This is a genomic window from Kitasatospora sp. NBC_00070 (assembly GCF_045041205.1).
GTDB lineage: Bacteria > Actinomycetota > Actinomycetes > Streptomycetales > Streptomycetaceae > Kitasatospora.
On the sequence record NZ_CP108247.1, the window covers coordinates 5,300,013 to 5,356,095 of the forward strand.

The following is a 56,083-nucleotide window of genomic DNA, read 5'->3' on the forward strand; positions in this document are numbered from 1 at the left end:
ACAACCTCCCCAGCTACCACCACGAGATCGCCACCATGTTCGGCCGCGAGGGCGCCTGGGGCACCTGGGTGCACCGCTGGACGGCGGAGGAGGGCCGGCACGGCATAGCCATTCGCGACTACCTGCTGGCCACCCGGGCCGTCGACCCGGTGGAGCTGGAGCGGGCCCGGATGACGCACATGGCCGAGGGCTTCGAGTCGGACAACGCGCACAGCATGCTGCACTCGGTCGCGTACGTGGCCTTCCAGGAGCTGGCCACCCGGATCTCGCACCGCAACACCGGCCACTTCTCGGGCGACCCGGTCTGCGACCAGCTGCTCGCGAAGATCGCCAACGACGAGAACCTGCACATGGTCTTCTACCGGAACCTGCTCAAGGCGGCCATGGAGATCGCGCCGGACCAGGCCATGCGGGCCATCGCCGACGTGGTGATCGACTTCCGGATGCCGGGCCACGGCATGCCCGGCTTCGAGCGCTCGGCGGCCCAGCTCGCCATCGGCGGGGTCTACAACCTCCGGATCCACCACGACGACGTGCTGCAGCCGGTGCTGCGCCACCTCAAGGTGATGGAGGTCGGCGGGCTCGGCGCGGCCGGTCAGCAGGCTCAGCAGGAGCTCGGCGTCTTCCTCGGCGCACTCGACGCGCAGGCCACCAAGTTCGACGAGCGGCAGGCCGCGCTGCTCGCGCGACGGGCCGCGAACGCCGCCAAGAAGTAGCCGTCGGGTGGGTGGATTTCCAGGATTTGCCCGAAAAGTTCAGACTGTGAGGAAGCTCACACAAAGTGGCCCGACACGTTCGGATGATCTCTCAGGGTGATCACCGGTTCGGGCCACCGGGTCGCCGACGGTGACCGTCGTCCGTCCGGCGGGATTTGTCGACACATCATCAAGTCGTCGCGGGTGCAGGTGAGTTGACGGATGGCCGATCGAGCACCGGCTACCGAACGTCATGGTCCGAACGGTCGGTCGGCCCCCCGGAGGGAGCTCTCCGTGAGGCCGTTCGGACCGCTGGGCAGGGCCCTGAAGAGGCCGTTCGCGGATGTCGATTGAGTAACAGGGCTTGAAGTAAGGCAAAATCTCCGCCTCGGGTCGGGCACAAGACCGGCCCCCCATGCGTTACGTGCGCTGGAGATACCGCACACACCCAGAGGGGGAGAGCGAACAATGGCAACGGACTACGACACCCCGCGCAAGACCGACGACGATGTCAACGAGGACAGCATCGAGGAGCTCAAGGCTCGTCGGAACGAGAAGAGCACCAGCTCGGTCGACGTCGACGAGTTCGACGCGGCGGAGGGCCTCGAGCTCCCCGGCGCTGACCTTTCCAACGAGGAACTCTCCGTCCGGGTGCTTCCGCGCCAGGCCGACGAGTTCACCTGCATGAGCTGCTTCCTGGTGCACCACCGGAGCCAGCTCTTCGGTGAGAAGAACGGGCAGCCCATCTGCCAGGACTGCGGCGCCTGAGCACCGGGCGGGAAGGCCCGGCCCGGCGGATCCCCGTCGGTTCGGCACACCGCCCCGCCCGGCCTTGGGCAGCAAGGCCGGAGGCAGCAACTGCGGTCACCCCGGCGGCCGCTCCAGCACCACCGCGCGACCGGACCCACCGGTCGGGTCGCAGTACGGAACACAGGGACGGTCCCGCGTGCACATGCGCGGAGCCGTCCCTCCGCCGTTTCCGGGGCCGGGCGAGGTACGGGGCGGGGTCAGCCGTGCCGGCCCCGGCGGGCCTCGGCCAGCGCGTCGGCCAGCCGCTGCGGCGACCGGGTCGACAGGTAGACGTACGGGGTCGGGTCGGCCGGGTCGGTGATCTCGACCCGCAGCGCGGTCGGCACGTAGCTGCGCAGCAGCATGAAGGCGCGCGGGTCCGCCTTCACGGACCGCCAGGCCACCGTCTCGGCCGGGTTCAGCACGTGGGCGGTGCCGAGCACGTCGGCCGGGATCCGGGCCTGGCCGGCCACCAGGGAGCCCTGCACCACCCGGATCCGGGCGGAGCCGTAGCTGCTCAGCGCGGCGGCTCCGGCGACGATGCCGACCACCAGACCGACCAGGGCGCCGATCGCACTGAACCGCAGCATGATCAACGCCAGCGAGAGGCCGAGCGCAACGGGAAGCAGCCACCAGCTGCGGGGGACGGTGAGGCGTTCGTCGTACATGCCCCCATTGTGTGCGCCGCCGCCGGGCCCTCCGCCGCCGCCTCCCCCCGGAGTTCCCGCCGTTCCTCCGCCGGCCTCCCCCGTGGACGGCCGGTGCGGTCGGTGCTACCCACCGGTAAGGTCGCCGCTGTGAACGGACCAGCCGCCTTCCCGCCTGCGCAGCAGGGCTCCGAGCAGCCCGTCGCCCGCGCCACCGCCCTGCCGCCGACCACGCCCCCGGCCGACGCCGTGCTGCCGCCCCGGGCGCCCGAGGCACCCGTGCCCGGCACCCTGCTCGGCTCGCACTACGACCACTGCTTCGGCTGCGGTCCGCAGCACCCGCAGGGCCTCCAGCTGACCGCCGTGGCGGGCGAGGGCCTGAACGTCACGGCCGAGTTCACCGTCCGCCCCGGCCACCAGGGCGGCCCGGGGCTGGCCCACGGCGGCGTGCTGATGACGGCGATGGACGAGACACTCGGCACGCTCAACTGGCTGCTGCACATGGCTGCCGTGACCGGTCGGCTGGAGAGCGACTTCGTCCGTCCGGTCCCGGTCGACTCCACGCTGCACATCCACGCCTGGGTGACCGGCGTGAAGGGCCGCAAGATCTACAGCGCGGCCGAGGGCCGGATCGGCGGCCCGGAGGGGCCGGTCGCCATCCGGGCGCAGGCGCTCTTCATCCAGGTGAAACTGGAACACTTCACCACGCACGGGCGTCCCGAGGACATCAAGAAAGCCCTGGACGACCCGGATCTGTTCAAGCGTGCCCGAGCCTTCGAGGTGAACCCGTGAGTACCACCGCCCGCCCGCCGGTCGACGTCCTGATCACCCGTTTCGATCCGGAGCTGCCGCTGCCGGCGTACGAGCACCCCGGCGACGCCGGAGCCGACCTGCGCACCACCGTGGACGCCGAGCTCGCCCCTGGTGAGCGCGCCGTGCTGCCGACCGGGATCGGCATCGCCCTGCCGGACGGTTACGCCGCCTTCGTGCACCCGCGCTCGGGGCTCGCGGCCCGGTGCGGAGTTGCACTGGTGAACGCCCCGGGGACGGTCGATGCCGGGTACCGTGGTGAGATCAAGGTGATTCTGGTAAACCTCGACCCGCGCGAGGGAGTCAGCTTCCGCCGTGGGGACCGAATCGCCCAGCTGGTGATCCAGCAGGTCGAGAAGGCGAGTTTCCACGAGGTGGCCGAACTTCCCGGTTCGGCCCGTGCCGAAGGTGGGTTCGGGTCGACCGGAGGTCACGAGAGGGTTACCATGCCCGCGCCAGCGCAGTAGCCGAGCAGTAGTCGAGCAGGTATTCGCATCGGTCTTGGACCGGGAAGGACAGTGACCGTGTTCCGTCGCCGCCAGAAGAGCGAGGACGCTGTCGAGCAGCTCGCCGACGACGCCATCAGCGCCGACGAGACGGCCGATGACGTCGAAGGCTCCGCCGACTCCGAGAACGAGAACGCCGCCGACGCAGACCCCACCGACCGGGTCGGCCTGCCGCCGGCCCCGCGCCCGGACGGGCCGTGGGACATCTCCGAGCTGGAGAACCCCGAGGAGGGCCGGGTGGACCTCGGTGGCCTCCTGATCCCCGGTGTCGAGGGCATGGAGCTGCGGGTCGAGGTGGCCGGCGACGCGATCGTGGCCGCCACCCTGGTCCTCGGTAACAGTGCCATCCAGCTCCAGGCCTTCGCGGCCCCCAAGTCCGAGGGCATCTGGGGCGAGGTCCGCGAGGAGATCGCCTCGGGCATCACCCAGCAGGGTGGCCTGGTCGAGGAGGAGGAAGGCCCGCTGGGCTGGCACCTCCGGGCCCAGGTCCCCGTGCAGCTGCCGGACGGCACCCAGGGTGTCCAGCTGGTGCGCTTCGTCGGTTGCGACGGACCGCGCTGGTTCCTCCGCGGCGTGATCTCCGGCCAGGCCGCGGTCCAGCCCGAGATGGCCGGGATCCTCGAGCAGGTCTTCCTGCAGACCGTCGTGGTCCGCGGCGAGACCCCGATGGCCCCGCGCGACCCGATCGTGCTCAAGCTCCCCGAGGACGCCCAGATGGTCGCCGACGGCGGCGCGAGCGTGGTCGACGCCGGCGGCTCCCGCTTCGCGGAGGCCTCGCTGGACCCGTTCGCCCGTGGTCCGGAGATCACCGAAGTCCGCTGATCGTCCGCCGATCGCCTCCGTCCGGTACGCCGGACGGAGGCGATTTGCTTGTGGGGCGGCGATGCCCGTACAGTTCCGGAGTCGCACCGAGAGGGGCGAAGAAAAGCGAGTCGGGTGAATGAAACTCCGGAAAACGGAGCGGAAAACGTCTGATAAGCTCGGAACACGAAAGAACGAAGCGCCCGGAGGGTCCGCCTGATAAGCGGCTCGAAGGAAGTGTCCGTTCCTTGAGAACTCAACAGCGTGCCAAAAGTCAACGCCAGATATGTTGACATCCCCGGCCTCACCTTTGGTGGGGTTGGAGATTCCTTTATGAAGTAAAACACTAGCGAGGACGCAGTGCGCGGGATCACCTATTCCGATGGTTGCCGTGCCGCTCAACGCGAGTGGTTGCAGGATTACCTGCAGACATTCACGGAGAGTTTGATCCTGGCTCAGGACGAACGCTGGCGGCGTGCTTAACACATGCAAGTCGAACGATGAAGCTCTTCGGAGTGGATTAGTGGCGAACGGGTGAGTAACACGTGGGAAATCTGCCCTGCACTCTGGGACAAGCCTTGGAAACGAGGTCTAATACCGGATATGACCTTCCTCTGCATGGGGGTTGGTGGAAAGCTCCGGCGGTGCAGGATGATCCCGCGGCCTATCAGCTTGTTGGTGGGGTAATGGCCTACCAAGGCGACGACGGGTAGCCGGCCTGAGAGGGCGACCGGCCACACTGGGACTGAGACACGGCCCAGACTCCTACGGGAGGCAGCAGTGGGGAATATTGCACAATGGGCGAAAGCCTGATGCAGCGACGCCGCGTGAGGGATGACGGCCTTCGGGTTGTAAACCTCTTTCAGCAGGGAAGAAGCGCAAGTGACGGTACCTGCAGAAGAAGCACCGGCTAACTACGTGCCAGCAGCCGCGGTAATACGTAGGGTGCGAGCGTTGTCCGGAATTATTGGGCGTAAAGAGCTCGTAGGCGGCTTGTCGCGTCGGTTGTGAAAGCCCGGGGCTTAACCCCGGGTCTGCATTCGATACGGGCAGGCTTGAGTGTGGTAGGGGAGATCGGAATTCCTGGTGTAGCGGTGAAATGCGCAGATATCAGGAGGAACACCGGTGGCGAAGGCGGATCTCTGGGCCATTACTGACGCTGAGGAGCGAAAGCGTGGGGAGCGAACAGGATTAGATACCCTGGTAGTCCACGCCGTAAACGTTGGGAACTAGGTGTTGGCGACATTCCACGTCGTCGGTGCCGCAGCTAACGCATTAAGTTCCCCGCCTGGGGAGTACGGCCGCAAGGCTAAAACTCAAAGGAATTGACGGGGGCCCGCACAAGCAGCGGAGCATGTGGCTTAATTCGACGCAACGCGAAGAACCTTACCAAGGCTTGACATATACCGGAAACGGCTAGAGATAGTCGCCCCCTTGTGGTCGGTATACAGGTGGTGCATGGTTGTCGTCAGCTCGTGTCGTGAGATGTTGGGTTAAGTCCCGCAACGAGCGCAACCCTTGTTCTGTGTTGCCAGCATGCCTTTCGGGGTGATGGGGACTCACAGGAGACTGCCGGGGTCAACTCGGAGGAAGGTGGGGACGACGTCAAATCATCATGCCCCTTATGTCTTGGGCTGCACACGTGCTACAATGGTCGGTACAAAGGGCTGCGATGCCGCGAGGCGGAGCGAATCCCAAAAAGCCGGCCTCAGTTCGGATTGGGGTCTGCAACTCGACCCCATGAAGTTGGAGTTGCTAGTAATCGCAGATCAGCATGCTGCGGTGAATACGTTCCCGGGCCTTGTACACACCGCCCGTCACGTCACGAAAGTCGGTAACACCCGAAGCCGGTGGCCTAACCCGTAAGGGGAGGAGCCGTCGAAGGTGGGACCAGCGATTGGGACGAAGTCGTAACAAGGTAGCCGTACCGGAAGGTGCGGCTGGATCACCTCCTTTCTAAGGAGCACATGGCCGGATGTGAGCGAATGTCTCACACGGTTGCTCATGGGTGGAACGTTGACTATTCGGCACACGCGGTCTGTTGGCCTTGCGAGTACTGCACTTCGGTGCGTGGAAAGCGGGGTCGGTGAGGTCGGGTGTGTCGGGCACGTTGTTGGGTCCTGAGGGAACGGCCGTCATGGTCGTTGCTTCAGTGCCGGTCCTACTTGAGTGGTGCGTGAGCGCTGTGAGGGTGGGTGTCTGGTCGTTGTTTGAGAACTGCACAGTGGACGCGAGCATCTGTGGCCAAGTTTTTAAGGGCGCACGGTGGATGCCTTGGCACTAGGAACCGATGAAGGACGTGGGAGGCCACGATAGTCCCCGGGGAGCCGTCAACCAGGCTTTGATCCGGGGGTTTCCGAATGGGGAAACCCGGCAGTCGTCATGGGCTGTCACCCGCACCTGAACACATAGGGTGTGTGGAGGGAACGAGGGGAAGTGAAACATCTCAGTACCCTCAGGAAGAGAAAACAACCGTGATTCCGGGAGTAGTGGCGAGCGAAACCGGATGAGGCTAAACCGTTTTGGTGTGAGACCCGGCAGGGGTTGCCAGAGCGGGGTCGTGGGAAAGTTCTTGATCGGTCTGCCGGCCGGTCGGTGAGTCAGAAACCGTATGGATAGTCGAAGGACATGCGAAAGGTCCGGCGTAGAGGGTAAGACCCCCGTAGACGAAATCTGTGCGGCTCACTTGAGCTTCTCCCAAGTAGCACGGAGCCCGAGAAATTCCGTGTGAATCTGGCGGGACCACCCGCTAAGCCTAAATATTCCCTAGTGACCGATAGCGGATAGTACCGTGAGGGAATGGTGAAAAGTACCGCGGGAGCGGAGTGAAATAGTACCTGAAACCGTGTGCCTACAAGCCGTGGGAGCGTCGGACATACAGCTTGCTGTGTGTCTCGTGACTGCGTGCCTTTTGAAGAATGAGCCTGCGAGTTTGCGGTGTGTAGCGAGGTTAACCCGTGTGGGGTAGCCGTAGCGAAAGCGAGTCCGAATAGGGCGATACAGTTGCATGCCCAAGACCCGAAGCGGAGTGATCTAGCCATGGGCAGGTTGAAGCGGAGGTAAGACTTCGTGGAGGACCGAACCCACCAGGGTTGAAAACCTGGGGGATGACCTGTGGTTAGGGGTGAAAGGCCAATCAAACTCCGTGATAGCTGGTTCTCCCCGAAATGCATTTAGGTGCAGCGTCACGTGTTTCTTGCCGGAGGTAGAGCACTGGATAGGCGATGGGCCTCACCGGGTTACTGACCTTAGCCAAACTCCGAATGCCGGTAAGTGAGAGCGTGGCAGTGAGACTGTGGGGGATAAGCTCCATGGTCGAGAGGGAAACAGCCCAGAACACCGACTAAGGTCCCTAAGCGTGTGCTAAGTGGGAAAGGATGTGGAGTCGCAGAGACAACCAGGAGGTTGGCTTAGAAGCAGCCACCCTTGAAAGAGTGCGTAATAGCTCACTGGTCAAGTGATTCCGCGCCGACAATGTAGCGGGGCTCAAGTACACCACCGAAGTCGTGTCATTGCAGCTATAGGGCCAACGCCCGCTGTGATGGGTAGGGGAGCGTCGTGTGCCGGGTGAAGCAGCGGAGGAATCCAGTTGTGGACGGTTCACGAGTGAGAATGCAGGCATGAGTAGCGATACAAGAGTGGGAAACTCTTGCGCCGATTGACCAAGGGTTCCTGGGTCAAGCTGATCTGCCCAGGGTAAGTCGGGACCTAAGGCGAGGCCGACAGGCGTAGTCGATGGACAACGGGTTGATATTCCCGTACCCGCTTTGAAGCGCCAACGTCGAACCTCTGAATGCTAAAGCCGCGAAGCCGGCCTGGAGTCTTCGGACAAAGGGACGTGGTGGAGCCGCTGACCCAACAGGGTAGTAGGTGAGCGATGGGGTGACGCAGGAAGGTAGTCCAGCCCGGGCGGTGGTTGTCCCGGGGTAAGGGTGTAGGCCGAGTGATAGGCAAATCCGTCACTCATTGAGGCTGAGACCTGATGCCGAGCCGATTGTGGTGAAGTGGATGATCCTATGCTGTCGAGAAAAGCCTCTAGCGAGTTTCATGGCGGCCCGTACCCCAAACCGACTCAGGTGGTCAGGTAGAGAATACCGAGGCGTTCGGGTGAACTATGGTTAAGGAACTCGGCAAAATGCCCCCGTAACTTCGGGAGAAGGGGGGCCGGAACTGGTGATGGAATTTACTTCCTGAGCTGGGGCCGGCCGCAGAGACCAGCGAGAAGCGACTGTTTACTAAAAACACAGGTCCGTGCGAAGCCGTAAGGCGATGTATACGGACTGACGCCTGCCCGGTGCTGGAACGTTAAGGGGACCGGTTAGTCATGATTCGTCATGGCGAAGCTGAGAACTTAAGCGCCAGTAAACGGCGGTGGTAACTATAACCATCCTAAGGTAGCGAAATTCCTTGTCGGGTAAGTTCCGACCTGCACGAATGGCGTAACGACTTCTCGACTGTCTCAACCATAGGCCCGGTGAAATTGCATTACGAGTAAAGATGCTCGTTTCGCGCAGCAGGACGGAAAGACCCCGGGACCTTTACTATAGCTTGATATTGGTGTTCGGTTCGGCTTGTGTAGGATAGGTGGGAGACTTTGAAGCGGCAACGCCAGTTGTTGTGGAGTCGTCGTTGAAATACCACTCTGGTCGTGCTGGATGTCTAACCTGGGTCCGTGATCCGGATCAGGGACAGTGTCTGGTGGGTAGTTTAACTGGGGCGGTTGCCTCCTAAAGAGTAACGGAGGCGCCCAAAGGTTCCCTCAGCCTGGTTGGCAATCAGGTGTTGAGTGTAAGTGCACAAGGGAGCTTGACTGTGAGACCGACGGGTCGAGCAGGGACGAAAGTCGGGACTAGTGATCCGGCGGTGGCTTGTGGAAGCGCCGTCGCTCAACGGATAAAAGGTACCCCGGGGATAACAGGCTGATCTTCCCCAAGAGTCCATATCGACGGGATGGTTTGGCACCTCGATGTCGGCTCGTCGCATCCTGGGGCTGGAGTAGGTCCCAAGGGTTGGGCTGTTCGCCCATTAAAGCGGTACGCGAGCTGGGTTTAGAACGTCGTGAGACAGTTCGGTCCCTATCCGCTGTGCGCGTAGGAATATTGAGAAGGGCTGTCCCTAGTACGAGAGGACCGGGACGGACGAACCTCTGGTGTGCCAGTTGTTCTGCCAAGGGCATGGCTGGTTGGCTACGTTCGGGAGGGATAACCGCTGAAAGCATCTAAGCGGGAAGCCTGCTTCGAGATGAATATTCCCACCTCCTTGAGAGGGTAAGGCTCCCAGTAGACGACTGGGTTGATAGGCCGGATGTGGAAGCCCTGTAAGGGGTGGAGCTGACCGGTACTAATAGGCCGAGGGCTTGTCCTCAGTTGCTCGCGTCCACTGTGTTGTTCTGAAACAACGACCCCACACCGTTTGGTCACGGGTGTGGTGCGGTCATACAGTTTCATAGTGTTTCGGTGGTCATAGCGTGAGGGAAACGCCCGGTTACATTCCGAACCCGGAAGCTAAGCCTCATAGCGCCGATGGTACTGCAGGGGGGACCCTGTGGGAGAGTAGGACGCCGCCGAACAATCTTTAGTCAGAAAGCCCCGCCGGGTAACCGGCGGGGCTTTCTGCATTTCAGATACCGGTTTCCCCGTCCAGCGTCTCGCGGATGATGTCCGCATGACCGGCATGCCGGGCGGTCTCCTCGATCATGTGGAGCATGACCCAGCGGAGGTTGCGACCTGCCATCTTCGGCCAGGCGCACGGGGTCTCCAGGGACATCCCGGCGACGATGTCCTGGTTGAGCGCGACCTGGGTCTCGTAGAAGGAACGCCATGCCGCGACGGTGTCATCGTCACCGAGGGCGAAGTCCGCACCTTCCTCCTCGTCAACGGCCGGCCATTCGTCGGGGTGTTCGTGGCCGGCCAGGATGATCTGGAACCAGCGGCGCTCCCAGATACCGGAGTGCTTCAGCAGACCGAGCAGGGAGAGCGCGCTCGCGGTGGGTACCCGCCGGGCGTCCTCGTCGCTGAGGCCGTCGAGTTTGCGGAGCAGGGAGGCGCGTTGCTTGTCGAGGAAGCCGACCAGGGCCTCCCGCTCGGTGTCGGTGCCGACGGCTGCGGGGCGGGGGCTCACCGCAGGTCCAGCTTGAAGCCGACGTGGGAGCCGGTGAAGCCGAGGCGTTCGTAGAAGCGGTGCGCGTCCGTGCGGGTGGCGTCCGAGGTGAGTTGGACGAGTTCGGCGCCGAGGCTCCTGGACTGCTCGACGGCCCATTCGATGAGCACGGTGCCCAGGCCGGTGCCCCGGGCGGAGGCGTCGATCCGGACTGCCTCGATCAGGGTGCGGGTGGCGCCGCGGCGGGAGAGGCCGGGGATCACGGTCAGTTGGAGGGTGCCGACGGTGCGGCCGGCCGACTCGGCGACCACCAGGTGCTGGTGCGGATCGGCGGCGATCCGGGCGTAGGCCGCCTGGTAGGGGGTCAGGTCGTCGGGGGACTCGCGGGTGGCACCGAGCGGGTCGTCGGCGAGCATGGCCACGATGGCGGGGAGGTCGGTTGCCTCGGCCGGTCGGATCGTCAGATCGTTCATGATCAGGACGATAAGGCACGACCGTACCCGCACTGTCGGTGCGGGAGGGTACGGTGCGTAGCGCACCGTCACCGACCCGAGGGGGCGCCCTGTGAGTACGCAGAGTGCGCAGAGCACACAGTCGCCGCAGCGTCAGCTTGCCCAGGTGGAGGGCGTGTTGGAGCGGGTCACCTACGCCAACGAGGAGACCGGCTACACGGTGGCCCGGGTCGACACCGGGCGTGGGGCGAACGACCTGCTGACGGTCGTCGGGGCGCTGCTGGGCGCGCAGCCGGGGGAGTCGCTGCGGCTGTTCGGGCGGTGGGGCTCGCACCCGCAGTACGGGCGGCAGTTCATGGTGGAGAACTACACGACGGTGCTGCCGGCCACCGTGCAGGGCATCCAGCGCTACCTGGGCTCGGGGCTGATCAAGGGCATCGGCCCGCGCTTCGCGGAGCGGATCGTCGAGGCGTTCGGGGTGGAGACCCTGGAGGTGATCGAGAACGAGCCGAAGCGCCTGATCGAGGTCCCCGGTCTCGGGCCGAAGCGGACCAAGATGATCGCGGCGGCCTGGGAGGAACAGAAGTCCATCAAGGAAGTGATGGTCTTCCTGCAGACGGTCGGCGTCTCCACCTCGCTGGCGGTGCGGATCTTCAAGAAGTACGGCGACGCCTCGATCGGCGTGGTGAAGAACGAGCCGTACCGGCTGGCCTCAGACGTGTGGGGCATCGGCTTCCTGACGGCGGACCGGATCGCCCAGGCCGTCGGCATCCCGCACGACAGCCCGGAGCGGGTCAAGGCGGGCCTGCAGTACGCGCTTTCGCAGAGCAGCGACCAGGGGCACTGCTTCCTGCCCGAGGAGCGGCTGATCGCCGACGGGGTGAAGCTGCTCCAGGTCGACGTCGGTCTGGTGATCGACTGCCTGGCCGAGCTGGTGGCGGCCGAGGGAGTGGTGCGCGAGCAGGTGCCGGGTGAGGGCGGGCTGCCGATCACGGCGGTGTACCTGGTGCCGTTCCACCGGGCCGAGGTCTCGCTGTCGAATCAGCTGCTGCGGCTGCTGACCACCGACGTCGACCGGATGCCCGGCTTCGCGGGGGTGGACTGGGAGGCCGCGCTCGGCTGGCTGGCGACCCGGACGGGGGCCGAACTCGCCCCGGAGCAGCGGGAGTCGGTGAAGCTGGCGCTGACCGAGAAGGTCGCGGTGCTGACCGGCGGCCCGGGCTGCGGCAAGTCGTTCACGGTGAAGTCGATCGTCACGCTGGCGCTGGCGAAGCGGGCCAAGGTGGTGCTGGCGGCGCCGACGGGCCGGGCGGCCAAGCGGCTGGCGGAGCTGACGGGGGCTGAGGCGTCCACCGTGCACCGGCTGTTGGAGCTGCGGCCGGGCGGCGAGGCGGCCTACGACCGGGACCGGCCGCTGGACGCCGACCTGGTGGTGGTGGACGAAGCCTCGATGCTCGACCTGATCCTGGCGAACAAGCTGGTGAAGGCGGTCGCGCCGGGTGCCCACCTGCTCTTCGTGGGGGACGTCGACCAGTTGCCCTCGGTCGGCGCGGGCGAGGTGCTGAGGGACATGCTGTCGGCCGGCAGCCCGGTCCCCTCGGTGCGGCTGACCAGGATCTTCCGGCAGGCCCAGCAGTCCGGGGTGGTGACCAACGCGCACCGGATCAACGAGGGCCTGCCGCCGATCACCGACGGCCTGCCGGACTTCTTCCTGTTCGCCGAGGAGGACGCGGAGGCGGCCGCCGGTCTGACGGTGGACGTGGTGGCCCGGCGGATCCCGCAGCGGTTCGGCCTGGACGCCCGTCGCGACGTCCAGGTGCTGGCCCCGATGCACCGCGGCCCGGCCGGTGCGGGCGCACTGAACACGTTGCTCCAGGCGGCGGTGACGCCGGCCAGGGACGGCCTGCCGGAGCGCCGCTTCGGCGGCCGGACGTTCCGGGTGGGCGACAAGGTCACCCAGATCCGCAACAACTACGAGAAGGGGCAGAACGGGGTCTTCAACGGCACGGTCGGCGTGGTGACCGATCTCAACGTCGACGAGCAGCGGCTCACCGTCCGGACGGACGAGGACGAGGAGGTCCCGTACGACTTCGACGAGCTGGACGAGCTGGCCCACGCCTACGCCGTGACGATCCACCGTTCGCAGGGCAGCGAGTATCCGGCGGTAGTGATTCCGGTCACCACTTCGGCCTGGACGATGCTGCAGCGGAACCTCCTCTACACCGCCGTGACCAGAGCGAAGAAACTGGTGGTGCTGGTCGGCTCACGGAGAGCGATCGCCCAGGCGGTTCGAGCCGTCAGTGCTGGTCGCAGGCACTCCGCACTCGACCACCGACTCGCAATTGGATGATCGTCCAAGGGGTCGCCCTGCTCAGGGGTTGTCTTGACGTGAAGAGATTTACGGCGGAACCTGGTCTGTGCCGATCTTGTCCGGTTCATACGGGCTGCGGCGAGAGCTTTTGTAGGGCACGGGCCTTCTCGGCCCACCCCGGGTGCACGGCAGTCCTGCGGATGGGGGATCGTAGAGACAGTCAGGGCACCTTGGAAGAGGATTCATTTCGTCGGTGAGGAAGACGTGAGCGACAACTCGGTAGTACTGCGGTACCAGGACGGCGAGTACGAGTACCCCGTCGTCGAGAGCACTGCGGGCAACGCCGGCTTCGACATCTCGAAGCTGCTCCCGCAGACCGGCCTGGTCACCCTGGACAACGGCTTCGGCAACACCGCCGCCTACAAGTCCGCGATCACTTTCGTGGACGGTGACAACGGCATCCTGCGCTACCGCGGCTACCCGATCGAGCAGCTGGCCGAGAAGGCCAGCTTCATCGAGACCGCGTACCTGCTGATCAACGGCGAGCTTCCGAACGCCGATCAGCTGGCGGTGTTCAGCAACGAGATCACTCAGCACACCCTGCTGCACGAGGACGTCAAGCGCTTCTACCAGGGCTTCCCCCGGGACGCCCACCCGATGGCGATGCTCTCCTCGGTGGTCGGCGCACTCTCGACGTTCTACCAGGACAGCCACAACCCGTTCGACGCCGGCCAGCGCCACCTGTCGACCGTCCGGCTGCTCGCCAAGCTCCCGACCATCGCCGCGTACGCGTACAAGAAGTCGGTCGGCCAGCCGTTCGTCTACCCGCGCAACGACCTGAGCTACGTCGAGAACTTCCTCCGGATGACCTTCGCCGTCCCCGCCGAGGACTACGAGATCAACCCGGTCATCGTGAACGCGCTGGACAAGCTGTTGATCCTGCACGCGGACCACGAGCAGAACTGCTCGACCTCCACGGTCCGCCTGGTGGGCTCCAGCCACGCCAACCAGTTCGCCTCGATCTCGGCCGGTATCTCGGCGCTCTGGGGCCCGCTGCACGGCGGCGCCAACCAGGCCGTGCTGGAGATGCTGGAGGAGATCCAGAAGTCCGGCGGTGACGTCGACACCTTCATCCGCAAGGTGAAGAACCGCGAGGACGGCGTGAAGCTCATGGGCTTCGGTCACCGCGTCTACAAGGCCTTCGACCCGCGCGCCGCGCAGGTCAAGATCCTCGCGCACGAGGTGCTCGGTCAGCTCGGCAAGTCCGACGAGCTGCTGGAGATCGCGCTCAAGCTGGAGGAGCACGCGCTCAAGGACGACTTCTTCGTCTCGCGCAAGCTCTACCCGAACGTGGACTTCTACACCGGCCTGATCTACCGCGCGATGGGCTTCCCGACCAGCATGTTCACCGTGCTGTTCGCGCTCGGCCGGCTGCCGGGCTGGATCGCCCACTGGCACGAGATGATCAACGACCCGGGCAGCCGTATCGGCCGTCCGCGCCAGATCTACACCGGCGTGGAGATCCGCGACTACGTCGAGCTCGACGCGCGCTGACCCACCCCGTACGCAGCAGGGCCCGACCACCACTGGTGGTCGGGCCCTGCTGCGTCCTGCGCAAGGGTGCGGCGCACGACGCCCGGGGGCGGCCCTGGTTGCCGGGAGCGGCCGCTCAAAGCGCTCCCGGCGGTGTCGCTCCCCGGCGTCGTGCGCGAGACGGCCGAGCGGACTCGGCAGTCGTACCGGGGCCCGCCGGAGCCCCGTCCACGGCGGTCATCGACCGTCGTACTACAAAGGTAAGACGTATTCGGGGGCGCAAAGTTACGTTCGGGGGGTGTGAGTTGGCTCTCTCCACGCTCCGTGCACGAGTGGTGTCAGCGTCATACCACACGATCCCGGCCGGGCGACGTCACCCTCCCCGCAGCCGCCGCAACCCAGCGTGATAGGAATCATCCCATTCCGGTACGGACCGCCCGCGCACCCTCAGTCGCGGCGGCAAGCCAGGGAGGGAGTGCGCAGATGGCCAGGAACGTCGTAGTCACCGGTGGCGGCACCGGCATCGGGTACGAGGTGGCACGCCGCTTCGCCGAGGCGGGGGAGCGGGTGGTGATCGTCGGCCGTCGGCGGGCGGTCCTGGAGAGAGCCGCCGCCGACCTCGGGCCGAACGTCACCCCGCTGGTCTGCGACCTCGCCGACCCCGACGCGGTCGAGGATGCCCTGAGCTCGCTGCCCGCCGAGATCGACGTGCTGGTCAACAACGCCGGCAGCCGGGAGACCGTGATCGGGGCCGGACCGCACGCCGTGCTGGCCCGCTGGCGCGGGGACTTCGAGCGAAACGTGCTGACCGTGGTGCTGCTCACCGAGTCGATCCGGGACCGGCTCGCCCAGGGCACCGGACGGGTGGTGACGGTCAGCTCGATCGCCGCCCTGCGCGGAGCGGGCTCGTACGGGGCCGCCAAGGCCTCGCTGCACGCCTGGAACCACTTCCTGGCCGCCCAGCTCGGCGCCTCCGGCATCACCGCCAACATCGTGGCCCCGGGCACCGTCTCGGGCACCGAGTTCTTCGGCCCCCGGCTGGACGAGGCCGAGGTCTCCCGGCGGGCGGCCCGCACCCTGCTCGGCCGGATCGGCGAGTCGGGTGAGGTGGCGGCGGCGGTCTACTTCCTGGCCTCCGCCGAGGCCGGCTTCATCACCGGCGAGATCCTGCACTGCAACGGTGGCGAACTGCTCGGCCGGTAGCTGTGGGCAGGTGCTCCGGGTCTACGGTCCAGGGGCTCGGGGCTCTGCTGATGTGCGGCTCCGCCGCGTGGGCGAGGAGGTCTGGCGTGCGGGTCACTGCGAAAGTGCCTGACCAGCTACGCGACGATCACCTTGCCAGGGCCGGCGTCGCCCGCGGCGGAGCCGCAGATCAGCAAACAGTTCAGGTCGCGGCAGCGAACCTGCGCAGGCGGAGGCTGTTGGTGACCACGAAGACCGAGGAGAAGGCCATCGTGGCCCCCGCGACCACCGGATTGAGCAGGCCGGCTGCGGCGAGCGGGATCGCGGCGACGTTGTAGGCGAAGGCCCAGAACAGGTTGCCCTTGATGGTGGCGAGGGTGCGGCGGGAGAGCCGGATCGCGTCGGCTGCGGACCGCAGGTCGCCGCGGACCAGGGTCAGGTCGCTCGCCTCGATCGCGGCGTCGGTGCCGGTCCCCATGGCGAGGCCGAGGTCGGCCTGGGCCAGGGCGGCGGCGTCGTTGACCCCGTCGCCGACCATGGCGACCGAGCGGCCCTCGGCCTGCAGCCGCCGGACGGTGGCCACCTTGTCCTCGGGGAGCACCTCGGCGATCACGTCCGCGGCGTCGATGCCGACCTCGGCGGCGACCGCCTCGGCGGCGCTGCGGTTGTCACCGGTGAGCAGCATCGGCCGCAGACCGAGCGCCCGGAGTTCGGCGACGGCCAGGGCCGAGCTGGGCTTGACGGTGTCGGCGACCACCAGGACGGCCCGGGCGGCACCGTCCCAGCCGACCGAGACGGCGGTGCCGCCGGCGGCCTCGGCCGCGGCCTTCGCCCGGGCCAGGGCGGGCGGCAGGTGCTGGGCCCAGTCGGCGAGCAGCAGCTCGCGTCCGGCGATCACCGCGTGGCCGTCGACCACGCCCTGGACGCCCCGGCCGGGGACGTTCTCGAAGTTCTCGACCGGCGGGAGCTCGCCGAGCCGTTCGGTGGCGGCTGCGGCGACGGCGGCCGCGATCGGGTGCTCGGAGGCGTGCTCCAGGGCGCCGGCCAGCCGGAGCACCTCGTTCTCGGTGACCCCGTCGGCGGTGTGCACAGCGGTCAGGGACATCCGTCCGGTGGTGACGGTGCCGGTCTTGTCGAGCACGATGGTGTCCACCCGGCGGGTGGTCTCCAGCACCTCAGGGCCCTTGATCAGGATGCCGAGCTGGGCGCCGCGTCCGGTGCCGACCATCAGGGCGGTCGGGGTGGCCAGGCCGAGGGCGCAGGGGCAGGCGATGATCAGCACCGCGACGGCGGCGGTGAACGCCTCGGTCGGGCTGTTGCTGACCAGCAGCCAGCCGACCAGGGTGCCGAGTGCGATCAGGATGACCACGGGGACGAAGACGGCGGAGATCCGGTCGGCCAGCCGCTGGGCGGCGGCCTTGCCGTTCTGCGCCTCCTCGACCAGCTTGGCCATCCGGGCCAGCCGCGTGTCGGCGCCGACCCGGATGGCCTCGACCACCAGGCGGCCGCCGGCGTTGACGGTGGCCCCGGTGACGGCGTCGCCGACGGTCACCTCGACCGGGACGGCCTCACCGGTGAGCATCGAGGCGTCCACGGCGGAGCTGCCCTCGACCACGGTGCCGTCGGTGGCGATCTTCTCCCCGGGCCGGACCACGAACCGCATGCCGACCGTGAGCGCGCCGACCGGCAGCCGTACCTCGCGGCCGCCCTGGAGGACGGCGACGTCCTTGGCCCCGAGGTCGAGCAGGGCGTGCAGGGCGGCGCCCGCGCGGCGCTTGGAGCGCGCTTCCAGCCAGCGGCCGAGCAGGATCAGGGTGGTGACGACGGCGGCGGTCTCCAGGTAGAGGGTTGACGAGGCGTCACCCCCACCGCTGCCGAGGGTGAAGGCGTGCCGCATGCCGGTCATCCCGGCGTGCCCGAGGAACAGGGCCCAGACGGACCAGCCGAAGGCGGCCAGGGTGCCGAGCGAGACCAGGGTGTCCATGGTGGCCGCGCCGTGCCTGAGGTTGGTCCAGGCGGCGCGGTGGAAGGGCAGGCCGCCGTAGACCACGACCGGGCCGGTGAGCGCGAAGGCGAGCCACTGCCAGTTGTCGAACTGCAGCGCCGGGATCATCGAGAGCAGCACCACGGGCACCGAGAGCGCGGCGCTGATCAGCAGTCGCTCGCGCAGCGGATCGGGCTGGGCCGGCGGCTCGGCCGGGGCATCGGCGGTCGCGGGCGGGGCGGGCAGCTCGGCGGTGTAGCCGGTGCGCTCCACGGTGGCGATCAGGTCGGCCACGCTGACCTCGGGCGCGAAGTCGACCTGCGCCTTCTCGGTGGCGTAGTTGACGGTGGCCTCGACGCCGTCCATCCGGTTGAGCTTCTTCTCGATCCGCGCCGCGCAGGAGGCGCAGGTCATGCCGCCGATGGCGAGTTCCACCCGGTCGCGGAGGGCGCCGGGCTCTATGCCTGGGGTGGTGGTGCTCATGGCTCTTCTCTGCTCCTCGGTACGAGCGCGGGCGGTGCGGGCGAGCGGGCGGTGCGGTACGAGGGCGTACGGGGCCGCGCACGCCTGGGCGGCCCCGTACGGAGTGCTCAGGCCGAGCGGCCGACCAGCTCGTAGCCGGCCTCGTCGACGGCGGCGCGGAGCTGCTCGTCGTCCAGCGGCGTCTGCGAGGAGACGGTCACGGTGCCGGCCTTGGCGTCCGCGGCCACCTCGGTCACGCCGGGCAGGCCGGCCACCTCGGCACTGACCGACTTCTCGCAGTGGCCGCAGCTCATACCGCTGACGGAGTAGGTGACGGTGCTCGACATCGGGGCCTCCGGAGGCTTCGTTGCCCCTGGGCAGGGGCTGACTCTGACAACACCATACCCCCCTGGGGTATTCCGTGCGCCAGTGGGTGATGGTGGCGATCGTCACGATCGCCAGCAGAGAGTAACGGTCCGACGACGCAGAGTCCGCCCCGGCGGGCCGGGGCGTGTCACGTCGGGGTGGCCGGAAACGCGAGAGCGGGTGGTTCCCGGGAACCACCCGCTCTCGTCGGACCGCCCGGTCAGCCGTTCGGAGCGGCCGCCCGGCTCCGGCCGATCAGCGTCCGGAGCCAGACCAGGCCGCCGAGCGAGACCACGATCAGCCCGAGGGTGTCGTACAGCGTGTAGAGGTGGACCTGCTGGCTGGTCGGGTTCGGCATGTAGCCGAGCTCGAAGACGGCCCGCTGGAAGTCGCTCGCGGTGGTCCGGGCCACCAGCCAGACGGCGATGCCGCCGGTGCTGTCCCAGAGCGCGTGCAGCAGCGAGACGCCGAGGTAGGTGAGGATCACCGGCGCGTTGAACCGGAAGTGCGTGCCGCGCCGCTCGCGGAACAGCACCCCGCCCATGATCGCGGTCCACAGGATGTGGCCGACCGGGGCCAGGACGCCGCGCAGGATCTCGGTCTCCACCAGGTCCTTGAGCGAGAGGCCGTGGATGCTCAGCACCGCGTTGAAGGCGTAGCCGGCGCTCTCGAACGCGGCGAAGCCCGCGCCGACGGTGGCGCCGAGCACCAGGCCGTGCCGGAGGCCGGCCACCGGGATGCGGCGGGCCACCATGATCAGGGCGGCCAGCTTGACCGCCTCCTCGATCAGGCCGACGCCGACGTACATCCAGACCGAGGGGGAGATCAGGTAGGTCTCCAGCACCGAGGCGCCGAGCACCCCGATGATGCCGCCGATGCCGAAGCAGGCGGCGATCCGCTCGGTGCCCACGTCGACGGCGTAGCGCTCGTACGCCCAGACCACGAAGGTGCCGGGGACCAGGAAGCTGCCGAGCAGCACGATGGTCGGCACCAGGTTGCTGTTGTCGGTGAAGAAGGTGACGACCACGGTCGCCACCCAGAGGGCCAGGCCGATCAGGAACAGCCGGAGCCAGTGGCGGGACTGCTGGGCCGGTGGTGCGGCGGCGGGTGCGGACCACTGGGGACCGGGCGGAGGGGGAGATGGCGGGGTGTGGCTGCCGTATCCGGACATCGGTGGGGGCCTTCCCTCGATGAGTGGGCGTCACGTTCCCCGTACGGTATGACAAAAGGGGCAATTCGGGTGGTATTCGCCTGGCGGACGCGCGGATGCGAAGACCGATTACTCCGCTATGTTCGGTATGTGTCCCGGTTCACCCGAGCCCAGTCGCCCACGGCCCCCAAGGCCGCGGGGCTCTCGCCCGCGCGGCGGGAGCGCGCGCTGCTCGCCGCCGACCTGCAGGACCTGTCCTGGCGTCGACGGGCCACCCCGGCCCTGCTGGCCCTGCTGGTGGTGGTGTTCGCGGACCTGGTGACCGGGCGGGAGAGCTACCTGGCCCCGCTGATGGTGGTGGTCCCGTCGATGGCGGCGCTCACCCTGCGGCCGGTGGAACTGCTGGTGGTCTGCACGGTCGGCTTCGGCGCCCTGATCGGGCTGGGGCACTACGACCAGGTGGCCGATCTGAACAACGGTCAGTTCCTGTTCGGCGCGGTGGTCAGCTACCTGATCCTGTCGGTGTTCAGCGCCTGGGTGGCCCGGATCAGGATGCGCAGAGCCGCGGCCTTCGCCGCCGTCTCCTCGGTGGCGGAGGCCGCCCAGCGCGCCCTGCTCCGACCACCCGGCCCGGCGGTCGGGCCGCTCCGGCTGGCCGTCCGGTACGCCTCGGCGGCCGATGCCGCCCGGATCGGCGGCGACCTGTACTCGGTGCTGGAGACCCCGCACGGCACCCGGGTCCTGGTCGGCGACGTCCGGGGCAAGGGGCTCGGCGCGGTGCAGACCGCCGCCGTGGTGCTCGGGGCCTTCCGGGAGGCGGCGTACGACGAGAGCGGGCTGCTCACGGTGGCGGCCCGGGTCGAGGCCAGCGTGGAGCGGCACGTGCCCGACGGTGAGTTCACCACCGCGCTGTTCGCCGAGGTGACCCGCCCCGGCACGGTGGAGCTGCTGCACTTCGGGCACGTCCCGCCGATCATGGTGGCCCGGGACGGGACGGTGCAGGTGCTGGAGGCCAGCGACCCCTGGGTGCCGCTCGGCCTCGGCCGGCTGGCGGCCGGTGAGCCGCAGAGCATGGAGACCGCCTTCGGTCCGGAGGACGTGCTGGTGCTCTGCACCGACGGCGTGATCGAGGCCAGGCACCACCGCAGCGGCGAGTTCTACCCGCTGGCCGAACGGGTCGGCCCGCTGGTCCGGGAGGCCGCCCGGTCGGCGGCCGAGCTGGAGGTGGCGGTCGGGCGGCTGTACGCCGACCTGCTGGAGCACACCGGCGGCGAGCTGGGCGACGACGCCCTGCTGCTCCTGATCAGCCGTACCGACCTCGAACGGCCCCCGAGCTAGGCCACGTCGGCCAGCGCGCGCAGGATCAGCGCGGCCGAGGTGGCCCCGGGGTCCTGGTGGCCGACGCTGCGCGGGCCCAGGTACGACGCCCGGCCCTTGCGGGCCCGGAGCGGGACGGTGTCCAGCGCGCCCTGTTCGGCGGCGGCCGCCGCGTCGGCGTACGAGCCGGTCCGCCCGAAGGCGGCCAGCGCCGGGGTCCAGGCGTCCACGATGGTCTTGTCGCCCGGGGCGGCGCCGCCCAGCCGCTCGACCGCGGCCAGCCCGGCGGCCAGTGCCGAGCCGAAGTCACCGCCCTCGGTCAGTGCCGCGCCCATCGCCCGGAACGCCTTCCCGTACAGCGGCCCGGAGGCGCCGCCGACCTTGGAGATCAGCGTGCTGCCCGCCTTGGTGAGCACCGCGCCGGCCGAGTCCAGGCCCTCGATCGCGGGCAGTACGGCGCTGAAGCCCCGGTGCAGGTTCGCGCCGTGGTCGCCGTCGCCGATCGCCGCGTCCAGGTCGGTCAGTTCCTGCTGCCGCCGCTCGACGGCGGCCGCGACGGCCCGCAGCCAGTCCAGGGCGAGGGTGGTGTTCATTCCGGCGTTCCTCTCAGGACCAGCGCAGGGCGGGGGTGGTCACCGGGGCGTCCCAGAGTTCGAGCAGTTCCGGGTCGGCCTTGGTGAGGGTCAGTGCGAAGCCGGCCATGTCGAGGCTGGTGACGTAGTTGCCGACCAGGTTGCGGGCGATCCGGATCCCGCGCCCGGCCAGCCGTTCGGCGACCGCGCCGTAGACCACGTACAGCTCGATCAGCGGGGTGCCGCCGAGCCCGGTCAGCAGGGCGATCACCTCGTCCCCGGCGGTGAGGTGGTGGTCGGCCAGGATGGTGTCGACCACCTCGGCGGCCAGTTCGGCGGCCGGGCGCAGCGGCTCGCGGCGGCGGCCCGGTTCGCCGTGGATGCCGACGCCGACCTCGATCTCGTCCGCCGGGAGGTCGAAGCCCGGCTTCCCGGCGGCCGGGACGGTGGCGGCGGTGAGCGCGATGGCGAAGGAGCGGGAGGCGGCGTTGACCCGGTCGCCGAGGGCGGCCACCTCGTCGAGGCCGGCGCCGCGCTCGGCCAGCGCACCGGCGGTCTTCTCGACCAGCACGGTGGCGCCGGTGCCCCGGCGGCCGGCCGTCCAGGTGGAGTCCTCCACCGCGACGTCGTCGTTCACCAGCACGGTGCGGACCTCGATGCCCTCGTCGGCGGCCAGTTCGGCGGCGAGTTCGAAGTTCAGCACGTCACCGGTGTAGTTCTTCACCACGAAGACCACGCCCGCGCCGCTGTGCACCGACTGCGCGGCGGCCAGCAGCTGGTCGGGCACGGGGGAGGTGAACACCTCGCCCGGGCAGGCCGCGTCGAGCATGCCGGGGCCGACGAAGCCGCCGTGCAGCGGTTCGTGCCCGGAGCCGCCGCCGGAGACCAGCGCGACCTTCGGGACGGTCGGCCGGCCGGACCGGGTGATCACCCGGTTCTCCCGATCCACGGTCAACTCGGGGTGGGCCGCCGCGAATCCGGCCAGCGCGTCGGCCACCACCGTCTCCGGGGCGTTGATCAGTTTCTTCACGACCGGCTCTCCTCGCGGTGGCGACGGGTGCTGCGGCCGACGTTACGTCAACCGGGGCGGCCCGGCCTCCGGTACGACACGCCAGGACCGAACTGGTCGGGGGTGGACGGCGGATGGCCCTGGGTATGGTCGGGGCATGGGCGCGTACGTGGGCATCGTTCTGGTCTCGCACAGTCCCGGCCTGGCGGCCGGGCTCCGGCACCTGCTGGCCGAACTCGACTCCGGGAACGTCCGGGTGCTGCTCGCGGCGGGGACCGAGGACGGCGCGCTCGGCACCAGCTACGACCTGATCGTGGCGGCCGTCGCGGCGGCGGACTCCGGGGCCGGGGTGGTGGTGCTGGCGGATCTGGGCAGCTCGGTGCTGACCACGCTGGCCGCCCTGGAGGACCACCCGGCGGAGCGGGCCAGGCTGGTGGACGCGCCGTTCGTGGAGGGCGCGGTGGCCGCCCTGGTCACCGCCTCGACCGGGGCCGCGCTGGCCGAGGTGGTGGCGGCGGCCGGGGACGCCCGGGGCTACCGGAAGTTCTGAGCCGGGGTCAGCTCACTTGGCGTCCGCGTAGGAGTCCACCACGGCGGTGCTGAGCGGGAAGCGCACCGGGGTGTCGCCGAACACCAGCCGCCGGGCCTCCTCGCCGGCCTCGGTGACCGCCTCGACCACCTGGTCGGCCAGGTTGACCGGGGTGTGCACCATCACCTCGTCGTGCTGGAAGAAGACCAGGTGCGGCCGGTCCGCCCCGGTGCCCAGCGGCGTCAGCCGGCGGCGCAGCGAGGCCAGCAGGGCGAGCGCCCAGTCCGCTCCGCTGGCCTGGATCACGAAGTTGCGGGTGAACCGGCCGCGCGCCCGGGCCGAACGCCCGCCCGCCTCCCCGGCGGTCTCCGGAGCCTCCGTCAGATCCAGCCAGTCGGCGGACGGCGGTGGGCAGGTGCGGCCCAGCCGGGACCGGACGATGCCGCCCTCCTCCCCGGTGCGGGCCGCCGCCTCGACGTAGCCCATCGCCGTCGGGTACCTGCGGCGCAGGGTGGCCAGCAGCGGGCCGATGTCCCCGCTGGTCTGGCCGTACATCGCGCCGAGCAGGCCGAGCTTGGCCTTCTCCCGGTCGCCCTGGAACGCCTGGGCGGCCAGCGCCGCGTACAGGTCGCCCTCGGCCGCCGACCGGGCCAGACCGCTGTCACCGGAGAGCGCGGCCAGCACCCGGGGCTCCAGCTGGGCCGCGTCCGCCACCACCAGGGCCCAGCCCGGGTCGGCCACCACCGCGCCGCGCAGGATCCGCGGGATCTGCAGCGCCCCGCCGCCCCGGCTGGCCCACCGGCCGGACACCACCCCACCGACCACGTACTCCGGCCGGAACCGGCCGCCGCGGGCCCAGGCGTCCTGCCACGCCCAGCCGTGCGCGGCGTGGATCCGGGACAGCTCCTTGTAACGGATCATCAGCCGGGCCGCCGGGTGGTCGATCTCGCGCAGCTCCCACACCCGGGTCGAGCTCAGCCGGATGCCCTGGTCGGCGAACGCCTTCAGCACCTGGGCGTGCGAGTCGGGGTTGAACGGGCGGGCACCGAGCGCCTGCTGCAACTCGACCGACAGCTCGGCGAGCAGCTTGGGCTGGGTGCCGGGCACCTGCGGGCGGGGGCCGAGCAGGTCGGTCAGCAGCCGGTCGTGCCGGTCGGACCGCCACGGCAGGCCGTCGTACGTGATCTCGGTGGCCAGCAGCGCCCCGGCCGACTCGGCGGCCACCAGCAGCCGGAACAGGCCGGGCTGCTCGACCAGCGCGATCCGGCGCAGCTGCTCGGCGTGCACCGCCACCACCGCCGTCAGCTGGTCGGTGCTGGGCGGCAGTTGCAGTCGGTCCGGCGCGAACAGGCTGTCCTGGTCCTCGCCGCCGGCGGTCTCCGGCAGGTCGGCCGGGACCGGCAGCCCACGCAGCCGCGCCCACGCGGCGCCGAGCGACCGGGGCTCGCCCCAGGCCCCCTCGTACCCGAGCAGCAACGCCTCCACCAGCCGCAGGTCGTGACACCGGCTCACCCGGAGCGGGAGCAGCGGCGCGTACGCGCTGTCGGCCGCCGCCCAGACCCAGCGGGGCTGCCCGGCCGCCTCCCGCTGCGCCACCGCAGCGGCCAGGTCGGCCACCTGCTCCGGCGGCCCGAGCGGCACCCCGTCCTCGCCGAGCGGCTGCAAGCGCCCACCCGCCCCGTGCGGAGCGGGCACAACGGCAATCCGTGGCGCCACGGGGCCTCCTCACACATCGGACACAGGTTCGCCCCGACCGTACCGGCCCCTACCGACACTTCCCGTCAGGCACACGCTCTGGGCAAGTGCTCAAGCATCTACGGTCCAGAGCCCCGAGCCCCTGATGGTTGAGCCCGGAGTGCAGGTGACCGGGGCCCCTGTCTTCCGGTAGGTGTGCCCGAGTGCCTAGGGTCGGGGTCATGAGCGACAACCCTTTCTTCGAGCCCAGCACCCTGGTGTTCGAGCTCCCGCCCTTCGCCGCCATCCGGGAAGAGCACCACCTGCCCGCCTTCGACCGCGGCATGGCCGACCAGCTCGCCGAGATCGCGGCCATCACGTCCGACCCGGAGCCGCCGAGCTTCGACAACACGGTTGTGGCGCTGGAGCGTTCCGGTGCGCTGCTGCGCCGGGTGCGCCTGGTCTTCGACAACCGGAACAGCTCCGACACCACCCCGGGACTGCAGGCGCTGGACGCCGAGCTGAGCCCCCGGCTGGCCGCGCACCAGGACACCATCCTGCTCGACCCGGCGCTGTTCGCCCGGTTCGAGGCGCTGCACCGGGTGCGGGCCGAACTCGGCCTGGACGCCGAGAGCCTGCGGCTGCTGGAGCGGCACCACACCCGTTTCGTCCGGGCCGGGGTCCGGCTGCCGGCCGAGGGGCAGCTGCGGTTGCGGGAGATCAACGGCCGGCTGGCCTCGGCCCAGGCGGCGTTCCGGCAGAACGTGTTCACCGACACCCGGGCCCGGGCCGTGGTGGTGGAGCGCGCCGAGGAGCTGGCCGGCCTGTCGGCCGATGCGGTGGCCGCGGCCGCGGTGAACGGCCGGGCGCTCGGCCGGGACGGCTCGTACGTGCTGAGCCTGAAGAACTTCACCAACCAGTCCGAACTGGCCGAGCTCACCGACCGGGAGCTGCGGGCCCGGCTGCTGGCCGCCTCGGTGGACCGGGCGGTGGAGAGCAACGGGCCGCTGGCGATCGAGCTGGCCGGGCTGCGGGCCGAGCGGGCCGAGCTGCTCGGGTACCCGAGCCACGCCGCGTACGTGGTGGCCGACGAGACGGCCGGGACGGTCGGGGCGGTCGAGGAGCTGTTCGCCCGGCTGATCCCGCCGGCGGTCGCGAACGCGCAGGAGGAGGGCCGGAAGCTGGCGGAGTTCGCCGAACGGGCCGACGGGGTCACCGACTTCGCGGCGCACGACTGGCTGTACTACTCCGAGCGGGTCCGGCAGGCCGAGTACAGCCTGGACGCGGCCGAGCTGCGCCCGTACTTCGAGCTGGAGCGGGTGCTGCACGACGGGGTGTTCTTCGCCGCCGGGCTGGCCTACGGGCTGACCTTCACCGAGCGGGCCGACCTGACGGGGTACCACCCCGACGCGCGGGTCTTCGAGGTGTTCGAGGCGGACGGTTCCTCGCTGGGCCTGTTCCTCGGCGACTTCCACGCCCGGGAGTCGAAGGGCGGCGGGGCCTGGATGAACGAACTCGTCCAGCAGTCCGAGCTGTTGGGGCAGCGGCCGGTGGTGGTGAACAACCTCAACATCGCCCACCCGGCGGCCGGTGAGCCCGCGCTGCTGACCTGGGACGAGGTGCGGACGCTGTTCCACGAGTTCGGCCACGCCCTGCACGGGCTGTTCTCGGCGGTGCGCTACCCGCTGTTCTCGGGCACCGAGGTGCCGCGTGACTTCGTCGAGTTCCCGTCCCAGGTGAACGAGATGTGGATGACCAGGCCCGAGGTGCTGGCCAACTACGCCAAGCACCACCTGACCGGCGAGCCGCTGCCCGCCGAGCTGGTCGAGCGGATGGCCGCGGCCGAGCGGTTCGGGCAGGGCTTCCGCACCGTGGAGTACCTGGCCGCCGCGCTGCTGGACTGGGCCTGGCACACCGTGCCCGCCGGTGAACAGATCGAGGACGCCCGGGAGTTCGAGGCAGCCGTGCTGGCCAAGGCCGGGCTGGGCGACCCGCTGGTGCCGCCGCGCTACCGGAGCACCTACTTCAGCCACGTGTTCTCCAACGACTACAGCGCCGGGTACTACGCGTACATCTGGTCCGAGGTGCTGGACGCCGACACGGTGCGCTGGTTCGGGACGAACGGCCGCAGCGTCCGGGAGAGCGGGGAGGTCTTCCGGGCCGAACTGCTCTCCCGGGGCGGCAGCGTGGACGCGCTGGACTGCTTCCGCGCCGTGGTCGGCCGGGACCCGGAGATCGCCCCGCTGCTGAGCCGGCGCGGCCTGGACGGCTGACCGGGCCGGCCCGGGTTCAGCGGGCGCTGATCCGAACCGTCACGGTGGTGCCGGGGCGGGCCGGCGGCAGCAGGATCCGGGCCACCCCGGCCCGGTCGCCCCGGGGTTGGTCGACGTCCAGCACCGAAGCCCGGGCGCCGGTCACGGTGACCCGGGCGCCGTGCGGGTAGGCGGTGCCGGGCAGGCTGATCTCGGTCCAGCCGCCGCTGCCCCCGGCGGTGCGGCCGCCGGTGACGAAGGTCAGGGTGTACGTGCCGTCCCGGTGGCTCTCGGCGCCGGGGGTGCCCGCCAGGGCCCGGGCGTACGGGCCGAAGACCGGCTCGTTGCCGGGGGCCGGGCGGCCGTCCGGGCCGAGCGCGCAGTAGCCGCCGGCGCCCTTGCACCAGTACCACATGGCCCAGCCCGAGGCGAAGCCGTTCATCGCCGCGACCTGACGCTTCACCAGCTCGGCGTTGCCCGGCCGCCGGGAGTCGGGCGGCCCCCACTCGCCGACCAGCACCGGCAGGTGGTGGGCCGTCGGGTAGGCGGTGATCGCGGCGAGGTAGTTCTCCACGAAGCCGCCGGACGGGTCCCAGTCCCGGCCCGCCTCGACCGCGGTGTCGTAGAAGTGCGGGGCGTAGCCCAGCCGGTCGGCGCCCGAGCGCGGGTCGCCGAAGGACGGCAGCTGCGTCGGCACGCCCTGGCCGACCAGCACGGTCGGTTCGACGAACAGCCAGGACCGGCTGTCGACCTGCCGGACGGCCGTGATCAGCCGGCGGTACATCCCGGCCAGCCGGCCCAGCTCCAGCTCGGCCGAGGCGGCCACCAGCACGGCCGGGTCGGTCGGGTCGCCGGGGATCGGGCCGGACGGCTCGTTGAACAGGTCATAGCCCAACAGTGAGCGGTGGTCGCGGAGTTCGCGGGCCAGTCGGGTGTAGAAGTCGGCCTGCCAGCGGCGCAGGTCGGCGTCGTCGTAGAGATGGGTGAAGGCGGCCTGCACGGCCGGCTGGAAGTAGCCGGCGAACCAGTCGTCCGGGTCCTCCTCGAACGGCAGGCCGTCGTCCCGGGTGGCCCAGAGCGGGATGCCCCGGTCGCCGCCGCCGAACTTCGGTCCGTAGACGTCCTGGTGGAAGTCGACCAGGGCCAGCAGGCCGTACTTCTCGGCCCAGTTGAGCACCCGGTGCAGCCGGGCCAGCTCGGTCCGGTCCAGCTGCCCCCGGGTCGGCTCCAGCCGGTTCCAGGAGATCGCCACCCGGACCAGGGTGAAGCCGTGTTCGGCGGCGGAGCGCAGGTCGCCCTCGGTCGCCTCGGCGTACTTGTCGACATTGAAGCCGCGCAGCTGGAGCACCCGTCCGGACTGGTCGGTCAGGTGGGTCCGGCCGTCGGCGGTGGTCACCGTCCCGGTCGGGAAGTCGGCCCGCGGGTGGCGGTCGCCCTGGCGGTCGGCGTCCTGGTGGGCGGCGGCCTCGACCGGCAGCGCGGCGCCGGCCAGGACGGCGACGGTGGCCAGGGACAGGGCGGCGGCGGTACGGCGGACACGCACGGGGCACCTCGCGGCGGGGCATGGGGGTGGGGTGCGCCGATCCTGCCGCACGCCGGGGATGGGCACAAGAGGTGAGTACGACTCATGTTCTGCGCCCGCTCGGGCGCTACCCGAGCGCCCCGGGCAGCGGGGCGGCCGCCGCCAGCCGGCCCCAGAGCAGATCGGCCAGCGCCTGCACCATCCGGGCCCGGGGGCAGGGCCGCTGGTCCAACCACCAGTCCCCGGCCGCCAGCACCATGCCGGTGATCGAACGGCCCCAGGTCTCGGCCAGCAGCGGCGCGTCCGGGCCGAGGTCGACCTGCTCCCGGACCGCCCGGGTGATCTCCTCGGCGATCTGCCGCAGGGCCGGCGCCAGCGCCTGGCCCGCCCCGGCCGGATCGCCGGACTCCGGGTGGGTCAGCAGCCGGTACACCTGCGGGCGGGACTCGATGCCCGCGAGGTAGACGTCCAGCACGTGTTCGACCCGGTCGCGGCGCTCCAGCGGCTCGTTCAGCGCGGCCCGGACGGCGGCCAGCAGGCCGCTGGTGTGACGCTCGGTCAGGGCCCGGATCAGGCCGGTCCGGTCGCCGAAGTGCCGGTACAGGATCGGCTTGGTGATGCCCGCCTCGGCGGCGATCGCGTTCATGCTCGCGCCGGGGCCGTCGCGCTGGACGACCCGGTCGGCCGCGTTCAGCAGTTGCTCGCGGCGGGGCTCGGCGGCGGTCGGCGGCTGCTCGCGGCGGGGCTCTGTGGACACGGTGACGCTCCTCGCTCGGCCGTTGACACGGATTACCAATCAGTAGCAGACTCGCGGCATGTTACCCGGGGTAACACCCCGATGGCGTGGGCCTTTCCGGTCCGCACTCCCGTCCCGGAGGCAACCCGTATGAGCACCTTCTCCCTCGACCCAGGCCCGGACCAGCTCGCCGTCCGGGACTGGCTGCACGGTTTCGCCGCCGATGTGATGCGCCCGGCCGCCGCCGAGTGGGACGAGCGCGAGGAGACCCCCTGGCCGGTCATCCAGGAGGCCGCCAAGATCGGCATCTACTCGCTGGACTTCTACGCCCAGCAGTACTTCGACCCCTCCGGCGTCGGCATCCCGATCGCGATGGAGGAGCTGTTCTGGGGCGACGCGGGCCTCGGCCTGGCCATCGTCGGCACCACGCTGGCCGCCGTCGCGGTGCTGGCCAACGGCACCGACGAGCAGATCGGCACCTGGGCGCCGCAGATGTTCGGCACGCCGGACGACGTCAAGGTGGCCGCCTTCTGCTCCTCCGAGCCGGACGCAGGCTCGGACGTCTCGGCGCTGCGCACCCGCGCGGTGTACGACGAGGCGAAGGACGAGTGGGTGCTGAACGGCACCAAGACCTGGGCGACCAACGGCGGGATCGCCGCCGTGCACGTGGTGGTCGCCACCGTCGACCCGGCGCTCGGCGCCCGGGGGCAGGCCTCCTTCGTGGTGCCGCCCGGTACGCCCGGCCTGAGCCAGGGTCAGAAGTTCAAGAAGCACGGCATCCGCGCCTCGCACACCGCCGAGGTAGTGCTGGACGGGGTCCGGATACCCGGCAGCTGCCTGCTCGGCGGCAAGGAGAAGCTGGACGAGCGGCTGGCCAGGGCCCGCGAGGGCACCAAGCGCTCCGGCGGCAAGAACGCCGCGATGGCCACCTTCGAGGCGTCCCGCCCCGCCGTCGGCGCCCAGGCGATCGGCATCGCCCGGGCCGCGTACGAGGTGGCCCTGGACTACGCGAAGACCCGGGTGCAGTTCGGCCGCCCGATCATCGACAACCAGGGCGTGGCCTTCCAGCTGGCCGACATGAAGACCCGGATCGACGCGGCCCGACTGCTGGTCTGGCGGGCCTCCTGGATGGCGGCCAACAACCAGCCGTTCACCTCGGCCGAGGGCTCGATGTCCAAGCTGTACGCGGGTGAGACGGCCAAGTTCGTGACGGCGCAGGCGATGCAGATCCTCGGTGGCAACGGCTTCACCCGGGAGTACCCGGTGGAGCGGATGCACCGGGACAGCGCGATCTACACCATCTTCGAGGGCACCAGCGAGATCCAGCGGCTGGTGATCGCCCGGGCCGTCTCGGGGATGCCGATCCGCTAGAAGTTCGGTCGGCGGCGTTCCAGGAACGCCGCCAACCCCTCGCGGACGTCCGGTGCGTGGCGGGACTTGCGCTCCCACGGAGCCAGCGCCGCCGCCGGGTCGTCCGCGGCCAGCGCGGCCTTGGCGGCGCCGATGGTCTGCGGCGAGCGGGTCGCCAGCAGCTCGGCGAACTCCCGGGCCCGGGCGTCCAGTCGGTCGGCCGGCAGCACCTCGTCGGCCAGACCGAACAGCTCGGCCCGCCGGGCGTCCACCAACTCGCCGGAGAACAGCAGGTACTTGGCCCGGGCCGGGCCGACCAGCCGGGCCAGCCGGACGGTCGGCACGGCCGGGTAGACCACCCCGAGCTTGGCCGGGGTGATGCCCAGCAGGGCGTCCTCGGCGACGAACCGCAGGTCGCAGGCGGCCGCCAACTGGCAGCCACCGCCCACGCAGTGGCCGTGCACCACGGCGATGGTCGGGTGCGGGAAGGCGGCCAGCGCCTCCTCGGCCGCGACGTTCTCGGCGTGGTAGGCGTCGGCCAGGTCGGGGTCGGCGTAGATCCGGGTCAGCTCGCCGATGTCCGCCCCGGCGCTGAAGGTGCCCCCGGCGCCGGTCAGCAGCAGCACCCGGACCCCGGGCGCGGCCGCCAGCCGGTCCAGCAGGCCGGGCAGGGCCCGCCACATCGCCCCGGTGACGGCGTTCCGGCGCTCCGGCCGGTCCAGCAGCAGGGTGGCGACGGGGCCGTCGACCGAGGCCCGCAGGCCGGTCACGCCGGTTTCGAACTGCTGGGGCACGGTCGCCTCCTCGAAGGGTGTCCCGTCACCCTTCCACAGCGGGCCGGTCCGGGACCACGGCGGTGACTGTGATCTCCACCAACTGGCCGGTGTAGCCGAGCGTGGTGACGCCGAGCAGGGTCGAGCTGTGCGGACCGGCGCTCAGTGCCGAGGCGTTGACCAGGTCCCAGACCTCGGAGAGCGGCTCGGGCCGGTCGGCCACCACGTAGACGGTGCTGGCCACCACCCGGTCCAGCCCGCTGCCGACCGAGGCCAGCGCGGTCTCCAGGTTGCCGAGCACCTGCCGGGTCTGGGCCGGGAGGTCACCCGGGCCGACCAGGTCGCCGTCGGCGTCCAGCGGCACCCCGCCGGCCAGGAAGACCAGCCGCTCACCGGCCTCGACCAGGACGGTGTGCGCGTACCCCGGGGGCGGGAACAGGGCGGGGACGGTGCGGTGCTCGGCCATCGGGCGCTCCAAGGGGGCTGGCGGATCGTCAGCCGCTCATCCTCAACGGGCAAGGCCCGGCTGTCACTTGGTTTTCTGCCACTCGTGGGCGAGCATCGACCAGATCTCGTAGTCCAGCCGGACGCCCCGGAACTCGACGTGCTCGCGCAGCGTCCCGTCCAGGTGCATGCCGAGCTTCTGGGCCACCGCCCGGCTCCGGGTGTTGACCGTGCTGTTCCACCACTCGGCCCGGTGCAGGCCGCGCACCGTGAAGGCGTGGTCCAGCAACCGCCGGACGGCGGCCGTGATCAGCCCCCGGCCCTGGCCGGCCGGCTCGGACCAGGCGCCGATCTCGCAGGTGCCGGCCTTGGTGTCGAAGGCCACGAACATCACGCCGCCCACCAGCGTCCCGTCCAGCTGCCCGGTGTCGGTGGCCTGCCGGTCGGCGTAGCGCTGCAGGGTGGCCCGGGCGGAGTCCAGGTCGGTGCTGAAGGTGGCCCACGGGATCCACGGGTCGACGTTGGCCCGGGCCCGGTCGATGTGGGTCAGGAACTCGGCGGCCTGCCACGGCTGGAGGGGGCGCAGCTCGGCGTCCTCGGTGAGCGGTACGGCGTACATGGGGCCCTCCCCGGGCGGATGGTCGGACGTACATAACAAACGTTTGGTAGGTACCCTAGCGCCATGACGCCAGCCCGTGGAGACCATGACGCCCGCCGGTCCGAGGTCTCCGCGGCGGTCTGGCGGGTGCTGGCCGAGCGGGGCTTCGGCGGCCTGACGCTGCGCGCGGTGGCGGCCGAACTGAACGCCAGCACCGGGATGCTCACCCACTACTTCCCGAACAAGCGGGCCCTGCTGACGTACGCGCTGGACCTGCTCGACCGGCACACGGTGGAGCGGCCGCGCCCGGCGGCCGAGCGCACCTCGCCGGCCGACGGCGGGCGGGCGCTGCTGCGCGCGGTCCTGCTGGACATCCTGCCGCTCACCCCGGAAGGGGTGGCCGGCAACCGGATCTGGGTCGGCTCCTGGGACGCGGCGCTGTCCGACCCGGAGCTGGCGGCCGACCACGCGGCCCGCTACCGCCGGGCCCGGGAGCGGATCACCGAGCTGGTCGGGCAGGCCAGGGAACAGGGCGAGCTGCTGGGGGAGGCGGGCGTCGAGGAGGTGGCGGCGGGGGCCCAGAGCTTCGTGCTGGGGCTGGTGGTGCAGGCACTGTTCGCCCCGGCCGACTTCCCGCCGGAGCGGCAGGTCGAGTTGCTGGACCGGTACCTGGACGGGCTCTGAGGCCGAGATGGGGCGGGGCCGGTGCACTGCGAGGCCGGGGCGCTGGGCCGGGGGAGCGGGGCCGGTGCACTGCGGGGCCGAGGCCGGGATCCGGCGGCCGGTGGGGTGGTGCTGGTGCCCCCAGCAGGATTCGAACCTGCGACCTACCGCTTAGAAGGCGGGTGCTCTATCCGCTGAGCTATGGGGGCGTGACGACATCGGCCCGGGTGGGCTTCGGTCGGCCTGCGGGGTCCGGGACAGGATAAGGGTGCCCAGATACTCAGCCGGGTCTTCAAGCACCGTGCGTGGTGTGTCGGCACCGGTTGAGCGGTCCGATAATCGCAGGTGGCGGCCGGGCATGCAGCGCCCTGACCGCTTCTGGCGCCGGACGTTGTGCAGTCGTTACGGGGCTGTCTCCCCACCTGTTATGGATTCGGTGCGGAGAATGGACCGGCCGGAGGGGCGGGTGGGGGGAGGTTTTGGCTTCCTTCGGTCGGATGACGTGCGCGGATGCGCCGACCGGCCACCCCTTCGGGGAGCGTCGCCCAGCGGCAGGCCCGGCCAGTACTTGTCATGGCCCCGAAAAACTGACGTCAAGTCAGCTGGAAATCGGAGCCGATTCACTCCGGAGAGTGATCCCGGTTATCCACAAGTACGAGTTTTCCCCAGGATTTCGAAACGCTCGGGATCGTTTTCCCCGGCCCGGCATCCTCTTCCCCGTCGGCGTGATTTCACCCGGTGATTCCCGATGGACGGAGAGTGTTCCGATGAACGAGACGATGGTGACCATGATCGGAAATGTCGCCACGGTGGTGAGCTACTCGCAAACCGCCGCCGGCGTCCCGGTGGCGAACTTCCGGATGGCCGCCACCGAGCGCCGCTACGACCGGGAGAAGGGCGACTGGGTGGACGGTGAGACGAGCTGGGTCACCGTCACCGCCTGGCGCTGGCTGGCGGCCAACGTGGTGAGTTCGCTCAGCAAGGGCGACCCGGTGGTGGTCAGCGGGCGGCTGCGGGTCCGGGAGTGGGGCGAGGAGGACAAGCGGCGCTGCGTGGTGGAGATCGACGCCCGGGTGGTCGGCCACGACCTCGGCCGGGGGACGACCGCGTTCCGCTGGGCGGTCCAGGCCAAACCCGATCTGGTGCTGGGTCGTTCGGGTCGGGAGGAGTCCGCCGCCGGGCCCGCGGCCGCCCGCTCCGGTCCCCGGTCGGCCGCGCTCGCCGGGGCGCTGCCCGGCCAGGCGTCGGCCGGGCAGGCGGTGCCGGAGTGGATCGTCGCCGCGGTCGGGTCCAGGCAGGCGGCGATGGCCGGAGCCACCGCCGGAGCCACCGCCGGGGCCACCGCCGGGGATGAGTCGGCCACGGCCGGTGCGGAGGGGGCGACCGGGGCCGAAGTGAGCGGTGGTGTGCGGGAGGTGGAACCGGGAGGTGTCGAAATTGCAAGCAGTGATCGAGTAGCCGTCGGCTGAGACCGATGCTGATCACTGTTCGGCACTTCGAGCCCGACGGAGTGCCCGGTTGGAAAGGCCCCTGATTGGGAGTGAGAATCTGGCGGGTCGTCAGTACACCGCTACGATGAGCTGCTTGATAACAATATAGATACGGAACCGTCCGCGTTTGGCACGGAGGTTTGCCAGCGGCCTCCGGTCAATAAGATGCCTCTGGTTCACACAAGTGCGGCGGTGTCACAGGGTGCGTCGCTTTGCAAGGCGGGCTGCCATCGGCAAGGCCCAGCCCGGAGGGGTCAACTAGATGTTCCACAAGCAGGGGCGGGCTCTCTCCCGCATAGCCGGTGTCATGCTCGCGTCGAGCATGCTGCTGGGCAGCGGGATGATGCTGGCGGGCGCGGCCAGCGCCGCCGGTTCGGAGACGACCGGGGCGAAGGCGAAGCTGAAGCCGGGCGTCCGGTTCAGCGAGACCATCAGCTACGAGCGTGACGGTCACAAGTACGAGGTGCAGGGCGGCATCCTCCAGTTGGAGACCGAGGACGAGAAGATCCTCGACACCTACTGCATCGACCTGCTCAACCCCACCCAGCCCAGCGCGGACTACACCGAGACCGGGTGGGCCTCCAGCTCGCTGGCCGGGAAGCCCGAGGAGGCCGGGAAGATCCTCTGGATCCTCCGCAACTCCTTCCCGCAGCAGAGCATCGAGAAGCTGCGTGAGGCCACCAAGATCGCGGACCTCAGTCAGGACGACGCGGCGGCCGGTACCCAGGCCGCGATCTGGCACTTCTCCGACGGTGTCGACGCGGTCCCGGACGACCCGCAGGCCAAGCAGCTGACCGAGTACCTGCGCCAGAAGGCGGTCAAGCTCGAGGAGCCGAAGCCGACCCTCAGCCTCAGCCCCGCCGCGGTCTCCGGCAAGAGCGGCGACCTGCTCGGCCCGATCACCGTCACCACGAACGGCGCGTCGGTGTCGCTGGCGCTGGACGAGGCGGGCACCAAGGCCAACCTGAGCATCACCGACAAGGCGGGCAAGGCGGTCAAGACCGCCAAGAACGGCGACGAGATCTACGCCAAGTCCCCGGCCGGCGCGAACCCGGGCAACGCCACCATCAAGGCCGGCACCTCCGCCGAGGTCTCGGTCGGCCGCGCCTTCACCGGGGTGAACGCCCAGGGCAAGCACAGCCAGACGCTGATCCTGGCCGGCTCCCAGCCCGTCCCGGTCACCGCCTCGGTGGCCGTCAACTGGGCCCCGACCGGCCCGATCCCGGCCGTCTCCGCCAAGGTCGACTGCGTGCAGGGCGCCGTGGTCGTGACCGCGGCCAACAACGGTGACCAGGACTTCACCTTCACCCTGTCCGGCCAGACCGTCACCGTCCCGCCGGGCGGCACCAAGAGCGTCCCGGTCAAGGTCGCCGAGGACACCGCGTACGACATCGTGGTCAGCGGCCCGAACGGCTTCAAGCAGGAGTTCAAGGGCGTCCTGAACTGCAAGACCGACACCGCGAGCTCGCCGACCCCGAAGGCCCCGTCGGCCAGCCCGAGCGGCCCGGTGCTCGCCAACACCGGTGGCGGCGGTCAGACCCCGCTGCTCGCCGGCATCGCCGGTGCCCTGGTGATCGGCGGCGCCGCCGCGGTCTTCACCCTGCGTCGCCGCGGTCGTCACAGCCGCGCCTGACCGGCCGAGCCGACTCCGCCGACCGGCGGATCCGCAGCCCGGAGCCGATCCGGCCCCGTTCCCTCCGCAGCCGAGGGGGCGGGGCCGGTCCCGTTCCCGAAGATCGCGTTCGGGGGCGTGGGCCGCGTGCGGCACAATGGAAGGCTGTAACCCGAATACTCACCGACGACGCCGGAGCGATCTCACGTGGCGGAATACATCTACACCATGCGCAAGGTGCGCAAGGCCATTGGCGACAAGGTCATCCTTGACGACGTGACGCTGAGCTTCCTCCCTGGGGCGAAGATCGGTGTCGTCGGCCCTAACGGTGCTGGTAAGTCCACGGTGCTGAAGATGATGGCCGGCCTGCAGCAGCCCTCGAACGGCGATGCCTTCCTGTCGCCGGGCTTCACCGTCGGCATGCTCCTGCAGGAGCCTCCGCTCGACGAGTCCAAGACCGTCCTGGAGAACGTCGAGGACGGCGTCAAGGAGATCAAGGGCAAGCTCGACCGCTTCAACGAGATCGCCGAGCTGATGGCGACGGACTACTCCGACGCGCTGCTCGACGAGATGGGCAAGCTTCAGGAGGACCTGGACCACGCCGAGGCGTGGGACCTGGACGCCCAGCTGGAGCAGGCCATGGACGCGCTGGGCTGCCCGCCCGGCGACTGGCCGGTCACCAAGCTCTCCGGCGGTGAGCGCCGCCGCGTTGCGCTCTGCAAGCTGCTGCTCGAGGCGCCCGACCTGCTGCTGCTCGACGAGCCCACCAACCACCTCGACGCCGAGTCGGTGAACTGGCTGGAGCAGCACCTGGAGAAGTACAAGGGCACCGTGGTCGCGGTCACCCACGACCGGTACTTCCTGGACAACGTCGCCCAGTGGATCCTGGAGCTCGACCGCGGTCGCGCCTACCCCTACGAGGGCAACTACTCCACCTACCTGGAGACGAAGCAGACCCGTCTCAAGGTCGAGGGCCAGAAGGACGCCAAGCGCGCCAAGCGGCTCAAGGAGGAGTTGGAGTGGGTCCGCTCCAACGCCAAGGGCCGTCAGGTCAAGTCCAAGGCCCGCCTCGCCCGTTACGAGGAGATGGCGGCCGAGGCCGACAAGATGCGGAAGCTGGACTTCGAGGAGATCCAGATCCCGCCGGGCCCGCGCCTGGGCGCCATCGTGATCGAGACCAACAACCTCTCGAAGTCGTTCGGCGAGAAGCTGCTGATCGACGACCTGAGCTTCACCCTGCCGCGCAACGGCATCGTCGGCGTGATCGGCCCGAACGGCGCCGGCAAGACCACGCTGTTCAAGATGCTGCTCGACATGGAGAAGCCGGACTCCGGCAGCGTCAAGGTCGGCGAGACGGTCAAGATCAGCTACGTCGACCAGTCGCGTGCCAACATCGACCCGAAGAAGACGCTCTGGGAGGTCGTCTCCGACGGCCTGGACTGGATCAACGTCGGCAACGTCGAGATGCCGTCCCGGGCCTACGTCTCGGCGTTCGGCTTCAAGGGTCCGGACCAGCAGAAGCCGGCCGGGGTGCTCTCCGGTGGTGAGCGCAACCGCCTCAACCTGGCGCTGACCCTCAAGCAGGGCGGCAACCTGCTGCTCCTCGACGAGCCCACCAACGACCTGGACGTCGAGACCCTCTCCTCGCTGGAGAACGCGCTGCTGGAGTTCCCCGGCTGCGCCGTGGTCATCTCGCACGACCGGTGGTTCCTGGACCGGGTGACCACCCACATCCTCGCGTACGAGGGTGAGAGCAAGTGGTTCTGGTTCGAGGGCAACTTCGAGTCGTACGAGAAGAACAAGATCGAGCGGCTCGGCGCCGACGCTGCCCGCCCGCACCGGGCCACCTACCGGAAGCTGACCCGGGACTGACACCTTGCAGCAACCACGGCCCGGCAGACTGCCCCTGGGGCGGTCTGCCGGGCCGCCGCCCGTGAGCCACCGGCGGACAACCGGTCCTGACGGGCAATCGGATTCTTGAGGAGATCGACCGTGGCACGCCACATCTACGCCTGCCCCCTGCGGTGGTCCGACATGGACGCCTTCGGACACGTGAACAACGTGGTCTTCCTGCGCTACCTGGAGGAGGCCCGGATCGACTTCATGTTCACCCAGGCCGGCGCCGCCGGCGCCGGGGAGTTCGCGGGTGGCTCGGTGGTGGCCCGGCACGAGATCGACTACAAGCTCCCGCTGGTGCACCGGCCCGAGCCGGTCACCATCGAGACCTGGGTGACCAAGATCGGCGGCGCCTCGCTGACCGTCGACTACGAGATCAAGGACATCGCCGAGGACGGCACCGAGACGGTCTACGTCCGGGCCTCCACCGTGGTGGTCCCGTACGACCTGGCGGCCGCCCGCCCGCGCCGGATCAGCCCGGTGGAGCGGGAGTTCCTCAGCCGGTTCATGGACGGGGCCGAGCAGACCCCGGCCGCCGCGGCCGCCTGACCCGTCGCAGCCCGGCCCGTCGTGGCCCCCTGATCCCGTCACCGACCCGTACCCGAGTGAGCTGATCCGTTGACCGCCGCCCGCCTTCCGCTCGCCGACGTCACCGAGGCCGCCGACCTGGCGGCGTTCCTGGAGAGGTTGCTGCGCTTCGACCGGGCCGCCGCCGTACGGCTGCAGATCGTCCGGGCCGAGCCGGGGCCGGTGCTGGCGGTGTTCGGGCGGCTGCCGCTGGGGAGCTCCGGGGTGCTGGCCGTGCGCAGCGCCCGGCTGCTCGGCGAGGACGTCGCGGAGGCCGATCTGACCGTCTCCGCCGGGCAGTTGCTGGAGAGCGTCGACGAGTCGGCGGCCACCCTCGGCCTGCCCGCCCCGGTCACCGGCCCGGCCTGGGCCGGCCTGCTGCCGCCGCGCTCGCGCTGGGAGCGCACCGGTGTCACCACCGCGCCCGTGGTGCTGCCGGAACTGCAGTCCGCCGTCCGGGAGTTCAAGCAGCGCACGGCCGAGATCCCGGAGCACCACCGGACGCGCACGCTGCTCGACGGGCTCGCCGACGAGATCTGGTCCCGTCCGCTCGGTGCGATGCCCGAGCTCCCGCTCCGGGCCGCGCACGCCGCCTACGTGGTCGGCTTCCTCACCCCGGACGCCCCGCTCACCGCGCACCGCTCCGGCAGTTGGCTGCGGCTGAGCGCCCCGGCCGGCTCGGTCGCGCTGCGCACCGTCGTCCCGGGCGCCGGCCTCGGGTTCGGCCCGCTGCGCTGAGCCGCGCTGTACCGGGCCGGGTCGGCTGCGCCGGCCGGGTTCAGCCCGCCGTGTTGACCATCGAGGCGGCGGCGTAGGCGAGGTAGTCCCAGAGCTGGCGCTCCGCGTCGGCGGGCAGCTCCAGGGAGTCGACGGCGGTGCGCATGTGCCGCAGCCAGGCGTCGTGGGCGGCCCGGTCGACCTTGAACGGGACGTGCCGCATCCGCAGCCGGGGGTGGCCGCGCTCGTCGCTGTACGTGCGGGGGCCGCCCCAGTACTGCATCAGGAACAGCGTGAGCCGCTCCTCCGCCGGGCCGAGGTCCTGCTCCGGGTACATCGGGCGCAGCAGTTCGTCCTCGGCGACACCCTGGTAGAAGACGTGCACCAGCCGTCGGAAGGTCGGCTCGCCACCGATTTGTTCGAAGAACGTCGCCTCGTCAGTCACTTGACCATGGTCGCAGACCGCTCCGGCGGTCGTACACCAGGACCATCGGACCAGGGCCGAGGTCCTGGTCCCCACCCTCGGCCCCGGGGCGGACGGCGGGGCGGGCCGGTCGGTGGGGGCCGGGGCCCCCACCGACGGTCGGTCAGGCGCGGTGCAGGGTGATCGTGGTCCAGGCGCCGATGTGCACCCGGTCACCGTCGTTCAGCGGGATCGCGGTGTGCGGGGGGACCGCCTCCGCCCCGTTGTTCACCGTGGTGCCGTTGGTCGAGTCCTGGTCGACCAGCACCCAGCTGCCGTCGGCCTGTTCGGCCAGCAGCGCGTGCTGGTGCGAGGCACCCGGGTCCTCCGGCGGGACGGAGAGGTCGATCTCCGGCACGGTGCCCCGGTGCTGGCTGCGGCGGCCGATCCGGAGCTGGCCGCGGCCGCTGAGCGGGATCCGGCGCTCGGGGCAGTAGGGCGGGAAGAACAGCCCGGCCGCCTCCGGCCCGCTGCGGGCCATCATGTCGGTGAAGTAGTCGCGGTCGGCCGAGACCACCGCGATCCAGGTCGACCTGGCCGGGGGAGCGCCCGGCGGCTGCAGGTGGAAGGAGGTGCCGAACTCGTCACCCGGGGCACTGCCCGGCTGTGCGTAGGTCGGTCCCGAGTCGAAGCTCTCCAGCCCCTCCGAACCCTGGAAGGACGGGTTCTTCCGGAACGAGGTGCCCGGCTGCTCGAACTGGCCGTGGCCGCCCTGGGCACCCGGCGGGAACGGCGAGGGCTCCGGGGTCGGCGCGGGCGGCGGCACCGGCGGCTGGTAGGGCGCGGGCGTCGGCGGGCTGGGCGGCAGCGGCGGCTGGTACGGCGCGGGTGCCGGCACCGGCCCGGGGCCGGGCGGCGGGAAGCCCCCGTACGCGGCCGGCGGGCGCTGCTGCTGCTGGCTCGCGGGCGAGGAGAGCTCGTAGTCGAAGCCGCACTCCTCGCAGTACCGGCCGGTCTGCGGGGTCCGGCAGATCGGGCAGGTCAGCAGACCGGCCGTGAGGTCGGACTGGGCGTACTGCCCGGCCTGCTCCGGGTACGGCGCGGGCCGGCCCGGCTGGGCGTACTGCCCGGCCCCGGGCTGTCCGCCCTGGACCGGATGCGCGCCCTGCCCCGGCTGGGTGTACTGCGGCGCGGGCGGCGGAGTGTTCGGCTGTCCGGTGGGGACGCCCTGCGGCTGGGTGTGCCCGCTGACGAAGGGCGACGATCCCGGCACGGACAGCCCCGGCGGAGGGGTCATCGGGAAGCCGCAGAAGTCGCACCAGTCCTCGGCCTGCGACTCGTGGCCCCTAGGGCAGATCGGCATCAGGTCCCCCACATCTCCAGCGGTCCGGTTCGGCCCCCCGAGCCGGTCACTTCTTCACCCGGACGGTCTTGGTCGAACGGGTGTCCAGCGTCATCGAGTCGGCTTCGCTCACGTTCTTACGGAACCGAACGGTACCCTCCTTCGGATCGACCACGTCGACCACCTTCTGCAGCAGCTTGAAGGTGCTCTCGTTGCCGGTCCGGTGGGCGATCCGAACGGCCGCGCCGAGCTTGGCGGTTGCCAGATCGACGTCCCCCGCGCGGTGCGCCTCCAACCCCTCCTGGATCGAGGAGGCCAGCTCGGCCTGCCCGGTGAAGTGGGCGACCTGCGGGCTGATCCGGGTCGAGGAGGCCAGGTCGTCGGTCCAGACCGCGCGCACCAGACCCTGGGAGAGCACCTCGGTGGTCCCGTCGGGTTGGGGAAGCAGCAGGCTGATCCGGGCCGCCAGCATCTCGTTGCCGACCTCGGCGGCGGGCACCTCGATGCACACGTGGTAGTCGCGGCTCTCGTCCCCCCAGGAGCCGGTCGGGTAGTCCCCGGCCCGGGGCCCGGCCTCGGCCCGACGGTCCGTCAGGTCCTCCAGGTTCGGGGTGACCTGCTTGACGAACTTGATCACCGCGTTGGCCGGGGTCCAGACCCGCAGCGCCACGTCGGCGACCTGCTTGCCCATCGCCTGCACCATCATCTGCTGGAAGTCCTCGGCCAGCCCGGACGGCTCGGCGACGATGTCCACCGTGCCCAGCAGGGCCGAGGAGATCTTGCGCAGCTCGGTCACCTCCCAGTCGGTGCCGACGCCCCGGCAGTCCACCGTGAACAGGCCTGCGGCCTGGCCGAGCACCCGCTCCAGGTCGGCGGCCTTCTCGTGCTCGTTCCGGCCGTCGGTGAGCAGGATGCCGTGCCGGATGGCTATGTCCGAGCGGCTCTCGAAGAGCTGCTTGGCCTTGGTCAGCCAGGTGCCGATCGCGGTGCCGCCGTTGGCGGTCAGCTTGCGCAGCGCCTCCTTGGCCTGCGCCCGGGTGGCCTGGTCAGCGATCGCCAGCCGGCCGCCGCCCGGGTAGACGTCCTTGGCCTCGTGGGTGCCGGCCACCACCGCGAAGGCGACGCCGTCGCGGATGGTGTCGATGGCGACCGCGGTGGCCTCGCGCGCGTTGCGCAGCTTGGCGGCGGGGTAGTCCATCGAGCCCGAGCAGTCGACCATGATCACCACGGCGGCGGCCGCACCGGCGTCCCGGGCCAGCGGCTGCCCGCCGGAGGTGCCGCCGCCGGTCGCGGTGACGGTGACGATGGCGTTCACCTCGCGGGCGCCTTCGGCCAGGTACTCGTTCTGGAAGATGTCGACGCTGAAACTCGGGTGGGACCGGGACAGAACGGCCATCGCTGCTCCTGTCGGGCAATCGGTGGTTCGGCGGACGGGTGGACGGAGTCGGGTGAGTGGTCGTCAGCTTCCGCTGCCGGACCGGTGGAGCTGGAGGGTCGGGGACGAGTGGAGCGGCGCCGCCCCGGTGCTGGCGGCCTGCAGCGGCACGGTCCGCACGGTGGTCTCGGCCGGCGGGCTGATCGGCAGCACCGCCACCGTGATGTTGTCGTGGCCGCCCGCCGTCACCGCGAAGTCGACCAGTTCGCGGGCGGCGGCCAGCGGTTCGGAGCGGGCGTCGGGGCGGACCCGTTCGGCCAGGTCGGCGGCGGCCTCGGCGTAGTTCCACAGACCGTCGGTGCAGACCAGCAGCACGCCGGGCACGTGCGGGGTGAAGCTCACGGTGTGCGGCTCGACCTCCTCGGCGTCCGCGCCCAGCCAGCCGGTGATCGCGTGGGCCCGCGGGTCGGCGTACGCCTCGGCCTCGCTCATCAGCCCGATCGCCACCACCCGGGCCGCCCAGGAGTCGTCCTCGGTCAGCCGGTACGCCACGGCGGACTCCCGGTCGTCCGGGATCCAGTACGCCCTGGTGTCGCCGACCCAGCCGATGGTGACCAGGCCGGCGGCGGAGACCGCGCTGACGTAGGTGCAGGCGGGGGCGTTCTGGCTGCCGCCCGGTGTCGGGACGCCGTCCTTGGCCAGCTCGGCCACCGCCCGGGCCGCCACCCCGATCGCCTCCCGCATCGCCTGGTCGGGGCGCCGCCCGCGCGGTAGGGCGGCCAGCAGGTGGGCGGCGGCGGCCTGGACCGCGGTGGCCGACGCCTCGTCGGGCCGGGCCGAGGAGGAGACCCCGTCGCAGACCACCGCGAGCACGGCCGGCTCGCCGCCGGGCAGGTGGGTGGCGGCCACCGTGAAGGCGTCCTCGTTGCGGTGGTGCCGCAGCCCCCGGTCGGTGACCCCGGCGACGCCGTCCGCCGTCAGTTCCTGGTGGTCGCGCGGCCGGGGCTGGGCGCCGCCGCAGCTCTCGCAGTACCCGTCCGCCGCCAGCTCGGTCGAGTCGCAGTGCACGCAGCGCGGCACCGGGGCACCGGCCGCCGCCGTCCCGGCGGCGGCCGACGGCACGTCATCGGTCACGTTCAGGCCGCAGGCCCCGCAGTAGTCGTCCTCCGGGTCCAGCGGCTCGGCACAGCTCGGGCACCTGGTCTGCTGCTGCGGCATCGGTTCACACCCACGTCCGGGGGCGGGCACGGTTCGCCCGCTCCACCATCTCGATCCTGATCTCGGCCCGGTCGGTCAACCGCGCCAGTACTCGATAGGAGTGTTCCAGGGCGAAGCGCAGTTCCCGCTCAACGGCCCGATGTCCCAGCACGTCGAGCGTGCCGGGGGCACCCTCGGCGGACCCACCCGCCGCGCCGCCGGCCGAACCGGCCAGCACCCAGTCCAGGGAGGCGTTCAGGACCTCGACCGAGAGCTCCTCGGTGCGCCTGGCGTCCAGCGAGAGCGCCGCCAGCTGGGCCGAGCAGCGGGCCAGTTCGGGCCCGAGCGGCTCCTCCGGGGCGCGCCCGCGCAGCCGGGCCCGCAGGGTGGCGATCCGGGCGGCGGTGTAGTGCGCGGACGCCTCGGGCACCGCCTCCAGGGCGGCCACCGCGCCGGGCCGGTCGCCGGCCGCCAGCAGCACCCGGGCCAGGCCGAACGCGGCGCTGACGTAGGCCCGGTCGGTGCTGCCGACCAGGCGGTAGAACTCGGCGGCGTCCTGGCCGTTGCCGAGCAGCTCGGCGCAGACGGCCAGCGCCAGCTTGGGCGCGGCCTCGCCGGGGAAGGCGTCGTAGAGCGCGTCGAAGGCGGCGGCGGCCTGCTCGGCCCGCCCGGCCGAGAGCTCGGCCAGCCCGCGGTACCAGACCACCCGCCAGTCGTCGCCGTGGTCCTGCTCCAGGGCCGCCAGCTCGGTCTCGGCCTCCTCCCGGGCGCCGAGCTCCAGCTGGGCCCGGAGCGCCCGCAGCCGCAGCTCGACGGAGCCGGCCGGTGCAGTGGCCAGCGCGGCCAGCGCCTCGGCCGGGGCACTCGCGACCAGGGTGGCCAGGAAGCCGGCCCCGGGGTCGGCGGGGTCCACCCGGGGGACCGGCAGGGCCAGCGCGGCGGCGGCCGGGTCGAGCGGATCGGGCGTCAGCTCGCTGTCCACCACCCGCAGTTCCGGGCCGAACAGGGTGGACAGCGCCGGTCGCGGCCGCCCGTCCTGCAGCGCGAGCAGCTCCCGCAGCACGCCGGTGAGCTGGTCGGCCATCTCCTCGGCGGAGCCGAACCGGCGGGCCGGGTCCGGGTCGGTGGCCCGGACCAGCAGGCGGTAGTACGACTCGTACCGGGCGAACAGCGGTACCCGCTCGGGGCCGGGCAGCTCGAACTGGAAGGTGCTGTTGTAGCCCTGGAAGTCGAAGGTCAGCACGGCCAGCGTGCGGGCCACCGTGTACAGGTCGGAGGCGACCGAGGGGCCGTCGGTGGCGATCTCCGGGGCCTGGTAGCCGACGGTGCCGTAGATCGGGCCGTCGTCACCGGAGCGGGAGACCGCGCCGAGGTCGATGATCTTGAGCGAGTCCTCGCTCTGGATCACGTTGTCGATCTTGAAGTCGCAGTACACCAGCCCCCGCCCGTGCAGGTAGCCGAGCGCGGGCAGCGCCTCCAGCGCGTACGCGATCGCCTGCTCCACCGGCAGCGGCTCGCGCCGGCCGTCCGGCGTGCGGCGCTCGTTGGCGATGTCCTTCAGCGACTTGCCGCCGATGTACTCCATCACGATGTAGCCGTCGGTGGAGCCGGAGCGCAGGTCGGGGTGCTCGACGAAGTTGATGATGCGGACGATGTTCGGGTGGTCCACCTCGGCCAGGAAGCGGCGCTCGGCGATGGCCACCGCCAGGGCGTCCTGGTCACCGGTGTCCAGCAGGCCCTTGAGCACCACCCAGCGGTCGTTCACCCGGCGGTCCACCGCGAGGTAGATCCAGCCGAGCCCGCCGTGCGCCAGGCAGCCCAGCACCTCGTACTGACCGCCCACCAGGTCGCCCCGGGTCAGCTTGGGCGTGAACGAGTACGGCGTGCCGCACTTGGTGCAGAAGCCGTCCGGGCGGCCCGGGACGCCGTTCTTCTCCCGGCCCACCGGGGCGTCGCACTTGCTGCAGAACCGCTTGCGCTCGGGCACCTGAGGGTCGGTCAGCACCGCCGCGCCCGGGTCAGCCGAGGGGATGCTCGGGACGCTCACCAGGCCGGCGCCCAGGTTGCCGCGCCGGCCGGTGCCGCTGCCGGAGCTGCCGGTGCCGCTGCGGACCGAGACCGAACGGCCGCTGCCGGTCCGGGTGGACCGGTGCGAGCGGGACCGCCCCGACATGGTCCGGGAGGAGACCGAGCCCGAGTGCGCCTCGGTCCTGGCCGAGGGCACGAACGGCAGGGCGCCGCCCTCGGCGGCCAGGCCGCACTCGTCGCAGTAGCCGTCGGCGTCGATCGTGCCGGTGCAGTCCGGCCGGGTGCAGGAGGCCCCGGCCCCCGAGCCGGACACCGGGCCCGCCACCGCCACCTTCGCGGAGGCCGTGGCCAGCGGGGCCAGTCCGCACTCGTCGCAGTAACCGTCGCCGTCGATCGTCCCCGAGCCGGAGCACTCCGGTCGGGTGCAGGTCTCACCCATTGCCCTGATCCCCCTGTCCGTCCTGGTACTGGTCCACCCGCTCCACCCGGTCCGCCGGGGCGGCCGGCCGCAGTGCCTGCTGGAACCGGGCCACCGCCTCGGCCGCCGCCCGCAGGTCGCACGGTGCGCTCCAGAGCAGCCAACGGGCCTTCTCGAAGCGCTCGATCACCACCGGGTCCTCGGCCACCCCGAGCCGGGCGGCCATCGCCTTGTACGCCTCCAGCCGCCCGCGCAGCTCGGCCCGGACGGCCAGCGGCTGGGCCACCTCGGTCAGCGACTGCCGGGCCCGGCCGAGCTCCCTGGCGGCCACCTCCTCCAGGGTGTCCAGCAGCGGTGCCAGCCGGTGCCACTGCCCGGTCTGCTGCAACTCGACCGCGAGGCCGATCCGTTCGCGCAGCGCCGAGGCCGGGCCCGGTACGGCGGGCACCTCGGTCGCGGCGATCTTCGCGAGCACCTCGCCGCGGGCCCGGCGGGCCTCCGCCAGCGTGGCGTCGGCCCGTTGCAGCAGGTCGCCGACCTGCTGGAGCCGCTCGTGCGCCTCGTCGCGCAGCCGGAGCAGCCCGTCCAGCTCCATCCGGACGCCGTCCAGCGCCCGCCCGGCCCGGTCGAACCGCTCGGTGTCCACCACCCCGGCCACCGCCCCGGGGCCCAGGGCGCCGCCGCCCGAGCCGCGCTGCGCGGGGACCCGGCCGGGCCGCCAGAGCGCCAGCGGATCGCTCCGCACCTCGGTCCGCAGCTCGGTCAACTCCCGCTCCAGGCCGTCCAGGTCGTCGGCCAGCGGGTGGACGCCGGGGCGCACCCCGAGCGAGCCGGAGAGCATCCGGACCCGGCCCAGCTCGGCCAGCAGCAGGTCGATCCTGGCGGGCAGCGCGGACCAGACCGCGTCGCTGGCCGCCACCACCTCGTACACCGTGGCGTACCAGGCGTTCATCCGCTCCAGCAGCTCGGCCAGGCTGATCCGCTCGACCAGCCGGACCGGCACCGGGCCGCCGGTGTCCGGGAGTTGGCTGCCCGAGACGGTCACGGCCGGGCCGCCGAGCAGTTCGCTCAGCTCGGCCAGCTCCGCCCCGCCCGGCCGGCTGCGGCGGGCCCGGACGGCCACCGCCGAGGCCAGCGCCTCCGCGTAGCGGTCGAACAGCGCCCAGAGCAGGTTCAGCCCGGGCTCGGCCACCGACCAGCGCTCCAGGGTCCGCCCGCTCAGCGCGGCGCCCTCCAGCAACCGGCGGCCCGGGTGCTCCTGGAGGGCGAGCAGCGCGGCCTCCACCGCGTCGCGCTCCGCCCCCAGCCGCGCCAGCGCGCGGTCCACCTCCTCCCGGCTCATCACCGGGCCGGCAGCTCCTGCGAACGCCACGTCATTCCTTCCAGTCTCGCGGTATCTCGGTGCGCGATCTCACGGTGCCCGTCCTACGGCAGGTAGGGCACGGAGTTGGTGCCCATGCTGGGGGCCAACCAGCGGGTGTAGGCGGCCTGCCAGCCGCCGTTCGCCCGGTAGTCCAGCAGGATCTGGTTCACCAGCGCGGTGAGGTCGGTGTCCTCCTGCTTGAGTCCGATCCCGAGCTTCGCCGGGATGATGTTCTCATCGACCAGCCGGACGGTCGGGTCCTGGGCGGCCTGGGCCGCGGCCAGCGAGGAGTCGGTCAGGGTCGCGTCGACCTTGCCGAGCTGCATCAGCACCAGGCAGTCGAGCTGGTTCTCCACGATGGTGACCGAGCTGGTGCCGTACCCGGGCTTCTTGAACTCGACCTCGGAGGAGGACTGCTGGGCCGCGCAGACACGCTTGCCCTTTACCCCCTCGGCCACCGTGGCCGACTTGTCCGACTTCGGCACCACCAGGCGCTGCCCGGTGGAGAAGTACGGGGCGGAGAACGCGATGTCCTTGCGGCGGTCGCAGTTGATGGTCATGGTGCGGACCACCATGTCGACCGTCCCGTTGCGGATCGCCTCGATCCGCTTGGCCGTGGTCACCGTCCGGAAGGTGATCTTGTTCGGGTCGCCCAGCACGGTCTTGGCGATTGCCCGGGACAGCTCGATGTCGAAGCCCTCCAGCTGGCCGCTCTGCGGGTTCCGGAAGCCCCAGTTGTAGCTGTTCTGGTCCACCCCGACGATCAGGCTGCCCCTGGCCTGGATCTCCCGCACCTTCCGCCCGGACAGCGACGGACTGGCAGCCGGGGTCTGCTCGGAGCAGTCCCCGGTGGGATCGGCGGCCGGCGCCTGCGGGGCCGCGGCCGGAGCGGCGGCGACTCCCGGCGTGCCGTGGGAGGTTCCGGCCCCCACCAGACCGGCGGCGAGCGCCGCAGCGACGACCAGTGCCCTGGTCCGTACCGTACGCACAGTCAGCTCCCCCATCGCCCGCTACCGGTACTCCGCCAGACGGCGGCCGAGGCCGACCGTCACTCCTGCCGCCGCCAGCAGCGCCAGTACCGCGGCACCCACCGCCAGCCCGGTCAGCCCGCCGGCCACGCCCTTCGCCGAGTGGTCGAAGACCGCCAGCTCGGCCGCCGCGGCCTTGCCCAACTGCTCGTCCAGCGCGGCGAACACGGCCTCGCTGGTGTCCGTCCCGCCCGGGCCGACCACGGCCTTGACGGCGGCCGCGTAGTCGTCGCCCTGCTCGGCGGCCTGGTGCTTGGCGTCCCAGGCCGGGAACAGCTTCCTGGCCTGCTCCAGCGCCGACCGGGCGTCCTTCGGCGCGTCCAGCAGGGCCACCTCCAGGCTGCCGCCGGCCGTCCGGGTCTTCCCGTCCGCGACCGGGTCGCCGGCCAGCTCGGCGCTGTACCGCCCCCAGTCCTTGTCGTACGAGTCCGAGCCGCCCCGGGCCACCAGGTCCAGGTTCTCCGCCGCCCGGGACTGCAGGGCCTGGATCCGGGCCTGGTTGAGCACCCGGAGCGGTACGGCGCCGTGCGACCGGCTGTCGTCGAGGTCCATCCCGGCGGTGACGGTGCCGACGGTCAGCCAGAGCAGCCCGGCCAGCACCGCCGCCGTGGCGCCCAGCAGCCCGATGTTGAACACCCGGTTGGTCCGGCGCAGCAGCAGCAGCTGGCACCAGCCGAGCATCCCGAGCGTCAGCAGGCCCAGCACGAACGCCGTCCAGGGGAAGGCTCCGGCGGCCGCGTAGTCCTGGTCCAGCCGCCGGTTCTCCGCGTCCGCCAGCTTCTGCGCGGCGGGCAGCATGGCGCCCTGCATCTGCTTGGAGGCGTACCGCAGGTAGGCGCCGCCGAGCGGCAGCCCCTGCCGGTCGTTGGCCCGGGCGGTCTCCACCAGGCCGGCGTACTGCGGGAGTTGCTGGTTCAGCTCGGCCACCCAGCGCTGGGCCTCCGAGCTGGCGTCGGTCCGCGCGGCGGCCTGGGCGAGCAGCCGGGCCGCGGTGGACAGGTCGCCCTCGTACCGCTGGCGCAGGGCCGCCGGGGCGTCCCCGGCGAGCAGGAACGCGGAGGCCGCGGTGGTGTCCGCGTCCGCCAGCGAGCGGTAGATCTCGGCCGCGTCCTGGCTGAGCGGCTGACTGTGCGTCACCACCTGGTCGGCGGCCCGCGCCCGGACACTCACCTGCCAGGCCGTCAGGGCGCCGAACAGCACCACCAGCGCGGTCAGCACCACCGTGGCCGCCCGCAGCCGGGCCGGTGCGGTACCGGTCAGCTCGCGCAGCCGCTGCTGTATCGCCGTCGGCGGTGCCGTCGCCGTCACTGCCGGCGGACGCCCGCCTGTCACCACCGGTGTCGCCACCTGCCCCACCCTCCCCCTGGACCCTCCGCGTTCGGAGTGCGGTCCGTTGCGAGCAGTATGGCCGTCGGGTCCGACCGCCACACTCGAGTTGCGCCGATCTTGAGGTTCCGGCGGCTCCCAGGAGCCCGGCCGGTCGCCGTCGGAGGTGTTCTCCGTCACGGGCGACGCGGGACGCACCCTATGCGGTTCCCGTCGGCCGGGACCAGGGCGGGGTGGGGGCGGAGCCAGGCCCTCCGGGGGAAGGAGGACCGTCGCCCTACGATGGAGCCCATGCGTCTGCTCGGAACCATCACCCCCGACCGCCCGCTGATCGTGGTCGCCGTCGAGGAGGAGGCCGCCCACCTGGGCGACTCGCTCCCGGTCCTGCTCACCGGCGTCGGGAAGGTGAACGCCTCGGTGGCGCTGGCCACCGTGCTCGCGCGGGGCGAGCGGCCCGCCGAGATCCTCAATCTCGGCACGGCGGGCGCGCTGCGCCCCGGCTGGGAGGGCACCCACGAGATCGGCCGGGTGCTCCAGCACGACCTCGACACCCCGGTGCTGCGCGCGCTCACCGGCCGGACGTACGGCGCCCCGATCGAGCTGGACGTGGCCGGCGGCCCGGTGCTCGCCACCGGTGACCTGTTCGTCTCCGACCCGGTGGCCCGGGACCGGCTGGCCGGGCAGGCCGACCTGGTCGACATGGAGGGCTACGCGATCGCCACGGTGGCCCGCCGGGCCGAGGTGCCGCTGCGGCTGATCAAGCACGTGAGCGACGAGGCGGGCACCGGTGCGGACCGCACCTGGCGCGAGTCGGTCGACTCCTGCGCCAAGCACCTCGCCGGCTGGCTCCGCGACCAGGGGCACTGACGGCCCGTCGGGAGCCGGATCAGACCGCCTTCAGCACGGCCTCGGTGTCGACCACCTTGGCGAACCGCATCGCGTGCAGCACCGCGCCGGTGGCCTTGGCCAGCTGCTCGGCCGGGATGCGCTCACCGTCCGGGCCCGCCATCGCGAAGGTGTGCATGGCGTCGATCGGGAAGACCACGTCGTAGCCGAGGTTGCCGCCCATCCGGGCGGTGGTCTCGTTCGACACATTTGGATTGGCAGCATGATGGGAAGATGATCACTCGCCCTGCCCATCAGCAACCTCCGGCGACATCTCCCGGATCAACTGCAGCGCGTCGTCGAGCGACCCGAGCAGGCGCTCGAACTGAATGATGAGCTGCGGCCGCGGGATGGAACCGAGATCCAACCTGCGGGCTGCGACGAGATCGTCAGCGGCCATGCTGTAGCGGGTCTGCTGGCCAGGGCACGGCAGGTAGGGGGGAGGGGCCGTTGAGTGGTCGTTCAAGTTGATCTCACCTTGCAGAAGGCCGGAAGGCCATGTGGGGCGACTGAAGGTATCGGTAGGGACTGACGAGTGCGCCGAATATCCCACAAATCTGTGTGCAAGTTTGCCAAGCATGGCAAAGACTCCGCAGGTCAGTAGGGGCAAGCGTTGATGGGTGCCAACTGATGATCATGTCGTGGAGCTGCAACGGAACAGGCGGGAGGTGGGCGCTCGGATCCGGCGTCTGCGGCTCGCCGCTGGGCTCTCACAGGTGCAGCTGGCCGAGCGTGTCGGGCTGGACCACCGGACGATCAGCCGCATGGAGAACGGAGTGCACAGCACGAATCTCGACGTCCTATGGCTGACCGCACACGGCCTACGACTCGACCTGTGGCGCTTCTTCCGCGACGATTGACTCCGGGCACCCGCGGTGGTTGGTGATGGCGTCGGCCCAGGCGTTGATGGCGCCGGCGTACTCTCCCCGCCCGTAGCCGCCGCAGCGGTGGCAGTGGCCGGAGGTCAGCTCAGGCTCGGCCACGGTCGACCTCCGTCAGGTAGCGATTGCGGCGGATCCAGGCATGGACACCCTCGTCGGTGGCGTGGAGTTCCAGCTCTCCGGCCGTCTGGACGAGAGCCCCAGTCTGGGTGTCGCGGATCGCCCACAGGCCCGGCAGGACGCGGCCGTTCTCGCTAATGCCGCCGAGCTGCTGCTCGGGCCGATAGCGGTCATCGGTGGTCACAGCGCCGACCCCAGGTGCGGGGTGCAGAGCACGGTGACGACGACGTCACGGACAACGCCGTTGCCGCGTACTTCGATCGTCTCGTCCGGGTGGAGGGGCGGGACTGTGGTGTCGCAGACGCGGCAGGCGCTGCCCTTGAGCTGGCGGCTCGTCAGATGCGCCCAGGGTGAGACGGCTTGCAGCCCGTCGGTTGTCTCTGCCATGACTCAATGATCGAGTGGCTTGGGCGATTGCAATATGCGCGAACCCGTCACAACGATAGACGCCACGCGTCAATATGAAGGCGTGACGACGTCAATTGCCGACGCAGACCGCACGCCTCGCCGGGTCGATCGAACGACTCGCCGACACTCTGAGCGCACTGCCAAGGAGATCCGCCTCCGCGGTATCCGCGAGGACCTGACGATCACCGAAGTGGTCGACCAGATCATCGTGACTCTGCCCGAGGTTCACCCGCTGGAGGCCCACCGGTGGGCCCGAGGTTGGGACCGCGCAGAGCTCTCGACACGAATTGATCTGGCCTACGCCGACGACGGTCTGCGCTGGCCGGGGCTGTCGGACACGGAGATCTGCAGGTGGGAGCATGGCCAGCGCCGCCCCTCCGACGAACGCATCGACTACCTGTGCCGCGTGTACGAGACCAGGCCCGACCGGCTGGGCTACGGGCGTGACTACAGTGGGGCCATGCTGGGACACCTGGAGCAGGCGGGTCTCGTGGACCTCTTCCCGCGCACCAACATCGAATCCAAGGCGGACTTGATCTCGCGGATACGGGGCGCCCGTGAGCAGATCACGATGTTCGGCCTGACCCGTAACTTCTACGGGTCCGACGAGATGCTGCCGCTGTTCACCGCGAAGTCGCGGGAGGTGCCGGTCCGGGTCTTCATCATGGATCCGCACTGCGCGTCGCGCCGGGACCGGTACCGGCTGGAGCCGGCCGAGGCCGCGATGGAGGACCCGGCTCGGTACGAACGCGAGGTGCTCCGTCCGCTCGCCGAGGCGGTGGCCCGGGACGGTGGCGACCTCAAGATCTATCTGTACGACTTCCCGTGCAGCTTCGCCATGGAGCGCGTTGACGACTCGATCCGCGTGATGCTCTACGGCCACGGCAAGCGCGGCACCGACGGGCCCATCATGACGTTCGACAGCGGATCCGAGTACCACGCCTACTTCGCTGAGCAACTGGCGTGGATGCAGCGGCTTGCCGATGCGGAGGAGATCCCGGAGCCGTGGCGATCCAAGGGCGTCAAGGTGTGGGAGTACGGCGCCTGAGCCCGGACGCACGAATCGCCCCGCCCTCCACATGCGAGGGCGGGGCGGAGAGTTGTCGGAGCGTCACTCTAAGATGCTGGCCATGATCTGGAAGCTGATGGCCGCGTTCCCCGCCTCCAACGGAGTCCCGTTCCTCACCACTGAGGCGGAGGCCGACACGGCCGACGAAGCACTCGACCTGTTCCAGCGAGACCAGACCGAGAAGATCACGGCGGCGCTCCAGCAGGCAGGGGCGGAGGGTGCCATGGAGGTCATCTGCGCGGTGTTCCCGCCTGGCTACAAGGCGGGCGATAAGGCCGTGGCCGCCCGCAAGGTCGTTTTCGTCACGCTTCCGAAGTAGCTGTCGCCCCGGACGCACGAACCCGCCCCGCCCTCCACGTCGGAGGGCGGGGCGGTGGTGATTCAGGGCACGCGAATGAGGGGTACGTCGGCGGGGTCCGGCTCGGGCACGTCGGCGCCGAGCCGTCGCAGCGCGGTCTCCAGGACGAGGATGTAGCGGCGCAGGGCCCGGATGGTCAGGTCCTGCAGACGGGACCGCTCGCGCTGGGCTTCCTGTTCCTTCGTCAGGTCGGCGACGGCCGCGCCGAGACGGAGCACCTCGGAGGCCAAGCCCGCGATGGTCGTCAGGTCCTCCTTGCGTGGGCGGGCCGGGCCCGCCTCCTCGGGCACGGGGCGCTCCACGCCCGGTGGCAAGCGGGAGATCCGGGCCACCAGCACCGACGTGACGGCGCCGATCAGGGTCACGATGACAGCCCATATCGTGTTCTCACTGCCCATCGCGCCGCCTCCCTTCGCACGTACAGATCCGACGTCTCCTCCCCGTGACAGCGGCGATGATCAGCAGTCCCCCGAGTGGCGCGGCCAGCAGCGGCACGGACGCCCACGCCTGCCGGTACTCGCCGGTGGCGCCGGCCGCCAGGTAGGCCAGGCCCCAGATCGTGGGCGGGGCAGCGGCCGCGGCGAACCCCCACGTGTCCCGGCCGGACCGCCGGGTCGCCGCGACACAGGCGACCAGCCCGCAGACGATCCAGGCGACGCCCCAGCAGTGCAGGCCCATCAGGCTCGTGATGACGGACGCCGCCCGGATCAGGCCGGCACGCGGGGTCGTCATCAGACCGATGCCGTAGATGATCCACAGGGTGCCGTACGAGAGTAGTGCGGTGCCGCGCCAGCCGAGCCGGCGGCGCCAGGCGGCCGGCGCGGCCACGGTCAGACTCCCGGGATGGCGCTCGCGCTGTTCTTCTCACCGAACGCCCGGGCCGCGATGCCCTTGAGCAGGGTGGCGGCAGCGGCGAGGCCGCCGGTGCCCATGGCCTGCCAGAACGACACGTGCAGCATGTCGGCCGGGCCCGCGGCGGTGACGATCGCCGCCTCGGCCGCCAGAAACGTGAAGATCACGCGTTCGGCCAGGTCGCGGGCGTAGGTCTGGGCGGTCTTGACCACGGTCTCGGCGGACGGCAGCGGCGGGAGAGAGGGGTAGGTCATGGTCAGGACTCCTTGCCGGTGGTGAGGTGGACGTCGATGTTGCTGATGGCGGCCTCGATCCGGGCGATCAGCTCGTCGACGTTGATGTCGTGCTGCTGGCCGAGCTGGGTGGCGAGGGTGGTGATCGTCGCGGACTGCGCGGCGACGGTCGCGGTGAGGCGGACCATCTCGGGCCGCTCGACGACCGCTCGAGCGATCTCCTGCGGCAGGTCCGGAGTGCCTGCCTTGACCACCGCCCAGGCGATCCGGTTGATCTCATCGGTGGTGATGGCCACGTCATCCTCCTGCGGTGGGTTGGTGAGCTGTTGGGCGCGGGCGAGAATCTGGCCGCGCTGGGCGAGGACCGCCTTGCCGGGGCAGTCCGGGTGGCCACCCCACGCGGCGCCGCCCATGCCGTGCCAGCCCAGGCCCCGACCATTCGGGTCATCGGTGAGCTGCAGCGCCACGTCGTAAGTGGTGTGCAGCCACGCCAGCAGGCGTGCGCAGTTCTCGATCTGAGACGCGGTCAGAGCGTCCCCGCCTCGGCCCTCGTTCTCGACGCTGATCCAGTACGGGTTGCCAGCGGCCTGCGCCCACGCCTTGTCGTCGGTGTCGACCATCTGCCGCAGCCCGCCTACCTTGGGGTTCAGGAAGTGGCTGCTGGCCTGCGCCTCGGGGTTCTTGAACCACGCCTCCGACCCAGCTTCGCTGCCGTCTTGGATGTGAAGCGCCAGGCCGCGGCGGGCGGCCTGACCGCCGACGGTGCGGTTGGGGGTGGGACCGATCCAGGTCGTCCCCGGCATGCGGGCCATCAGTCCTCCAGGACATGAGGAAGCCCCCGGCAGTGCGGGGGCTGAGGGTGGGTCAGGCCAGGTGGCGGATCATCTGGGCCTGGGCGTGGACGGTCCCGGCGCCGGAGGTGCGGACCGCCTCGATCGTGAGCTGGTACTGGCTGCCGATCGGAATGGGCGGCGTGGTCGGCAGCGGCCCGGTGTAGTCGAGCTGATTCCCGGCCGTGGTGGTCGGGCCCCACTGGGTGCCGTTGATCAGGACGCGGACCGTTCCGACCCCGCCGCCGGAGACCGCGGTCGCGAGGATGAGCCGCAACTGCTGGCGCCAGCGCACGTTGTAGCAGCGGGCGATGGCCGTGTACGTCGTCTGGGTGGTCTGCGGCCAGCGGGTCGGCTCCAGGTCCAGTGGCGGCATGAGGGCATCCGCTGCGGACAGGTCGAGCTGCTGGCCGCGCAGTTCGGTGATCTGCCGCTGCAGGGCGGCGATGGCCACCGCTT

Annotated in this window: 53 protein-coding genes, 1 tRNA gene and 3 rRNA genes (2 of these 57 only partly in view); 25 read left to right on the plus strand and 32 right to left on the minus strand. The window is 70.7% G+C overall.

Features of this window, described 5'->3' with window-relative positions; translation table 11 throughout:
• Together OHV05_RS24175 and OHV05_RS24180 are read left to right on the plus strand one after the other, a co-directional pair.
• A protein-coding gene (locus tag OHV05_RS24175; protein WP_403041687.1) for an acyl-ACP desaturase crosses the window boundary here: on the plus strand, positions 1–716 show its 3' portion. It extends 286 nt beyond the left edge of the window; 716 of the gene's 1,002 nt are visible here — the last part of the coding sequence; its start codon lies beyond the left edge, outside the window; its stop codon occupies positions 714–716.
• 447 nt (positions 717–1,163) lie between these two features.
• Positions 1,164–1,463 carry a DUF4193 domain-containing protein gene (locus tag OHV05_RS24180; RefSeq protein ID WP_057229281.1) on the plus strand — a complete coding sequence of 100 codons (300 nt, stop codon included), beginning with the start codon at positions 1,164–1,166 and terminating at the stop codon, positions 1,461–1,463.
• Between the two features lie 239 nt (positions 1,464–1,702).
• Here the strand turns inward: OHV05_RS24180 and OHV05_RS24185 are convergent, their stop codons facing one another.
• Positions 1,703–2,152, minus strand: a complete 450-nt coding sequence (locus OHV05_RS24185) for a DUF3093 domain-containing protein (RefSeq protein ID WP_403041690.1) — start codon at positions 2,150–2,152, stop codon at positions 1,703–1,705.
• Between the two features lie 198 nt (positions 2,153–2,350).
• Between OHV05_RS24185 and OHV05_RS24190 the strand changes: the two genes are divergently transcribed.
• From OHV05_RS24190 to rrf, 6 genes are all read left to right on the plus strand, one after another.
• Entirely contained in the window at positions 2,351–2,923 is a 573-nt protein-coding gene (locus OHV05_RS24190) for a PaaI family thioesterase (protein ID WP_405021532.1), read from the plus strand.
• A complete protein-coding gene (dut, locus tag OHV05_RS24195) occupies positions 2,920–3,408 on the plus strand; it encodes a dUTP diphosphatase (protein WP_403041693.1) in 489 nt (162 codons plus the stop codon). The genes OHV05_RS24190 and dut overlap by 4 nt, the downstream gene beginning before the upstream one ends.
• 57 nt (positions 3,409–3,465) lie before the next feature.
• Complete coding sequence (locus OHV05_RS24200) at positions 3,466–4,269, plus strand: DUF3710 domain-containing protein (RefSeq protein WP_405019502.1); 804 nt, start codon at positions 3,466–3,468, stop codon at positions 4,267–4,269.
• Positions 4,270–4,680: 411 nt separating this feature from the next.
• Positions 4,681–6,204, plus strand: a 16S ribosomal RNA gene (locus OHV05_RS24205).
• Between the two features lie 286 nt (positions 6,205–6,490).
• A 23S ribosomal RNA gene (locus OHV05_RS24210) occupies positions 6,491–9,612 on the plus strand.
• A gap of 88 nt (positions 9,613–9,700) precedes the next feature.
• A 5S ribosomal RNA gene (gene rrf / locus OHV05_RS24215) occupies positions 9,701–9,817 on the plus strand.
• The 16S, 23S and 5S rRNA genes sit together here, the layout of an rRNA operon.
• 50 nt (positions 9,818–9,867) lie before the next feature.
• Here the strand turns inward: rrf and OHV05_RS24220 are convergent.
• Both OHV05_RS24220 and OHV05_RS24225 read right to left on the minus strand, forming a co-directional pair.
• Positions 9,868–10,368 carry a DinB family protein gene (locus tag OHV05_RS24220; RefSeq protein WP_405019503.1) on the minus strand — a complete coding sequence of 167 codons (501 nt, stop codon included), beginning with the start codon at positions 10,366–10,368 and terminating at the stop codon, positions 9,868–9,870.
• On the minus strand, positions 10,365–10,820 hold the full coding sequence (locus tag OHV05_RS24225; protein ID WP_405019504.1) for a GNAT family N-acetyltransferase: 456 nt from the start codon (positions 10,818–10,820) through the stop codon (positions 10,365–10,367). Before OHV05_RS24225 ends, OHV05_RS24220 begins: the two co-directional genes overlap by 4 nt.
• A gap of 91 nt (positions 10,821–10,911) precedes the next feature.
• Here OHV05_RS24225 and OHV05_RS24230 point away from each other — a divergent pair, with 91 nt between their 5' ends.
• The 3 genes from OHV05_RS24230 (at position 10,912) to OHV05_RS24240 (ending at position 15,846) form a co-directional block, all read left to right on the plus strand.
• Entirely contained in the window at positions 10,912–13,149 is a 2,238-nt protein-coding gene (locus OHV05_RS24230) for an ATP-dependent RecD-like DNA helicase (RefSeq protein WP_405019505.1), read from the plus strand.
• 225 nt (positions 13,150–13,374) lie between these two features.
• Positions 13,375–14,664, plus strand: a complete 1,290-nt coding sequence (locus tag OHV05_RS24235) for a citrate synthase (RefSeq protein ID WP_350669777.1) — start codon at positions 13,375–13,377, stop codon at positions 14,662–14,664.
• A 462-nt stretch (positions 14,665–15,126) separates the two neighbouring features.
• Entirely contained in the window at positions 15,127–15,846 is a 720-nt protein-coding gene (locus tag OHV05_RS24240) for an SDR family NAD(P)-dependent oxidoreductase (RefSeq protein WP_403035856.1), read from the plus strand.
• A gap of 181 nt (positions 15,847–16,027) precedes the next feature.
• On the opposite strand, the gene OHV05_RS24245 is transcribed toward OHV05_RS24240, so the two are convergent.
• The 3 genes from OHV05_RS24245 to OHV05_RS24255 all read right to left on the minus strand — a co-directional run bounded on the left by OHV05_RS24245 (position 16,028) and on the right by OHV05_RS24255 (position 19,808).
• Entirely contained in the window at positions 16,028–18,292 is a 2,265-nt protein-coding gene (locus OHV05_RS24245; protein ID WP_405019506.1) for a heavy metal translocating P-type ATPase, read from the minus strand.
• A 107-nt stretch (positions 18,293–18,399) separates the two neighbouring features.
• Complete coding sequence (locus OHV05_RS24250; RefSeq protein ID WP_405019507.1) at positions 18,400–18,618, minus strand: heavy-metal-associated domain-containing protein; 219 nt, start codon at positions 18,616–18,618, stop codon at positions 18,400–18,402.
• 239 nt (positions 18,619–18,857) lie between these two features.
• Positions 18,858–19,808: a PrsW family intramembrane metalloprotease gene (locus tag OHV05_RS24255; protein ID WP_405019508.1), complete on the minus strand. Its 951-nt coding sequence runs from the start codon at positions 19,806–19,808 to the stop codon at positions 18,858–18,860.
• A gap of 129 nt (positions 19,809–19,937) precedes the next feature.
• Between OHV05_RS24255 and OHV05_RS24260 the strand changes: the two genes are divergently transcribed.
• Positions 19,938–21,125, plus strand: a complete 1,188-nt coding sequence (locus tag OHV05_RS24260) for a PP2C family protein-serine/threonine phosphatase (protein ID WP_405019509.1) — start codon at positions 19,938–19,940, stop codon at positions 21,123–21,125.
• On the opposite strand, the gene dhaL is transcribed toward OHV05_RS24260, so the two are convergent.
• Positions 21,122–21,697, minus strand: a complete 576-nt coding sequence (gene dhaL, locus OHV05_RS24265; protein ID WP_405019510.1) for a dihydroxyacetone kinase subunit DhaL — start codon at positions 21,695–21,697, stop codon at positions 21,122–21,124. The two genes, OHV05_RS24260 and dhaL, sit on opposite strands and share 4 nt — an antisense overlap.
• 13 nt (positions 21,698–21,710) lie before the next feature.
• Positions 21,711–22,706 (minus strand): dihydroxyacetone kinase subunit DhaK, encoded by a 996-nt coding sequence (dhaK, locus tag OHV05_RS24270; RefSeq protein ID WP_405019511.1) that lies wholly within the window; start codon positions 22,704–22,706, stop codon positions 21,711–21,713.
• Positions 22,707–22,842: 136 nt separating this feature from the next.
• Here dhaK and dhaM point away from each other — a divergent pair, with 136 nt between their 5' ends.
• The gene (gene dhaM, locus OHV05_RS24275) at positions 22,843–23,235 is read left to right on the plus strand and encodes a dihydroxyacetone kinase phosphoryl donor subunit DhaM (RefSeq protein WP_405019512.1); all 393 of its coding nucleotides are present in this window, start codon (positions 22,843–22,845) and stop codon (positions 23,233–23,235) included.
• Positions 23,236–23,247: 12 nt separating this feature from the next.
• On the opposite strand, the gene OHV05_RS24280 is transcribed toward dhaM, so the two are convergent.
• A complete protein-coding gene (locus OHV05_RS24280) occupies positions 23,248–24,930 on the minus strand; it encodes a bifunctional 3'-5' exonuclease/DNA polymerase (RefSeq protein WP_405019513.1) in 1,683 nt (560 codons plus the stop codon).
• A 200-nt stretch (positions 24,931–25,130) separates the two neighbouring features.
• Between OHV05_RS24280 and OHV05_RS24285 the strand changes: the two genes are divergently transcribed.
• A complete protein-coding gene (locus tag OHV05_RS24285) occupies positions 25,131–27,161 on the plus strand; it encodes a M3 family metallopeptidase (RefSeq protein ID WP_405019514.1) in 2,031 nt (676 codons plus the stop codon).
• A 16-nt stretch (positions 27,162–27,177) separates the two neighbouring features.
• Here the strand turns inward: OHV05_RS24285 and OHV05_RS24290 are convergent, their stop codons facing one another.
• Both OHV05_RS24290 and OHV05_RS24295 read right to left on the minus strand, forming a co-directional pair.
• Positions 27,178–28,683: a cellulase family glycosylhydrolase gene (locus OHV05_RS24290; RefSeq protein ID WP_405019515.1), complete on the minus strand. Its 1,506-nt coding sequence runs from the start codon at positions 28,681–28,683 to the stop codon at positions 27,178–27,180.
• Between the two features lie 106 nt (positions 28,684–28,789).
• Positions 28,790–29,419: a TetR family transcriptional regulator gene (locus OHV05_RS24295; RefSeq protein WP_405019516.1), complete on the minus strand. Its 630-nt coding sequence runs from the start codon at positions 29,417–29,419 to the stop codon at positions 28,790–28,792.
• A 129-nt stretch (positions 29,420–29,548) separates the two neighbouring features.
• On the opposite strand from OHV05_RS24295, the gene OHV05_RS24300 reads away from it, so the two are divergent.
• Positions 29,549–30,769, plus strand: a complete 1,221-nt coding sequence (locus OHV05_RS24300; RefSeq protein WP_405019517.1) for an acyl-CoA dehydrogenase family protein — start codon at positions 29,549–29,551, stop codon at positions 30,767–30,769.
• Here OHV05_RS24300 and OHV05_RS24305 read toward each other — a convergent pair.
• The 3 genes from OHV05_RS24305 to OHV05_RS24315 form a co-directional block, all read right to left on the minus strand.
• Positions 30,766–31,542: an enoyl-CoA hydratase/isomerase family protein gene (locus OHV05_RS24305; protein ID WP_405019518.1), complete on the minus strand. Its 777-nt coding sequence runs from the start codon at positions 31,540–31,542 to the stop codon at positions 30,766–30,768. The two genes, OHV05_RS24300 and OHV05_RS24305, sit on opposite strands and share 4 nt — an antisense overlap.
• 25 nt (positions 31,543–31,567) lie before the next feature.
• Positions 31,568–31,987: a RidA family protein gene (locus tag OHV05_RS24310; RefSeq protein ID WP_405019519.1), complete on the minus strand. Its 420-nt coding sequence runs from the start codon at positions 31,985–31,987 to the stop codon at positions 31,568–31,570.
• Positions 31,988–32,050: 63 nt separating this feature from the next.
• Entirely contained in the window at positions 32,051–32,584 is a 534-nt protein-coding gene (locus OHV05_RS24315) for a GNAT family N-acetyltransferase (protein WP_405019520.1), read from the minus strand.
• A gap of 63 nt (positions 32,585–32,647) precedes the next feature.
• Here OHV05_RS24315 and OHV05_RS24320 point away from each other — a divergent pair, with 63 nt between their 5' ends.
• Entirely contained in the window at positions 32,648–33,247 is a 600-nt protein-coding gene (locus tag OHV05_RS24320) for a TetR/AcrR family transcriptional regulator (RefSeq protein WP_405019521.1), read from the plus strand.
• Between the two features lie 112 nt (positions 33,248–33,359).
• On the opposite strand, the gene OHV05_RS24325 is transcribed toward OHV05_RS24320, so the two are convergent.
• Positions 33,360–33,435: transfer RNA gene (locus tag OHV05_RS24325), tRNA-Arg, on the minus strand.
• A 558-nt stretch (positions 33,436–33,993) separates the two neighbouring features.
• Between OHV05_RS24325 and OHV05_RS24330 the strand changes: the two genes are divergently transcribed.
• The 5 genes from OHV05_RS24330 to OHV05_RS24350 all read left to right on the plus strand — a co-directional run bounded on the left by OHV05_RS24330 (position 33,994) and on the right by OHV05_RS24350 (position 39,529).
• A complete protein-coding gene (locus tag OHV05_RS24330; RefSeq protein ID WP_405019522.1) occupies positions 33,994–34,695 on the plus strand; it encodes a single-stranded DNA-binding protein in 702 nt (233 codons plus the stop codon).
• A 328-nt stretch (positions 34,696–35,023) separates the two neighbouring features.
• Positions 35,024–36,349 (plus strand): Cys-Gln thioester bond-forming surface protein, encoded by a 1,326-nt coding sequence (locus tag OHV05_RS24335; RefSeq protein WP_403035902.1) that lies wholly within the window; start codon positions 35,024–35,026, stop codon positions 36,347–36,349.
• A gap of 186 nt (positions 36,350–36,535) precedes the next feature.
• Positions 36,536–38,200, plus strand: coding sequence for an energy-dependent translational throttle protein EttA (gene ettA / locus OHV05_RS24340; protein ID WP_403035905.1), 1,665 nt, complete (start codon positions 36,536–36,538; stop codon positions 38,198–38,200).
• 120 nt (positions 38,201–38,320) lie between these two features.
• Complete coding sequence (locus OHV05_RS24345; RefSeq protein ID WP_405019523.1) at positions 38,321–38,773, plus strand: acyl-CoA thioesterase; 453 nt, start codon at positions 38,321–38,323, stop codon at positions 38,771–38,773.
• Between the two features lie 69 nt (positions 38,774–38,842).
• Positions 38,843–39,529, plus strand: a complete 687-nt coding sequence (locus OHV05_RS24350) for a hypothetical protein (RefSeq protein WP_405019524.1) — start codon at positions 38,843–38,845, stop codon at positions 39,527–39,529.
• Positions 39,530–39,569: 40 nt separating this feature from the next.
• Here OHV05_RS24350 and OHV05_RS24355 read toward each other — a convergent pair whose 3' ends face one another.
• The 8 genes from OHV05_RS24355 to OHV05_RS24390 form a co-directional block, all read right to left on the minus strand.
• Positions 39,570–39,953, minus strand: coding sequence for a globin (locus OHV05_RS24355; protein WP_403035914.1), 384 nt, complete (start codon positions 39,951–39,953; stop codon positions 39,570–39,572).
• 142 nt (positions 39,954–40,095) lie between these two features.
• Positions 40,096–41,274, minus strand: a complete 1,179-nt coding sequence (locus OHV05_RS24360) for an FHA domain-containing protein (protein WP_405019525.1) — start codon at positions 41,272–41,274, stop codon at positions 40,096–40,098.
• A gap of 46 nt (positions 41,275–41,320) precedes the next feature.
• The gene (locus OHV05_RS24365; protein WP_405019526.1) at positions 41,321–42,649 is read right to left on the minus strand and encodes a vWA domain-containing protein; all 1,329 of its coding nucleotides are present in this window, start codon (positions 42,647–42,649) and stop codon (positions 41,321–41,323) included.
• 63 nt (positions 42,650–42,712) lie between these two features.
• On the minus strand, positions 42,713–43,846 hold the full coding sequence (locus tag OHV05_RS24370) for a PP2C family protein-serine/threonine phosphatase (RefSeq protein WP_405019527.1): 1,134 nt from the start codon (positions 43,844–43,846) through the stop codon (positions 42,713–42,715).
• A gap of 4 nt (positions 43,847–43,850) precedes the next feature.
• On the minus strand, positions 43,851–46,292 hold the full coding sequence (locus OHV05_RS24375) for a tetratricopeptide repeat protein (protein ID WP_405019528.1): 2,442 nt from the start codon (positions 46,290–46,292) through the stop codon (positions 43,851–43,853).
• A complete protein-coding gene (locus tag OHV05_RS24380) occupies positions 46,285–47,613 on the minus strand; it encodes a hypothetical protein (protein ID WP_405021533.1) in 1,329 nt (442 codons plus the stop codon). Before OHV05_RS24380 ends, OHV05_RS24375 begins: the two co-directional genes overlap by 8 nt.
• Before the next feature lie 83 nt (positions 47,614–47,696).
• Positions 47,697–48,623, minus strand: a complete 927-nt coding sequence (locus OHV05_RS24385; protein WP_405019529.1) for a glutamate ABC transporter substrate-binding protein — start codon at positions 48,621–48,623, stop codon at positions 47,697–47,699.
• A gap of 21 nt (positions 48,624–48,644) precedes the next feature.
• Complete coding sequence (locus OHV05_RS24390; RefSeq protein ID WP_405019530.1) at positions 48,645–49,970, minus strand: hypothetical protein; 1,326 nt, start codon at positions 49,968–49,970, stop codon at positions 48,645–48,647.
• A gap of 309 nt (positions 49,971–50,279) precedes the next feature.
• Between OHV05_RS24390 and OHV05_RS24395 the strand changes: the two genes are divergently transcribed.
• Positions 50,280–50,855 carry a nucleosidase gene (locus tag OHV05_RS24395; RefSeq protein ID WP_405019531.1) on the plus strand — a complete coding sequence of 192 codons (576 nt, stop codon included), beginning with the start codon at positions 50,280–50,282 and terminating at the stop codon, positions 50,853–50,855.
• 19 nt (positions 50,856–50,874) lie between these two features.
• Here OHV05_RS24395 and OHV05_RS24400 read toward each other — a convergent pair whose 3' ends face one another.
• Positions 50,875–51,081 carry a hypothetical protein gene (locus OHV05_RS24400; RefSeq protein WP_405019532.1) on the minus strand — a complete coding sequence of 69 codons (207 nt, stop codon included), beginning with the start codon at positions 51,079–51,081 and terminating at the stop codon, positions 50,875–50,877.
• Between the two features lie 30 nt (positions 51,082–51,111).
• Complete coding sequence (locus tag OHV05_RS24405; protein WP_405019533.1) at positions 51,112–51,273, minus strand: hypothetical protein; 162 nt, start codon at positions 51,271–51,273, stop codon at positions 51,112–51,114.
• 241 nt (positions 51,274–51,514) lie between these two features.
• Between OHV05_RS24405 and OHV05_RS24410 the strand changes: the two genes are divergently transcribed.
• Positions 51,515–51,733 carry a helix-turn-helix domain-containing protein gene (locus tag OHV05_RS24410; RefSeq protein WP_405019534.1) on the plus strand — a complete coding sequence of 73 codons (219 nt, stop codon included), beginning with the start codon at positions 51,515–51,517 and terminating at the stop codon, positions 51,731–51,733.
• Positions 51,734–51,842: 109 nt separating this feature from the next.
• Here the strand turns inward: OHV05_RS24410 and OHV05_RS24415 are convergent, their stop codons facing one another.
• Together OHV05_RS24415 and OHV05_RS24420 are read right to left on the minus strand one after the other, a co-directional pair.
• Positions 51,843–52,058: a hypothetical protein gene (locus OHV05_RS24415; RefSeq protein ID WP_405019535.1), complete on the minus strand. Its 216-nt coding sequence runs from the start codon at positions 52,056–52,058 to the stop codon at positions 51,843–51,845.
• A complete protein-coding gene (locus tag OHV05_RS24420; protein ID WP_405019536.1) occupies positions 52,055–52,261 on the minus strand; it encodes a hypothetical protein in 207 nt (68 codons plus the stop codon). Before OHV05_RS24420 ends, OHV05_RS24415 begins: the two co-directional genes overlap by 4 nt.
• 34 nt (positions 52,262–52,295) lie before the next feature.
• Here OHV05_RS24420 and OHV05_RS24425 point away from each other — a divergent pair, with 34 nt between their 5' ends.
• Positions 52,296–53,330 (plus strand): multiprotein-bridging factor 1 family protein, encoded by a 1,035-nt coding sequence (locus OHV05_RS24425; RefSeq protein WP_405019537.1) that lies wholly within the window; start codon positions 52,296–52,298, stop codon positions 53,328–53,330.
• 82 nt (positions 53,331–53,412) lie between these two features.
• A complete protein-coding gene (locus OHV05_RS24430) occupies positions 53,413–53,670 on the plus strand; it encodes a hypothetical protein (protein ID WP_405019538.1) in 258 nt (85 codons plus the stop codon).
• Positions 53,671–53,732: 62 nt separating this feature from the next.
• Here OHV05_RS24430 and OHV05_RS24435 read toward each other — a convergent pair whose 3' ends face one another.
• The 5 genes in view from OHV05_RS24435 to OHV05_RS24455 are tightly spaced (at most 52 nt apart) and all read right to left on the minus strand, a layout consistent with a single transcriptional unit that may run on beyond the window.
• Positions 53,733–54,107 (minus strand): hypothetical protein, encoded by a 375-nt coding sequence (locus tag OHV05_RS24435; protein WP_405019539.1) that lies wholly within the window; start codon positions 54,105–54,107, stop codon positions 53,733–53,735.
• Positions 54,097–54,537 carry a hypothetical protein gene (locus OHV05_RS24440; protein WP_405019540.1) on the minus strand — a complete coding sequence of 147 codons (441 nt, stop codon included), beginning with the start codon at positions 54,535–54,537 and terminating at the stop codon, positions 54,097–54,099. The genes OHV05_RS24435 and OHV05_RS24440 overlap by 11 nt, the downstream gene beginning before the upstream one ends.
• A 2-nt stretch (positions 54,538–54,539) precedes the next feature.
• Entirely contained in the window at positions 54,540–54,815 is a 276-nt protein-coding gene (locus tag OHV05_RS24445) for a hypothetical protein (RefSeq protein ID WP_405019541.1), read from the minus strand.
• A gap of 2 nt (positions 54,816–54,817) precedes the next feature.
• A complete protein-coding gene (locus OHV05_RS24450) occupies positions 54,818–55,606 on the minus strand; it encodes an N-acetylmuramoyl-L-alanine amidase (protein ID WP_405019542.1) in 789 nt (262 codons plus the stop codon).
• Between the two features lie 52 nt (positions 55,607–55,658).
• Positions 55,659–56,083: the 3' portion of a hypothetical protein gene (locus tag OHV05_RS24455; protein ID WP_405019543.1), read on the minus strand. Its footprint extends 40 nt past the window's final position; the window shows 425 of its 465 coding nt (coding positions 41–465); its start codon lies off the right edge, out of view — the gene reads right to left on this strand; it ends in the stop codon at positions 55,659–55,661.

Bases quoted from the DNA above. Each gene is read 5' to 3' on its own strand.
- OHV05_RS24180 (WP_057229281.1), top strand. From the start codon at position 1,164: ATGGCAACGGACTACGACACCCCGCGCAAGACCGACGACGATGTCAAC.
- OHV05_RS24185 (WP_403041690.1), bottom strand. From the start codon at position 2,152: ATGTACGACGAACGCCTCACCGTCCCCCGCAGCTGGTGGCTGCTTCCC.
- OHV05_RS24225 (WP_405019504.1), bottom strand. From the start codon at position 10,820: ATGAACGATCTGACGATCCGACCGGCCGAGGCAACCGACCTCCCCGCC.
- OHV05_RS24240 (WP_403035856.1), top strand. From the start codon at position 15,127: ATGGCCAGGAACGTCGTAGTCACCGGTGGCGGCACCGGCATCGGGTAC.
- OHV05_RS24245 (WP_405019506.1), bottom strand. From the start codon at position 18,292: ATGAGCACCACCACCCCAGGCATAGAGCCCGGCGCCCTCCGCGACCGG.
- OHV05_RS24250 (WP_405019507.1), bottom strand. From the start codon at position 18,618: ATGTCGAGCACCGTCACCTACTCCGTCAGCGGTATGAGCTGCGGCCAC.
- OHV05_RS24255 (WP_405019508.1), bottom strand. From the start codon at position 19,808: ATGTCCGGATACGGCAGCCACACCCCGCCATCTCCCCCTCCGCCCGGT.
- dhaL (WP_405019510.1), bottom strand. From the start codon at position 21,697: ATGAACACCACCCTCGCCCTGGACTGGCTGCGGGCCGTCGCGGCCGCC.
- dhaM (WP_405019512.1), top strand. From the start codon at position 22,843: ATGGGCGCGTACGTGGGCATCGTTCTGGTCTCGCACAGTCCCGGCCTG.
- OHV05_RS24285 (WP_405019514.1), top strand. From the start codon at position 25,131: ATGAGCGACAACCCTTTCTTCGAGCCCAGCACCCTGGTGTTCGAGCTC.
- OHV05_RS24300 (WP_405019517.1), top strand. From the start codon at position 29,549: ATGAGCACCTTCTCCCTCGACCCAGGCCCGGACCAGCTCGCCGTCCGG.
- OHV05_RS24310 (WP_405019519.1), bottom strand. From the start codon at position 31,987: ATGGCCGAGCACCGCACCGTCCCCGCCCTGTTCCCGCCCCCGGGGTAC.
- OHV05_RS24315 (WP_405019520.1), bottom strand. From the start codon at position 32,584: ATGTACGCCGTACCGCTCACCGAGGACGCCGAGCTGCGCCCCCTCCAG.
- OHV05_RS24320 (WP_405019521.1), top strand. From the start codon at position 32,648: ATGACGCCAGCCCGTGGAGACCATGACGCCCGCCGGTCCGAGGTCTCC.
- OHV05_RS24330 (WP_405019522.1), top strand. From the start codon at position 33,994: ATGAACGAGACGATGGTGACCATGATCGGAAATGTCGCCACGGTGGTG.
- OHV05_RS24335 (WP_403035902.1), top strand. From the start codon at position 35,024: ATGCTCGCGTCGAGCATGCTGCTGGGCAGCGGGATGATGCTGGCGGGC.
- OHV05_RS24360 (WP_405019525.1), bottom strand. From the start codon at position 41,274: ATGCCGATCTGCCCTAGGGGCCACGAGTCGCAGGCCGAGGACTGGTGC.
- OHV05_RS24365 (WP_405019526.1), bottom strand. From the start codon at position 42,649: ATGGCCGTTCTGTCCCGGTCCCACCCGAGTTTCAGCGTCGACATCTTC.
- OHV05_RS24370 (WP_405019527.1), bottom strand. From the start codon at position 43,846: ATGCCGCAGCAGCAGACCAGGTGCCCGAGCTGTGCCGAGCCGCTGGAC.
- OHV05_RS24375 (WP_405019528.1), bottom strand. From the start codon at position 46,292: ATGGGTGAGACCTGCACCCGACCGGAGTGCTCCGGCTCGGGGACGATC.
- OHV05_RS24380 (WP_405021533.1), bottom strand. From the start codon at position 47,613: ATGAGCCGGGAGGAGGTGGACCGCGCGCTGGCGCGGCTGGGGGCGGAG.
- OHV05_RS24395 (WP_405019531.1), top strand. From the start codon at position 50,280: ATGCGTCTGCTCGGAACCATCACCCCCGACCGCCCGCTGATCGTGGTC.
- OHV05_RS24405 (WP_405019533.1), bottom strand. From the start codon at position 51,273: ATGGCCGCTGACGATCTCGTCGCAGCCCGCAGGTTGGATCTCGGTTCC.
- OHV05_RS24420 (WP_405019536.1), bottom strand. From the start codon at position 52,261: ATGGCAGAGACAACCGACGGGCTGCAAGCCGTCTCACCCTGGGCGCAT.
- OHV05_RS24425 (WP_405019537.1), top strand. From the start codon at position 52,296: ATGCGCGAACCCGTCACAACGATAGACGCCACGCGTCAATATGAAGGC.
- OHV05_RS24430 (WP_405019538.1), top strand. From the start codon at position 53,413: ATGATCTGGAAGCTGATGGCCGCGTTCCCCGCCTCCAACGGAGTCCCG.
- OHV05_RS24435 (WP_405019539.1), bottom strand. From the start codon at position 54,107: ATGGGCAGTGAGAACACGATATGGGCTGTCATCGTGACCCTGATCGGC.
- OHV05_RS24445 (WP_405019541.1), bottom strand. From the start codon at position 54,815: ATGACCTACCCCTCTCTCCCGCCGCTGCCGTCCGCCGAGACCGTGGTC.
- OHV05_RS24450 (WP_405019542.1), bottom strand. From the start codon at position 55,606: ATGGCCCGCATGCCGGGGACGACCTGGATCGGTCCCACCCCCAACCGC.